This is a genomic window from Halomonas sp. Ps84H-12 (assembly GCF_024124725.1).
Lineage (GTDB): Bacteria > Pseudomonadota > Gammaproteobacteria > Pseudomonadales > Halomonadaceae > Vreelandella > Vreelandella aquamarina.
In genome coordinates this window covers 1-55,828 of sequence record NZ_JAMXSJ010000027.1, presented here as the reverse complement: position 1 = coordinate 55,828, position 55,828 = coordinate 1, and the positions used below count along the sequence as shown (strand labels likewise).

Annotated in this window: 55 protein-coding genes and 1 other RNA gene (1 of these 56 cut by a window edge); 28 read left to right on the top strand and 28 right to left on the bottom strand. The window is 56.4% G+C overall.

What is annotated here, in order from left to right; genetic code table 11:
• The 3 genes from NH344_RS13435 to NH344_RS13425 form a co-directional block, all read right to left on the bottom strand.
• A protein-coding gene (locus tag NH344_RS13435; protein ID WP_044628536.1) for a 16S rRNA (uracil(1498)-N(3))-methyltransferase crosses the window boundary here: on the bottom strand, nucleotides 1–186 show its 5' end (the start). 582 nt of this gene lie to the left of the window's left edge; the window shows 186 of its 768 coding nt (coding positions 1–186); the start codon lies at nucleotides 184–186; its stop codon lies off the left edge, out of view.
• Between the two features lie 3 nt (nucleotides 187–189).
• Complete coding sequence (gene secB / locus NH344_RS13430; protein WP_044628537.1) at nucleotides 190–699, bottom strand: protein-export chaperone SecB; 510 nt, start codon at nucleotides 697–699, stop codon at nucleotides 190–192.
• A 61-nt stretch (nucleotides 700–760) separates the two neighbouring features.
• Entirely contained in the window at nucleotides 761–1,183 is a 423-nt protein-coding gene (locus NH344_RS13425; protein ID WP_253028011.1) for a rhodanese-like domain-containing protein, read from the bottom strand.
• Between the two features lie 254 nt (nucleotides 1,184–1,437).
• Here NH344_RS13425 and gpmI point away from each other — a divergent pair, with 254 nt between their 5' ends.
• From gpmI to NH344_RS13410, 3 genes are all read left to right on the top strand, one after another.
• Nucleotides 1,438–3,000, top strand: a complete 1,563-nt coding sequence (gene gpmI, locus NH344_RS13420) for a 2,3-bisphosphoglycerate-independent phosphoglycerate mutase (RefSeq protein ID WP_253028010.1) — start codon at nucleotides 1,438–1,440, stop codon at nucleotides 2,998–3,000.
• Nucleotides 3,000–4,157 carry a peptidoglycan DD-metalloendopeptidase family protein gene (locus NH344_RS13415; protein ID WP_253028009.1) on the top strand — a complete coding sequence of 386 codons (1,158 nt, stop codon included), beginning with the start codon at nucleotides 3,000–3,002 and terminating at the stop codon, nucleotides 4,155–4,157. Before gpmI ends, NH344_RS13415 begins: the two co-directional genes overlap by 1 nt.
• 117 nt (nucleotides 4,158–4,274) lie before the next feature.
• The gene (locus tag NH344_RS13410; protein ID WP_253028008.1) at nucleotides 4,275–5,576 is read left to right on the top strand and encodes a S41 family peptidase; all 1,302 of its coding nucleotides are present in this window, start codon (nucleotides 4,275–4,277) and stop codon (nucleotides 5,574–5,576) included.
• On the opposite strand, the gene NH344_RS13405 is transcribed toward NH344_RS13410, so the two are convergent.
• The 4 genes from NH344_RS13405 to NH344_RS13390 all read right to left on the bottom strand — a co-directional run bounded on the left by NH344_RS13405 (nucleotide 5,577) and on the right by NH344_RS13390 (nucleotide 10,177).
• On the bottom strand, nucleotides 5,577–6,833 hold the full coding sequence (locus NH344_RS13405) for a UbiH/UbiF/VisC/COQ6 family ubiquinone biosynthesis hydroxylase (RefSeq protein ID WP_172515185.1): 1,257 nt from the start codon (nucleotides 6,831–6,833) through the stop codon (nucleotides 5,577–5,579).
• A 42-nt stretch (nucleotides 6,834–6,875) separates the two neighbouring features.
• Nucleotides 6,876–8,114, bottom strand: a complete 1,239-nt coding sequence (ubiH, locus tag NH344_RS13400) for a 2-octaprenyl-6-methoxyphenyl hydroxylase (protein WP_253028007.1) — start codon at nucleotides 8,112–8,114, stop codon at nucleotides 6,876–6,878.
• A gap of 117 nt (nucleotides 8,115–8,231) precedes the next feature.
• Complete coding sequence (gene pepP / locus NH344_RS13395; protein ID WP_253028006.1) at nucleotides 8,232–9,569, bottom strand: Xaa-Pro aminopeptidase; 1,338 nt, start codon at nucleotides 9,567–9,569, stop codon at nucleotides 8,232–8,234.
• Between the two features lie 29 nt (nucleotides 9,570–9,598).
• Nucleotides 9,599–10,177, bottom strand: coding sequence for a YecA family protein (locus tag NH344_RS13390; protein ID WP_044628545.1), 579 nt, complete (start codon nucleotides 10,175–10,177; stop codon nucleotides 9,599–9,601).
• A 167-nt stretch (nucleotides 10,178–10,344) separates the two neighbouring features.
• On the opposite strand from NH344_RS13390, the gene NH344_RS13385 reads away from it, so the two are divergent.
• From NH344_RS13385 to NH344_RS13375, 3 genes are all read left to right on the top strand, one after another.
• On the top strand, nucleotides 10,345–10,653 hold the full coding sequence (locus tag NH344_RS13385; protein ID WP_044628546.1) for a cell division protein ZapA: 309 nt from the start codon (nucleotides 10,345–10,347) through the stop codon (nucleotides 10,651–10,653).
• Between the two features lie 59 nt (nucleotides 10,654–10,712).
• A non-coding RNA gene (gene ssrS / locus NH344_RS13380) (6S RNA) lies at nucleotides 10,713–10,895 on the top strand.
• Between the two features lie 6 nt (nucleotides 10,896–10,901).
• On the top strand, nucleotides 10,902–11,537 hold the full coding sequence (locus NH344_RS13375) for a 5-formyltetrahydrofolate cyclo-ligase (protein WP_228168942.1): 636 nt from the start codon (nucleotides 10,902–10,904) through the stop codon (nucleotides 11,535–11,537).
• A gap of 405 nt (nucleotides 11,538–11,942) precedes the next feature.
• Here the strand turns inward: NH344_RS13375 and ilvA are convergent, their stop codons facing one another.
• On the bottom strand, nucleotides 11,943–13,457 hold the full coding sequence (gene ilvA, locus NH344_RS13370) for a threonine ammonia-lyase, biosynthetic (protein WP_253028005.1): 1,515 nt from the start codon (nucleotides 13,455–13,457) through the stop codon (nucleotides 11,943–11,945).
• A gap of 158 nt (nucleotides 13,458–13,615) precedes the next feature.
• On the opposite strand from ilvA, the gene rpiA reads away from it, so the two are divergent.
• Nucleotides 13,616–14,287 (top strand): ribose-5-phosphate isomerase RpiA, encoded by a 672-nt coding sequence (gene rpiA / locus NH344_RS13365; RefSeq protein ID WP_062375153.1) that lies wholly within the window; start codon nucleotides 13,616–13,618, stop codon nucleotides 14,285–14,287.
• Here the strand turns inward: rpiA and waaA are convergent.
• From waaA to NH344_RS13350, 3 genes are read right to left on the bottom strand one after another with little or no spacing between them, the layout of a single operon-like run.
• Entirely contained in the window at nucleotides 14,282–15,568 is a 1,287-nt protein-coding gene (gene waaA / locus NH344_RS13360; protein ID WP_253028004.1) for a lipid IV(A) 3-deoxy-D-manno-octulosonic acid transferase, read from the bottom strand. The two genes, rpiA and waaA, sit on opposite strands and share 6 nt — an antisense overlap.
• Complete coding sequence (gene hldE, locus NH344_RS13355) at nucleotides 15,568–16,998, bottom strand: bifunctional D-glycero-beta-D-manno-heptose-7-phosphate kinase/D-glycero-beta-D-manno-heptose 1-phosphate adenylyltransferase HldE (protein WP_253028003.1); 1,431 nt, start codon at nucleotides 16,996–16,998, stop codon at nucleotides 15,568–15,570. The genes waaA and hldE overlap by 1 nt, the downstream gene beginning before the upstream one ends.
• Nucleotides 16,988–18,085 carry a glycosyltransferase family 9 protein gene (locus tag NH344_RS13350; RefSeq protein ID WP_044628552.1) on the bottom strand — a complete coding sequence of 366 codons (1,098 nt, stop codon included), beginning with the start codon at nucleotides 18,083–18,085 and terminating at the stop codon, nucleotides 16,988–16,990. The genes hldE and NH344_RS13350 overlap by 11 nt, the downstream gene beginning before the upstream one ends.
• On the opposite strand from NH344_RS13350, the gene NH344_RS13345 reads away from it, so the two are divergent.
• Entirely contained in the window at nucleotides 18,084–18,827 is a 744-nt protein-coding gene (locus NH344_RS13345; protein WP_044628553.1) for a 3-deoxy-D-manno-octulosonic acid kinase, read from the top strand. The two genes, NH344_RS13350 and NH344_RS13345, sit on opposite strands and share 2 nt — an antisense overlap.
• Here NH344_RS13345 and NH344_RS13340 read toward each other — a convergent pair.
• Entirely contained in the window at nucleotides 18,809–19,927 is a 1,119-nt protein-coding gene (locus tag NH344_RS13340) for a glycosyltransferase family 4 protein (RefSeq protein WP_044628554.1), read from the bottom strand. The genes NH344_RS13345 and NH344_RS13340 overlap by 19 nt on opposite strands.
• Before the next feature lie 85 nt (nucleotides 19,928–20,012).
• Here NH344_RS13340 and NH344_RS13335 point away from each other — a divergent pair, with 85 nt between their 5' ends.
• Nucleotides 20,013–21,080, top strand: a complete 1,068-nt coding sequence (locus NH344_RS13335) for a glycosyltransferase family 9 protein (RefSeq protein WP_044628555.1) — start codon at nucleotides 20,013–20,015, stop codon at nucleotides 21,078–21,080.
• On the opposite strand, the gene NH344_RS13330 is transcribed toward NH344_RS13335, so the two are convergent.
• On the bottom strand, nucleotides 21,018–21,779 hold the full coding sequence (locus tag NH344_RS13330; protein ID WP_044628556.1) for a glycosyltransferase family 2 protein: 762 nt from the start codon (nucleotides 21,777–21,779) through the stop codon (nucleotides 21,018–21,020). The genes NH344_RS13335 and NH344_RS13330 overlap by 63 nt on opposite strands.
• Nucleotides 21,780–21,924: 145 nt before the next feature.
• On the opposite strand from NH344_RS13330, the gene NH344_RS13325 reads away from it, so the two are divergent.
• Nucleotides 21,925–23,577 carry a sulfatase-like hydrolase/transferase gene (locus NH344_RS13325; RefSeq protein ID WP_213262491.1) on the top strand — a complete coding sequence of 551 codons (1,653 nt, stop codon included), beginning with the start codon at nucleotides 21,925–21,927 and terminating at the stop codon, nucleotides 23,575–23,577.
• Here the strand turns inward: NH344_RS13325 and waaF are convergent.
• Complete coding sequence (gene waaF / locus NH344_RS13320; protein WP_062361526.1) at nucleotides 23,567–24,613, bottom strand: lipopolysaccharide heptosyltransferase II; 1,047 nt, start codon at nucleotides 24,611–24,613, stop codon at nucleotides 23,567–23,569. The two genes, NH344_RS13325 and waaF, sit on opposite strands and share 11 nt — an antisense overlap.
• Nucleotides 24,606–25,562 (bottom strand): ADP-glyceromanno-heptose 6-epimerase, encoded by a 957-nt coding sequence (rfaD, locus tag NH344_RS13315; protein ID WP_054641217.1) that lies wholly within the window; start codon nucleotides 25,560–25,562, stop codon nucleotides 24,606–24,608. The genes waaF and rfaD overlap by 8 nt, the downstream gene beginning before the upstream one ends.
• A gap of 109 nt (nucleotides 25,563–25,671) precedes the next feature.
• Between rfaD and glyQ the strand changes: the two genes are divergently transcribed.
• The 4 genes from glyQ (at nucleotide 25,672) to gmhB (ending at nucleotide 30,283) form a co-directional block, all read left to right on the top strand.
• Nucleotides 25,672–26,643: a glycine--tRNA ligase subunit alpha gene (glyQ, locus tag NH344_RS13310; RefSeq protein ID WP_054641216.1), complete on the top strand. Its 972-nt coding sequence runs from the start codon at nucleotides 25,672–25,674 to the stop codon at nucleotides 26,641–26,643.
• The gene (gene glyS / locus NH344_RS13305; RefSeq protein ID WP_137094146.1) at nucleotides 26,643–28,709 is read left to right on the top strand and encodes a glycine--tRNA ligase subunit beta; all 2,067 of its coding nucleotides are present in this window, start codon (nucleotides 26,643–26,645) and stop codon (nucleotides 28,707–28,709) included. The genes glyQ and glyS overlap by 1 nt, the downstream gene beginning before the upstream one ends.
• A 175-nt stretch (nucleotides 28,710–28,884) precedes the next feature.
• Nucleotides 28,885–29,682 carry a hypothetical protein gene (locus NH344_RS13300; protein ID WP_044628562.1) on the top strand — a complete coding sequence of 266 codons (798 nt, stop codon included), beginning with the start codon at nucleotides 28,885–28,887 and terminating at the stop codon, nucleotides 29,680–29,682.
• Nucleotides 29,683–29,689: 7 nt separating this feature from the next.
• Entirely contained in the window at nucleotides 29,690–30,283 is a 594-nt protein-coding gene (gene gmhB / locus NH344_RS13295) for a D-glycero-beta-D-manno-heptose 1,7-bisphosphate 7-phosphatase (RefSeq protein ID WP_044628563.1), read from the top strand.
• Between the two features lie 153 nt (nucleotides 30,284–30,436).
• Here gmhB and gyrB read toward each other — a convergent pair whose 3' ends face one another.
• From gyrB to dnaA, 4 genes are all read right to left on the bottom strand, one after another.
• Nucleotides 30,437–32,857: a DNA topoisomerase (ATP-hydrolyzing) subunit B gene (gene gyrB / locus NH344_RS13290; RefSeq protein ID WP_044628564.1), complete on the bottom strand. Its 2,421-nt coding sequence runs from the start codon at nucleotides 32,855–32,857 to the stop codon at nucleotides 30,437–30,439.
• 39 nt (nucleotides 32,858–32,896) lie between these two features.
• Nucleotides 32,897–34,000: a DNA replication/repair protein RecF gene (recF, locus tag NH344_RS13285; protein ID WP_044628565.1), complete on the bottom strand. Its 1,104-nt coding sequence runs from the start codon at nucleotides 33,998–34,000 to the stop codon at nucleotides 32,897–32,899.
• Between the two features lie 106 nt (nucleotides 34,001–34,106).
• The gene (dnaN, locus tag NH344_RS13280) at nucleotides 34,107–35,210 is read right to left on the bottom strand and encodes a DNA polymerase III subunit beta (RefSeq protein WP_044628566.1); all 1,104 of its coding nucleotides are present in this window, start codon (nucleotides 35,208–35,210) and stop codon (nucleotides 34,107–34,109) included.
• Nucleotides 35,211–35,268: 58 nt separating this feature from the next.
• Nucleotides 35,269–36,738, bottom strand: coding sequence for a chromosomal replication initiator protein DnaA (dnaA, locus tag NH344_RS13275; protein WP_044628567.1), 1,470 nt, complete (start codon nucleotides 36,736–36,738; stop codon nucleotides 35,269–35,271).
• A 534-nt stretch (nucleotides 36,739–37,272) separates the two neighbouring features.
• On the opposite strand from dnaA, the gene rpmH reads away from it, so the two are divergent.
• From rpmH to mnmE, 4 genes are all read left to right on the top strand, one after another.
• On the top strand, nucleotides 37,273–37,407 hold the full coding sequence (gene rpmH / locus NH344_RS13270) for a 50S ribosomal protein L34 (RefSeq protein ID WP_009723348.1): 135 nt from the start codon (nucleotides 37,273–37,275) through the stop codon (nucleotides 37,405–37,407).
• A 13-nt stretch (nucleotides 37,408–37,420) separates the two neighbouring features.
• Nucleotides 37,421–37,822: a ribonuclease P protein component gene (rnpA, locus tag NH344_RS13265; protein WP_082051404.1), complete on the top strand. Its 402-nt coding sequence runs from the start codon at nucleotides 37,421–37,423 to the stop codon at nucleotides 37,820–37,822.
• 115 nt (nucleotides 37,823–37,937) lie between these two features.
• The gene (gene yidC, locus NH344_RS13260) at nucleotides 37,938–39,620 is read left to right on the top strand and encodes a membrane protein insertase YidC (RefSeq protein WP_044628569.1); all 1,683 of its coding nucleotides are present in this window, start codon (nucleotides 37,938–37,940) and stop codon (nucleotides 39,618–39,620) included.
• 121 nt (nucleotides 39,621–39,741) lie between these two features.
• Nucleotides 39,742–41,112 carry a tRNA uridine-5-carboxymethylaminomethyl(34) synthesis GTPase MnmE gene (gene mnmE / locus NH344_RS13255; protein WP_044628570.1) on the top strand — a complete coding sequence of 457 codons (1,371 nt, stop codon included), beginning with the start codon at nucleotides 39,742–39,744 and terminating at the stop codon, nucleotides 41,110–41,112.
• 284 nt (nucleotides 41,113–41,396) lie between these two features.
• Here the strand turns inward: mnmE and NH344_RS13245 are convergent, their stop codons facing one another.
• From NH344_RS13245 to NH344_RS13235, 3 genes are all read right to left on the bottom strand, one after another.
• Nucleotides 41,397–41,954, bottom strand: a complete 558-nt coding sequence (locus NH344_RS13245; protein WP_082051405.1) for a DUF927 domain-containing protein — start codon at nucleotides 41,952–41,954, stop codon at nucleotides 41,397–41,399.
• A gap of 13 nt (nucleotides 41,955–41,967) precedes the next feature.
• The gene (locus NH344_RS13240; protein WP_082051406.1) at nucleotides 41,968–42,165 is read right to left on the bottom strand and encodes a helix-turn-helix domain-containing protein; all 198 of its coding nucleotides are present in this window, start codon (nucleotides 42,163–42,165) and stop codon (nucleotides 41,968–41,970) included.
• A gap of 254 nt (nucleotides 42,166–42,419) precedes the next feature.
• Entirely contained in the window at nucleotides 42,420–43,331 is a 912-nt protein-coding gene (locus tag NH344_RS13235) for a LysR family transcriptional regulator (RefSeq protein WP_044628572.1), read from the bottom strand.
• A 112-nt stretch (nucleotides 43,332–43,443) separates the two neighbouring features.
• Between NH344_RS13235 and NH344_RS13230 the strand changes: the two genes are divergently transcribed.
• From NH344_RS13230 to NH344_RS13205, 6 genes are all read left to right on the top strand, one after another.
• Nucleotides 43,444–44,271, top strand: coding sequence for a class III extradiol ring-cleavage dioxygenase (locus NH344_RS13230; RefSeq protein WP_332102921.1), 828 nt, complete (start codon nucleotides 43,444–43,446; stop codon nucleotides 44,269–44,271).
• A 45-nt stretch (nucleotides 44,272–44,316) separates the two neighbouring features.
• Nucleotides 44,317–45,111, top strand: coding sequence for an SDR family oxidoreductase (locus tag NH344_RS13225; RefSeq protein WP_013786623.1), 795 nt, complete (start codon nucleotides 44,317–44,319; stop codon nucleotides 45,109–45,111).
• A gap of 63 nt (nucleotides 45,112–45,174) precedes the next feature.
• Nucleotides 45,175–46,125, top strand: a complete 951-nt coding sequence (locus tag NH344_RS13220; RefSeq protein ID WP_007105033.1) for an aldo/keto reductase — start codon at nucleotides 45,175–45,177, stop codon at nucleotides 46,123–46,125.
• Between the two features lie 18 nt (nucleotides 46,126–46,143).
• Entirely contained in the window at nucleotides 46,144–46,743 is a 600-nt protein-coding gene (locus NH344_RS13215) for a cytochrome b/b6 domain-containing protein (protein ID WP_013786621.1), read from the top strand.
• 130 nt (nucleotides 46,744–46,873) lie between these two features.
• On the top strand, nucleotides 46,874–47,494 hold the full coding sequence (locus NH344_RS13210; protein ID WP_253028002.1) for a hypothetical protein: 621 nt from the start codon (nucleotides 46,874–46,876) through the stop codon (nucleotides 47,492–47,494).
• Complete coding sequence (locus NH344_RS13205) at nucleotides 47,491–47,961, top strand: FUSC family protein (protein ID WP_244154924.1); 471 nt, start codon at nucleotides 47,491–47,493, stop codon at nucleotides 47,959–47,961. The genes NH344_RS13210 and NH344_RS13205 overlap by 4 nt, the downstream gene beginning before the upstream one ends.
• Before the next feature lie 452 nt (nucleotides 47,962–48,413).
• On the opposite strand, the gene NH344_RS13200 is transcribed toward NH344_RS13205, so the two are convergent.
• The 6 genes from NH344_RS13200 to rdgB form a co-directional block, all read right to left on the bottom strand.
• Entirely contained in the window at nucleotides 48,414–48,737 is a 324-nt protein-coding gene (locus tag NH344_RS13200) for a HigA family addiction module antitoxin (protein WP_044628575.1), read from the bottom strand.
• Nucleotides 48,738–48,751: 14 nt separating this feature from the next.
• The gene (locus NH344_RS13195; protein WP_044628576.1) at nucleotides 48,752–49,045 is read right to left on the bottom strand and encodes a type II toxin-antitoxin system RelE/ParE family toxin; all 294 of its coding nucleotides are present in this window, start codon (nucleotides 49,043–49,045) and stop codon (nucleotides 48,752–48,754) included.
• Between the two features lie 377 nt (nucleotides 49,046–49,422).
• Complete coding sequence (gene rlmJ, locus NH344_RS13190; RefSeq protein ID WP_044628577.1) at nucleotides 49,423–50,268, bottom strand: 23S rRNA (adenine(2030)-N(6))-methyltransferase RlmJ; 846 nt, start codon at nucleotides 50,266–50,268, stop codon at nucleotides 49,423–49,425.
• Nucleotides 50,269–50,353: 85 nt separating this feature from the next.
• Nucleotides 50,354–51,025 carry an OmpA family protein gene (locus NH344_RS13185; RefSeq protein WP_044628578.1) on the bottom strand — a complete coding sequence of 224 codons (672 nt, stop codon included), beginning with the start codon at nucleotides 51,023–51,025 and terminating at the stop codon, nucleotides 50,354–50,356.
• A gap of 78 nt (nucleotides 51,026–51,103) precedes the next feature.
• Nucleotides 51,104–52,273, bottom strand: a complete 1,170-nt coding sequence (hemW, locus tag NH344_RS13180) for a radical SAM family heme chaperone HemW (RefSeq protein ID WP_054641670.1) — start codon at nucleotides 52,271–52,273, stop codon at nucleotides 51,104–51,106.
• Nucleotides 52,266–52,874, bottom strand: coding sequence for an RdgB/HAM1 family non-canonical purine NTP pyrophosphatase (gene rdgB, locus NH344_RS13175; RefSeq protein ID WP_054641669.1), 609 nt, complete (start codon nucleotides 52,872–52,874; stop codon nucleotides 52,266–52,268). Before rdgB ends, hemW begins: the two co-directional genes overlap by 8 nt.
• Before the next feature lie 285 nt (nucleotides 52,875–53,159).
• Here rdgB and NH344_RS13170 point away from each other — a divergent pair, with 285 nt between their 5' ends.
• From NH344_RS13170 to NH344_RS13155, 4 genes are read left to right on the top strand one after another with little or no spacing between them, the layout of a single operon-like run.
• On the top strand, nucleotides 53,160–53,855 hold the full coding sequence (locus NH344_RS13170; protein ID WP_044628581.1) for a LuxR C-terminal-related transcriptional regulator: 696 nt from the start codon (nucleotides 53,160–53,162) through the stop codon (nucleotides 53,853–53,855).
• Between the two features lie 20 nt (nucleotides 53,856–53,875).
• Nucleotides 53,876–54,388: a CsgE family curli-type amyloid fiber assembly protein gene (locus NH344_RS13165; RefSeq protein WP_062361043.1), complete on the top strand. Its 513-nt coding sequence runs from the start codon at nucleotides 53,876–53,878 to the stop codon at nucleotides 54,386–54,388.
• Complete coding sequence (locus NH344_RS13160; RefSeq protein WP_044628583.1) at nucleotides 54,388–54,798, top strand: curli assembly protein CsgF; 411 nt, start codon at nucleotides 54,388–54,390, stop codon at nucleotides 54,796–54,798. The genes NH344_RS13165 and NH344_RS13160 overlap by 1 nt, the downstream gene beginning before the upstream one ends.
• A 55-nt stretch (nucleotides 54,799–54,853) precedes the next feature.
• A complete protein-coding gene (locus NH344_RS13155; RefSeq protein ID WP_044628584.1) occupies nucleotides 54,854–55,684 on the top strand; it encodes a CsgG/HfaB family protein in 831 nt (276 codons plus the stop codon).
• The last annotated feature ends 144 nt before the right edge of the window (nucleotides 55,685–55,828 follow it).

The following is a 55,828-nucleotide window of genomic DNA, read 5'->3' as shown; positions in this document are numbered from 1 at the left end:
TTGGCCTGCGCCATCAAACAAGATCAGCGGCGCGCCTTCGCCCATGCGCAGCACGCGGGTAACGTGCTTAGCAGGGCCCTCAGGTAGCGTTAAGGTAGCGCCCGCTGACAGCTCAGCAGGCACATAGAGACGCGGCATTTTGCCGTGTAGCGCGATCCAACCAGCGGCGTTTAGCGAACCCGACATAGCTTAGTGCGTGTTCTCAGCCGCTTGGCTTGCCTGCTGCGCTTCGCGCTGCTTGCGCTGGGCGTACATGGCTTCGAAGTTGACCGGCGCCAGCATCAGCGGTGGGAAACCTCCACGGTTGACCAGGTTGTCAACACACTCACGGGCGTACGGGAACAGCAGGTTAGGGCAGAACGCACCCAGCGTTTGCTCAAGCTGTGCGCCTTCGATGCCGGAAATACGGAACAGGCCCGCCTGCTCGACTTCTGCCAAAAACGAGGTGGTGCCAGTTTCGCTGTCGTTGACCTGCGCGGTCACTTTGACGACCACTTCATACTGGTCGTCGGCCACTTTCTGGCTGGTGGTGTTGAGGTCCAGGTTCACCTTCGGCTTGAACGCCTGCTTGAACACAGAAGGAGAGTTCGGCGCTTCAAAGGAAATGTCTTTCACGTAAATACGCTGTAAAGAGAATTTCAGCTGGGGCTTTTCGCCTTCAGCGGCACCGGCCTGCGGGGTGTTGTTATCTTCCGCCATGGGAGACTCCTCGTTATTCATTCAATAAAAAAGCGTGCGGCCCAGAGGCCGCTTTCGTCGTTTACTTCTTCACTACGGGAAGACCATCGGCCTGCCACTGCAGCATGCCGCCGCGCAGCTTCATCGCCCGTTCAAAGCCCGCTTTTTCCAGCTTTGCCTGGGCAGCGCCCGAACTTTGGCCATGCTTGCAGACCACAATGATCGGCTGGGCTTTCACTTTATCCAGCTCGTTCATGCGGCTATCAAGGCTGCTTTGGGGAATGTTGCGAGCGCCAGCGATATGTCCGGCTTTGAAGTCTTTGCTCTCACGAATGTCCAGCACCACCGCGTCTTCGCGGTTGATGAGCTGAGTGGCCTGGGTAGAGGACACCGCATTCGAGGAGGCGCTACGCGTTTCATAAACAATCCACGCTATGAGCACCAGCAAAAATGCCCCCACGAGGAGGGGGTGGTTCATTACGAATTCGAACAGCTGATCGATCATCGCGAACACAATCTCTTGGTCTATGCAGAAAAAAGCGGCCTAACCGCCCTCAGAAACGCGACAAGTATACACGTCACAGGGCATACCGCGCAGGCCATGACGCCCGACGGCTGCCTGCGTTATGATGCCCCAAGCGCGCGCCTGTCGCGACCCCGATTATCAGGTGTTGTCTGAAAACTGGCTGAGCCGCCCTCACCAGCGTTTCAAACTGCACCTCACGTCGCTTGGCTGACTCAAATACGAGGGAATTTTCAATGACAACACCTGCACCGCGCCCCGTTGCGCTGATTATCCTAGACGGCTACGGCCACAACCCCGACAACGCCTACAACGCTGTCGCTGCGGCCAACACCCCAGTGATGGACGCGCTATGGGCCAACCGCCCTCACGCCTTCGTGCATACCGATGGCCGTCATGTGGGGCTACCCGACGGCCAGATGGGCAACTCCGAAGTCGGCCATATGAACCTGGGTGCCGGGCGTATCGTTTACCAGGACTTCACGCGCATCACCAAAGCCATTGAAGATGGCGACCTGGATACCAACGAGGTGCTCACCAAGCCCATCGACGCAGCAGTCGCCAATGGCCGTGCCGTGCATCTGCTGGGCCTGCTCTCTCCAGGCGGTGTCCACAGCCACGAAGATCACTTTATTGCCATGGCCGAGCTAGCAGCGCGGCGCGGTGCCCAGCGCATCTACGTGCATGCCTTTCTAGATGGGCGGGATATGCCGCCGCAAAGCGCACTGGCGTCTATCGAGCGCGCCAACGCTCGCCTTTCAGAACTGGTCGGTGCCGATAACGGTTTTGTGGCTTCCATCATTGGCCGCTTCTTCGCCATGGACCGCGACAACCGCTGGGAGCGCGTTGAACAAGCCTACCGCCTGCTCACCGACGGCCACGCCGATTACACCGCCACCAGCGCGGAAAGCGGACTACGCGACGCCTACCAGCGCGGCGAAACTGACGAATTTGTGGCGGCGACCAGCGTGCCGGTTAACGGTAACGCCATCACATTACAAGATGGCGACGCAGCGATATTCCTAAACTTCCGCTCCGACCGCGCTCGTGAGCTGACCCGCGCCTTCACCGATGCAGAGTTCACCGGCTTTGAGCGCCGTGCGCGCCCAACGCTTGCCGGTGATGGCTTGGTCATGATGACGCGTTACGCAGCGGACATCGCCGCGCCAGCCGCGTTTCCGCCCACCGACTTAACCGACACCCTAGGCGAAGTGGTCGCTAAGCGCGGCCTCACCCAACTGCGGATTGCCGAAACAGAGAAGTACCCCCACGTGACGTTCTTCTTCTCCGGCGGTAACGAAGCTGAGTACGAAGGCGAAGAGCGCATCCTGGTGCCCTCCCCCCGTGACGTTAAAACCTACGACGAAAAGCCGGAAATGAGCGCCTATGAGATTACCGATAAGCTTGTAGAAGCCATTGATAGCGGCCGTTTCGATCTCATGGTGTGCAACTACGCCAATGGCGACATGGTAGGCCACACTGGGGATTTCGACGCCGCCGTGAAAGCGATTGAGACCGTCGATATTTGCGTTGGCCGCGTGGTGGAAGCGATTGAGCGCGCGGGCGGTGCCTGCCTGATCACTGCCGACCACGGCAATGCCGAGCAGATGGTTCACCCGGAAACCGGTGCACCGCAAACTGCCCACACCACCTTTGTGGTGCCGCTAGTATACGTTGGTGAGCGCGCCGCCCAGCTCGAAGATGGCCGCCTGTGTGACCTTGCCCCCACGCTGCTGACCATGATGAATCAGCCACAGCCTGAGGCGATGACCGGAACTCCGCTGCTGCGCTTCGAGTAATGCCCATGTGGCAACGGCTAGCTCGAACGGCCTTATTAACGACGGCCTTGCTAATGCTGGGCTATTCGTCGACGGCGATGGCACAACAGGACGAGCAGGCCGCCAGAGAGCAGCTCGATGCCCTCGGTCAACAGATTGACGCCATGGCCGAGCGGCTGAGTGCCACCGGCCAAGCGCGGAACAGCGCCCAGCAAGAGCTAAGGGAAGTGGAAACAGAGCTGGCCCAGACCCACCAGCGGCTGGACCAGCTACAGGCCGAGCGACGCCAGCTCGCCGATGAAACCACCCAGCTACGCCAGCACCGCGAACGCTTAGAGGGTGAACGCGATGCCCAGTACGCCGCGCTAGGTCAGCAGCTTGCCGCGCTTTACCGGCTGGGGCCAACGCCCCAGCTGAAGTTGCTGCTCAACCAAAGCGATCCCGCTGAACTTGACCGCATGCAGGCCTACTTAAACCGGCTAACACAGGCGCGCCAGCAGCGCTTGACCGATATCGCCCGTCTGGATACCGCGCTTGTGGATACCGAGCAGGCGCTGGCCGAGCGCCAGACCCGGCTGGATGCCCTGGCGGACGAACTGGAAGCGCAAAGCGCGCTGCTGGCCCGCCGTACCGAGGAGCGGCGCAGCGTCGTGACCACGCTGGATGATCGTTACGAGAGCGAAGCCGACCGCCTGGCCGATCTCAGCCAGAGCCGCGAACAGGCCGAGCAACAGCTCCGCGCGATTCAGGCCGAACTGGCGCGCCTGGCAGAGCCCACACCTACCACGCACATTACCCGCACCCAAGGCGATTTGCCTTGGCCCGTGCAAGGCAGCATCACCGCCAGCTTTCAGCGGCGGAACGGGGTTCACTACAACGGCATCGTGATTCAGGCCAGCGAAGGCACGGCAGTCACGGCGGTTCATTCAGGCCGTGTGGTGTTTGCCGACTGGATGCGAGGGTTCGGTAACTTATTGATCATCGACCATGGCGATCAGATCATGACGCTGTATGCGCACCTGCAACAGTTCAGCGCCCGTCCCGGTCAACAGGTGAGTCGTGGTGATGCCATAGGCCGAGTGGGCAATAGTGGAGGACAATCCCGACCCGCCCTCTATTTCGAAGTGCGACGAGGCGGAGAACCTATTAATCCGCAACGTTGGATTGCGCGCCGTTGACGGGATAAGCTGGTGCTACTCTCTTTATAGTCACGTTCTTTATTGTCGCTCTCTTTACCATGAACCTCACAACCCGTGCAGTGCCACTGGCACTGCCTTTCGCCTAGCGGAGTCCGCATGACGCTATCTGTTACCGAGGTATCGGCCCCTGCCAAGCGCTTCTTGGCTACCCTGCTTCCGCTCGCGCTGCTGGCTGCTCCGCTACCCTTGGCAGCCCAACCGGCGAACAGCGTTGCCGACGACCTGCCACTAGAAGAGATACAAACCTTCGCGGAAGTATTCGAGCGCATCAAACGCGGCTATGTAGAAGAAGTGGATGACCGCACCTTACTGCGCAATGCCATGCGCGGCATGCTCAACGAGCTAGACCCTCACTCGGCCTATTTAGACGAGGAGGAGTATCAGAGCCTGCGAGAGTCTGCCCAAGGCGAGTTTGGCGGTATCGGCATTGAAGTGGGCACCCAGAATGGCCAACTGATGGTCGTCACGCCCATTGATGACACGCCCGCTTCACGGGCCGGCCTGCTGTCTCAGGATATTATCGTCGCCATCGATGGCACCCCCACCGATAGCCTATCGCTGCAGGAAGTCGTCAACTTAATGCGCGGCGAACCCGGCACGCCACTGCGTTTAACTATTTTGCGCTCAGGTGAAGAGTCGCCCCGCGAGTTCACGCTCACCCGCGAAGTGATCCGCAGTGAGAGTGTCAAACATGAAACGCTGGAGCCAGGCTACGGCTACCTGCGTATCAGCCAGTTTCAGTCACGTACTCCCGAACAGGCGCGCCAAGCCATTGAGCGCATGATGCGCGATCAGCCGCTGGAAGGTTTAATTCTGGATCTGCGTAATAACCCTGGTGGCGTTCTTCAGGCGGCGGTCGGAGTGACGGACCTCTTTCTGGATGAAGGGCTGATTGTGTATACCGAAGGGCGACTCTCGGATACCGAAATGTCGTTTTCTGCCTCTCCGGATACGCCGGCGGGCGACATACCGCTCGTGGTGCTAATCAACAGCGGCAGCGCATCAGCGGCTGAAATTGTCGCAGGCGCTCTGCAAGACCAGCGCCGGGGCGTCATCATGGGCACTGAAAGCTTTGGTAAGGGCTCGGTACAGCAGATCATGCCGTTGGGCAACGGCGAAGGTTTGAAGCTCACTACCGCCCTTTACTACACTCCGAATGGCCGCTCGATCCAGGCGCAAGGCATCGAGCCGGATGTCGAGGTGGTACGCGGCCGTCTGGAAGTCGCGGAAGGGCGTCGTGAAATTCGCGAAGCAGATCTAGACGGCCACTTAAGCAGCCAAGACGATATGCCCCCGGAGCGCGCCGCCATGTCTCAGCGGCTGCGCGACGACTACCAGCTCAGCGAAGCCCTTAACCTGCTGAAAGCGCTGAACGTGGTGGATCGCCGCCGCGGCTAGCTAGCGGCACGACGCCGGCAGGCGGCCCCGCTCTCCGGTCGCCTGCCGCATCACCACACGCTTAAGCGGCACGAGCTGGTTCATGCCACTCATCCCCAGGTTGCGCGCCAGCGTAAACACTGGCTGATGGCTGCCAAACAGCACCTTAAAGCCTTTCATTAAGCCCAGCATGGCCGTGTTATCCAAGCGCCGACGGCGCTCATAGCGACTCAGCGTGGCCAAGCTACCCCAAGGGGCACCCCGGTGCCATGCCGCCACCACCTCTTCGGCTAATACCGCCGCGTCCATTAATCCCAAATTAACGCCCTGCCCGGCCAGCGGATGAATGCTATGGGCGGCATCGCCTACTAGAGCCAAGTTGGGCTGCACATAATGCTGGGCGTGGCGTTGCACCAGCGGAAACCGATAGGCGCTATCCACGGGCATGACATCGCCCAGGCGATGGTCGAAAGCTTCGCCAAGGGCCTTCCCCAGTGCCTCAGCAGAGTAAGCGGTGAGTTCACAGGCATGCTCAGGCGTTGTGGACCATACAATGGAACAGAAGCGATCATCTCCATTGGCAGTGAGCGGTAAGAAAGCCAGCGGACGACCACCGATAAAGGCTTGGCGAGCGGTAGCGCCGTGGGACTGTGCGCAGCGCACCGTGGTGACAACCGCCTCTTGCTCCATGGACTCCTCCGCCACCGAGATGCCTGCTAGCGCTCGCAAGGCAGAGCGTGCGCCGTCGGCAGCGATCACCAGCGGCGTTTGTAGCTGGCTACCGTCCTCCAGTACCAGCCAGCGGCCGCTGGCAGTCGTCTGTAGCGCCGATACACTGACGCCATCGAAGCGTGTCAGGGTCGGCTGCTTGGCAACTTGCTGATTCAGCGCGGCCTGTGTGACATCGTTTTCTACAATATGGCCGAGCACGGCGGTGCCCGCTTCGTCCGCCGAGAAGTGAATATGGCCACTACCCTCAGCATCCCACACCTGCATATAGCGGTAAGGCGTTACCCTTGCCGCCGCCATGGCGGGCCATACGCCCAAATGCGTGAGCAGCCGTTGGGACACCGGGGTCAGCGCGCTAACGCGGGGGGCAGGAATCTCGCCAGCGACGTCATCCAGGCGCAGCGGCGATGCCTTGGCTTCCACCAGCGCCACCTGCATTCCCGCTTCTGCCAGTAGCCCGGCCAGCGCAGCGCCCACCATACCCGCGCCAACAATTACCGCATCGAAACGCGTGACGGGCGGCTTAGCTGCTTGTGATTGCGTTGTCATAACACTCCTTGGCTTGGGTCATTGAGGGCACTGATAAGAGCGTCAGCGCTCCAGGCCCATCGCGCGGCGTGCCAAGCCACGGCGCAGCGGGCCAATCAAATTAAGGCCGATCAACCCAGCGCCACGGGCGTGGGGCAGCAGCGGCAATGAGTAACCAAACAGCCGCACTAAGCCGTCACTAAAGCGGATCACATTGGCGCGGTCTTGGGCGCGGCGGCGCTCAAACGCCTGCAACGTGCTCATATCTCCCAAGGAGTGCTGCTGCTGAGCACCTTGGGAGAGCGCTTCAACCAAATCCATCACTGAACGCAGCGCTAAATTGAAGCCCTGGCCAGCTACTGGGTGCAGCGCATGGGCCGCATTGCCCAGCACGGCTAAGCCGGGGCGCACGGGCTCTTCTGCAGTCACCAGCGAAAGCGGATAGCTAAACCGCTGGCCAATGCGGGCAAAGCGCCCGACTCGGTCGCCAAACGCCTGCTGAAGCTGGCTCAAGAAGGCATGATCCGGTAGCGATAATCGTGCCTGCTCGCTACCGCTGGCATGGGTCCAGACCAGCTCCATAGCCTGCCCCGGCAGTGGCAGCAGCGCGATGGGTCCCTCGGAGGTAAAGCGTTCGTAAGCAATCCCTTGATGGGGCTGGCTAATGCCCACATGGGCAATGACCGCCGTCTGCTCATAGGAGTGGCGGCGGCTAGCAATCCCTAGCTGTTCCTTCAGCCCCGAGCGGCCGCCATCGGCCAAAATGGTCAGCGCGGCCGTTAGCTCGCTGCCATCGGAAAGCCGCAAATGGTGGCCGCTGGCCGTGGGAGTCATCTGTGCCACCGTGGCTGGGCAGTGCCACTCAATCGGTAATTGCTGCAGCTTCTGATGCAACACGCGTCCCATCCAAGCGTTGGGTATCACGTGACCCAAGGCAGCGACGCCTAGCTCTTGTGCATTAAGACGCGTCGCGCCCAAACGGCCCCGCTCGCTGATATGAATACGATTAATCGGTGTGGCCTCGACCTGCATCGCTTCCCACACGCCTAGCTGTCGAAAGCGCTGTGCCGAGCCTTCAGCAATGGCGCTGGCGCGGGCATCAAAGCTTGGCTGCCACGTCGTTTCCTCGGCGCTCTGCGGTAGCGCATTGGCCTCAATGATGGCGACGCGCCAGCCATAGCGCTCAATCAGCGGTGCCAATGCACAGCCCAAGCTGGCACCCACCAGCCCACCGCCCACAATCACGATGTCATGGGTGGGCGACTGCTGCTGTGCAGGCGTTACCTGTTCTGCCCCATGCATTGGCTTCTCCTCTTCACAATACGCGCTTATATAACGCACTTACATTATAAGCACCTTGGCTAAACGTAATTTCGTAACGTAGTTTACATAAACAAAAAAACAGACCGTTTTTGCTGGTTATTTTTTAACCATCAACTGCTCTATTTCGTCTACCTGTTTCGGCACGCCATCAGTGAGAATGTCATGCCCCTGTTCGGTAACCACAACGTTATCTTCAATACGAATGCCAATACCGCGATAGGCAGCGGGAATATCGTCTTCATCAGGGATATAGAGCCCAGGTTCCACGGTAAGCACCATGCCTGGGGCAAGCAGGCGCGGCGTCGCTTCGTCCAAGCGGTAGGTGCCCACATCGTGTACATCCAACCCTAACCAGTGAGAAGTGGAATGGAGGTAAAAGCGCCGATAGCTTTCGTCATCAATGCGCGCCTGAACGTCTCCCTCTAAAAGCCCCAGCTCAATCAGGCCAACCGTAAGGTCATGCACCACGCCCTGATGGATGTCCGCTAGCGTAGCGCCAGGCGCAATGGCATCCACCGCACGCACCTGGGCATCTAACACCACTTGGTAAAGCGCCCGTTGAGCATCATCAAAGCGCCCACTCACCGGGAAGGTGCGCGTGATGTCGCCCGCATAGAGATCAAACTCTGCACCAGCGTCAATCAGTACCAGCGTGTCCTCCTCCAGCACATCACTGTTCTCAATATAGTGCAGTACACAGGCATTGGCGCCGCCGCCCACAATCGTGCCGTAGGCAGGCCCGCTAGCGCCGTGCCACACAAAAGTGTGCTCCAGCTCGGCCTGAAGCTGGTACTCACTTAGCCCGGCTTGGCAGGTGCGCATAGCGCGTACGTGGGCCTGGGCTGAAATGGCTGCTGCGTGACGCAGCAAAGCAATTTCAGCGGGGCTTTTGATGAGGCGCATCTCGTGAATCAGTGGACGGCTATCCAGCCAGCCTTTTAGTGCGGGCTTGCCTCGGCGCATGCCCGCTTGGGCATGGGCAAGCGCCTCTTCAGCGATGCTAACCGCGTCGGGGTTATCCAGCGGCGCATAGAGCAGCTCACGGCCATCCAACAGCTCTGGCAGCAGGTCGTCGCGCTCAGCGTTCTCGAACGCTTGGTCGATACCATGCAGGCTGACAACGCCCTGCGCTCCTAGTCGTCGGCCGGTCCAGGCTTCCATAGTGGGGTCGCGGTCTTGGCAGAACACTACACTTTGCCCTTCAGCGCGGCCTGGTAGCAGTACCAGCAGCGCGTCAGGCTCTTGAATGCCCGTTAGATAGTAGAAGTCGCTCTGCTGGCGAAAAGGGTATTCGCTGTCGTGGGAGCGGGTGACGAGCGACGCCCCAGGCACCACCAGCGCGGCGCTGGTTGGCAGCTGTGCCATCAGCGCTTCTCGGCGCCGACGATACTCGTCTGGTTGAATAGCAGCAGGGCGAGGCAGTGGCGTGAGCATAACGGCTCCTATGCAAGCGTGAAGTGGGTTCAATGAACGGGGGCGTCGGTTTGCTCTACCTGTGGCTTACCCGGGTGCTGTTCGGTGTACAGCAACATGGCCGCCATTCGGGCATGCTCGGTTAAAGCAAACAGGTCGTTCTCGTTTTCCGTGCTATCGTCGATATCGGTCTCCATCTGGCCAAGGCCCTCCAGATCATCAATCGCTTCTTTCAGCGTTTGCGACCAGCGCTCCCGAAGGGTGTCATCGGCCACCTCATCCACTACTTCCATAAAGCCAAGCGTCCACTCTTTCAGCCCTTGGGCCTGCTCTGCCAAAGAGAACAGCTCATCGGGAAGTAATGGCGCGTAGTTCAGGTCGCTGGCGCTCAGCGCTTCTAGGGTTTGACGACGCCAGCCTAGCAGCCGCTCGGCGCTGGCCGGGTCACGGGGTTGCTCTACCCCCAAACTGAGACACACTTCTTCCAGCCACGCCTCGGCCGTCACGTCGCGCAGAGCCAATAAGCCGCACAGCCGTCCATCCAAAAACGCAGGAGACTGCATACTACCGTGAAGTAAAAATACATCCGCTATGTCAGAAAATTCCTGGCGCTCGTCAATCAATGACATGATTCATGCTCGCTTTATACAGTGTAAAGATAAGACCACGAGGATAGGCGGGCGAGCCTGCGCGTTGACCCCGCACAAGCGGCTCTCTTATAGTGAACCCCGTCTATCCTTCCTATGTAGTGATGTTAACGCATCGGGCCCCTTGCTGGCCCGTGCTGGAGCCATTGATGAGTAACGCAAAGCGGCCAACGAAAGAGATCACCCTACTGGGTCGCAGCTATATGATTGCCTGCGACACGGGCGAAGAAGTCCAGCTTGAACGCGCTGCTCGCTATTTGGACCGCGCCATGCACGGCATTCATGCCCAAAGCAGCGTGCTGGGCAGCGAGCGTATCGCGATTATGGCGGCGCTAAATATTACCCACGAGCTGCTGGAAGCGCTGGATGAGCACCGCGCCGGAGAAGCCAACCTCAACCGCTTAAATGATCGGCTTGAGCGAGCACTTGCGGGCACTCGGCCGCGCAAAGAGCCTTAAGCCCTCCAACATCTTCAACCGATACTTTGGCATTAGCGGCGGCTCTGTTAGGATAGCGATGTTCTCTGGGATGTACGCCAGTCGTTATAGTCCCTCGAGCCTATGTGCAGTACCCAGGGGGCCAAATGCTAGCCAGACCCGTGTGCATGTCCGTGCGTCGGAAAGCCTGACGGTTTGGCTGCGGCCACCCACCTGAACCAGTAGGTTCAGGGCCAGAACGACAGCGGCATTCTGGGGAACACTTTGTAATGACCTTCCGCGTTATGACTCACACCTTACCCAACGACAAATCTGCGCTACGTCGCGAACTCAAACGCCGACGCCGCACTCTTACCGCCCAACAGCAAAAGCAGGCTGCCTATACGCTCTGCCAACGTTTGAAAGGCATGCCAGAGCTTCAGCGCGCCAAACGCATTAGCCTCTATTTACCAGTCAACGGGGAAATCGACCCGACGCCGTTAATCCCTTGGTTGCGCCAGCGCCGTGTCACCATCTACTTGCCTGTTCTACGTCCTTTGAGCGATAACCGCCTCTGGTTTGTGGCCTACGGGGAGACAACGCCCATGGTCAAAAATCGCTTTGGCATTGCCGAGCCCTGCCCGCGCTTTGCTGCCCAGCGCCGCAACCGGCTGCCCGCGTGGGCGCTGGACACACTGATTGTACCGTTGGTGGGTTTTGATCAGCAGGCTAACCGTATGGGCATGGGGGGCGGATTTTATGACCGCAGCTTGGCGTTTATGCGTCGACCTGGGCCAGCCCCCGCACTAATTGGTGTGGCCCATGCCTGCCAGCAGGTGGATACACTGCCTGTTGAGCCTTGGGATATCCCTCTCAATGCGGTGGTGAGCGATATTGGCGTCGTTCGACCAACAAAAACGGGCTGATCAAAATGATCAGCCCGTTTTATGTGTTCACCTAGCAGGTATAGCGTTAGCACTTAGTACGCTGCTGTTAACCGTTGGTTAACTCCCCGACAGCGCCTGTGCATATCCAGTGGCTAATACACCCAGTAAAAACACCACTGTTAACGCCATCACCATATCAGGCTTTCTACGCCGCATGCCTCTTCTCCAACGTGTTTAACAGTTGCCAAATGCCCTTAGTGCGTCACCAAGTTTTTCATTTTGAGAAGATGACCCACTTCACTAATTTCGCTCACGACTATAGGGCCATAAGGGGCTCAATGACAACTGCTAATAGCACTATTTTAACCCCTTAATTAAACGTTTTAACAACACCTCTCTGCCTAGCTGCTCTGGCATGCACCGTTAGTAAGCACTTACATAGTGTTACGCCATAAAGAGCCGGTAAGCGGGGTTATCACTCTCTTGCCAATAGCGGTAGCCAATCGCGTCTAAATACTCCGCAACATGGGTACGATCTTCACTGGGCACCTGCATGCCCACCAGAACGCGGCCATAGGCAGCCCCGTGGTTACGGTAGTGAAACAGCGAAATGTTCCAGTCGTGTGGCAGCTGAGTTAAGAAGTTCATCAATGCGCCAGGACGTTCAGGAAACTCGAAGCGGTAAAGCTCCTCTTCAAAACGTTCGCTGGGGCGGCCACCGCTTAAGTGACGAATATGCAGTTTCGCCAACTCGTTATCGGTTAAGTCTTCCACCTGATAACCGCCTTCACGCAGCTTTTCAATCACCGCTTGCCGGTCTTCACCGCCTGGTTTTACCTGAACTCCCACAAAGATATGCGCTTCGCTATCGTCGGCGTAGCGGTAGCTAAACTCTGTGACCATACGCTTGCCCAGCGTGCGGCAGAATTTCTTAAAGCTGCCAGGTTTTTCTGCAATGGTGACGGCCAGAATGGCTTCGCGCTGCTCACCCAACTCGGTGCGCTCGGCAATGTGCTGCAAGCGGTCGAAGTTGGTGTTGGCGCCAGAGTTAATACACAGCAGCGTCTCGCCTTCCGCCCCGGTTTGCTGAACGTATTTTTTGAGACCCGCCAGCGACAGCGCCCCTGATGTTTCTGCCACCGCGCGGGTATCTTCAAAAATGTCTTTGACCGCCGCGCACATCTCATCGGTGTTCACGGTAATGACATCGTCGATCAGGTCACGCACCAGTGAGAACGGCACGTCGCCAATTTGCGCCACGGCCACACCCTCGGCAAACACACCCACTTGGTCTAGCACCACGCGCTCACCTGCATCTAGCGCGGCTTTCAAGCAGGCGCTATCCTCCGCTTCTACACCGATGATTTTGATATCCGGGCGAAGGTACTTCACATAGGCGGCCACTCCGGCAATCAGCCCGCCGCCACCGACGGGGATAAAAATCGCATCTAACCGGCCACTGTGCTGGCGCAGAATCTCAACGCCAATAGTGCCTTGGCCTGCCACAACGTCGATATCGTCAAACGGCGGAATATAGGTGTAGCCGTGCTCTTTGATCAGCTCCTGGGCATGCTCGGCGGCGGCGGCAAAGGCATCACCTTTTAGCACCACTTTCGCGCCACGGGCACGCACCGCCTGCACTTTGATGTCCGGCGTAATGCGCGGCATGACAATCACCGCTTTCACGCCCATCAGCTTAGCCGCCATGGCTAACCCCTGGGCGTGGTTGCCCGCCGAAGCAGCGATCACGCCTTTGGCTTTCTGCTCATCGGTCAACTGGGCCATTTTGTTGTAGGCCCCGCGGATTTTGAACGAGAACACTGGCTGCAAATCTTCGCGTTTAATCAAAATCTGGTTGTTGAAACGACGCGACAAAAAGGGAGCGGAAGAAATAGGCGTCTCGCAAGCGGCTTCATAAACGCGGGCTTGGAGGATCTTTTTGACGGTTGCTTCGAGCATGCTGACATCCCAGAAAAATGACGTGACCCTGACGGGTGCGAACAAAACCTTTATTGGTAGCAGATTACGCCTAGCAACGTCTAGCGGCGTTTCCATCGGCAGCCAGCGATTAGGTCGTTATACTAAGGGCGACTGCCTCTCCTGATACTGGAACCATCATGACACAAGATGAACTAAAAGCTGCCGTGGCGGATGCCGCCATTCGCGAAATAGAGCCTCACCTGGATAAAGACACGGTGCTGGGCATCGGTACCGGCTCGACGGCCAACCTATTTATCGACCGCTTAGGCCCTCTACGCGACCGGTTTAAAGGTGCTGTTGCCAGCTCGGAAGCCAGTGCCGAACGGCTGAAAGGCCTGGGTATCGAGGTGTTTGAACTGAACCATGTGGGCGACGTGCCTTTCTACATCGATGGTGCAGACGAAGTAAATGCTCACTTACATATGATCAAAGGCGGCGGCGCAGCGCTGACCCGTGAAAAGATTGTGGCCGCTTGCGCCAAACGCTTCATCTGTATCGCCGATGGTTCCAAATACGTGGCACAGCTAGGCCGCTTTCCGCTGCCGGTGGAGGTGATTCCCATGGCGCGCTCCTACGTGGCGCGGGAGTTGGTCAAGCTGGGAGCCGAGCCCGTGTATCGCCAAGGGGTGGTGACCGATAACGGCAACCATATCATCGACTGCTTTAATTTTATGATTGATGATCCGGTCGCCATGGAAGCGCGCATTAATGCCATTGTCGGCGTGGTTACCAACGGCCTGTTTGCCGCACGCGGCGCCGACATACTGCTGCTGGGCAAGACTGATGGCGTAGAGCGGACGGCGCTATAAGTAGCGGCCAAGCCCATCCAGGGTGCGCGACAGCGCCCCGCGATGGGCTTCGATCACCGCCTGCCCTGCCTCACCCGCCTGCCGAGCACGCTGAGGGCAAGCGATATACTCTGCTAAGGCGCTTGCAAGCGCTGCTACGGAATCAACCACGGTCAGCGCCTTGGCCGCCAACAGCGGCTCGGCAACATCGCTGAAGTTCTCCAGCGACGGACCACACAGCACGGGCTTACCCAATGCGGCAGGCTCTAACACGTTGTGCCCACCCAGCGGTACCAGGCTGCCGCCCACGTAAGCCACGCTCCCCGCACCGTACAGCACTGACAGCTCGCCTAATGTGTCGCCCAAATACACTTGAGTGGAAGGCGTGACAGGCTGTTGCTGGCTACGGCGACTGACCTCCCAGCCGTCACGCTCACAAAGTTGAGCCACGTCGTCAAAGCGCAGGGGGTGGCGTGGAACAAGCACTAAAAGCGCCTCTGGAAAGTGTTTAAGCAGTTGACGGTGTGCCGACAGCAGTAGCGCCTCTTCCCCTTCACGGGTGGACCCCGCTACCCAAACGGGCCGCCCATCCCATGCCTGTAGTAAGCACTCACTCTCTTTTAGTGCCTTGGTCGGCAAGGGTTGCTCAAACTTCAGCGAACCCACCACGCTGGTAGTGCTAGGCGCGCAGCCCAATGCCTGGAAACGCTCGGCATCCTGTGACGACTTGGCAGCCAGCCACGTCACATTGGCTAAGGCGCTGTGCATCAGCGGGCGAAGACGCTGGTAGCGGGCAAACGCGCGGGGCGATAGTCGGCCGTTGACCACTGCAACAGGCACCGCTTGCCGGTGGCAGGCGTGAAGCAGATTCGGCCACAGCTCAGTTTCAAACAGGATGGCAAGCTCAGGCTGTACGCGGGCCACAAAGCGCTTGGCCGCGCCGGGGAAATCCAGAGGAAGAAAACGGTGGGTAAGACGACGCTGATCGGTAGCGCTCTGCTCTGCGATCAGCGCCAGCGCCTGCTGGGCGCCGGTGGCGGTCATGGTGGTCAGCAACACGCTATGATGAGGAAACCGCGCCAGCAGCCCTTCGATCAGCGGGCGGGCAGCGCGTACCTCGCCTACCGAGGCGCAGTGCAGCCAAATGCGTGGCGCGGGCGGCAGTGGTTCAAGGCGCATCCCCAGCCGCTGGAGCCGCGAGTAAGTGGGTACTTGCTCACGCCAGATGCGCCAGCCAATCAGCGGCGCTAGCCCATACAGCACCGCCGAATAGGCCAATCGCGGCCAGCGGGATAGCGCCATTAACTTTCGCGATCCAGAATCGAGCTGATCATCGCCGAGGTGGACACACCGTCTTCAAAGCCCAGCACTTTCACCTCGCCACCGTTGGCAATCACGGCGCTGCCGCCAGCGATATCCTCGGGGCGGTAGTCGCCGCCTTTAACCAGGATATCCGGCAGTACTTGCTCAATCAGGGCGGCGGGCGTGTCATCACTAAACGGCACGACCCAATCCACCGCGCCGAGCCCGGCCAGTACCTGCATCCGCCGGTTCAGCGGGTTGATGGGGCGCTTTGGTCCTTTTAAGCGACCAATGGAGGCGTCGTCGTTGACCGCCACAATTAGGCGGTCGCCCAGACGCTTGGCCTGCTCTAAGTAACCCACGTGGCCCGCATGCAGAATATCGAAGCAGCCGTTGGTCATCACCACGCGCTCGCCGCGACGCTGCGCGGCGCGCACGGCCTCCACCAATGCTGCCTGCGTAATCACGCCAAATTCGGCCAGCTTGTCGCCGTGCAGCGCGGTGTAGAGTTCGGCAATGGAGAGCGTGGCGGTGCCCGGCTTGGCCACCACTAGGCCCGCGCCGAGGTTCGCCAGCATCATTGCTTCCGGCAGCGAGTGGCCAGCGGCTAGTGCTAGACCCATCAGGCCAATCACGGTATCGCCTGCCCCCGTGACATCAAACACTTCCTGGGCACGGGTGGGCAGGTGCAGTGGTGCTTGGCCTTCACGAATCAGCGTCATGCCCTTCTCACTGCGGGTAATCAGCAGCGCTTCTAACTCAAGTTCAGCACGCAGCGCTTCGCCTCGCTCGGCCAGTATGGCGTCGGTGGCGCATGGGCCCGCCACGGCTTCAAACTCGGTTAAGTTGGGGGTAATCAAGCTGGCCCCCCGGTACTTGGTGAAGTCTTGGCCCTTGGGGTCGATCAGCACTCGCTTGCCGTGGTAGCGAGCCATCTCGATCAGCCGCTCCACTTGGTTGAGCGTGCCCTTGCCGTAGTCCGATAAAATCACCACGTCGCACTCAGGCAGGGCTTGCTCAACCTGTGTCAGCAGGCCGCTAGTATCCACACTGTCGAGGCGCTGCTCAAAGTCCAAGCGCAGCAACTGCTGGTTACGGCTCATCACTCGCAGCTTGGTGATCGTGGGAATCTCGGCACTGCGCTGAAAGTAAGTGCTTACATCAGATGCAGCCAGGCGTTTGGTGAGCAGCTCGGCATTCTCATCCTCGCCCACCACACCCGCCAGTGCCGCATGGCCGCCTAATGACGCCACGTTGAGCGCTACGTTGGCTGCGCCACCGGGGCGGTCGTCGGCATCTTCCACGCGTACCACGGGCACCGGCGCTTCTGGGGAGATCCGCGAGGTGCCGCCGTGCCAGTAGCGGTCGAGCATGACGTCGCCTACCACCAGTACGCGGGCATGTTCCAGGGCGGTTAAATCAACTTTCATCCGAGGGTCCTGTTGTGGTCTGCGCTGCGGTGTGCGCCAACAGCGCGTCTAGCTTGGCAATCACATCGTCAGCCTTGATCAAGTCCATGGCATCGGCATGGCGTACTCGCTGCCCCCAGCTCACCTCGTCCACCGGTTTATGCAGGTAGGTGCGTACCGCATCGGGGTAGGCATTGACGGCAAAATCGCGCCACAAGTAGGGGGCGGCCCGCTGAGGGTTGGTGGTGGCATAGAGGCCAAGCGTCGGCGTGCCCATGGCGTTGCCCATATGCGCAGGACCCGTATCCGGGGCAATCACCGCGCGGGCGTTATCGATCAGCGCCAATACGCCTTTCAACGAGGTGCCGCCAATGGCGTTGATCACACTACCTGACTGGCAGAGCGCTTCGATATGGTCACCCATTTCCCGCTCAAGCGGGCTGCCGCCACCGGTGAGTACGCTCTTAAGACCGTGCTGCACCCACGCGTGTTCAATCACGCTGGCGTAGCCTTCCACGGACCAGTTGCGGAAGTTGCGCAACCGCGCGTTGCTACAAGGGTTGATCACCAAATAAGGCGCATCGCCGCTGATAGCGCGGGCTTCCTCATAGGCCACTGCGGGCACCGCGAGATTCCACTCTAGGCGGTCGTCTTCGACGCCCAGTAAACGGGCGAAGTCCATGAATGACTCCAGCACGTGGGCGTTGGCATGGGGCGCTAGCTGGTGTTGGGTAAACCAGTGCTGGGCGTCCTTGGCACGGGCTTTGTCATAGCCGACGCGCACATTGGCTTTAAGCCCGAGCGAGAGCACGCTGGCGCGAATGGCCTGCTGCATATGCAGCAGCACATCGAAGCGGGTATCCGCCAGTTCGCGCCAGATAGCGCGCATGCCGGAGAGCCCCGTCGATTTGTCGTACACGACGAACTCGACCCCGGAAAGCCCGGCCAGTAAACTGTGCTCCCCCTTGCCGATAATCCAGGTAATGCGCGCGTTCGGCCACTGGCGCTGCAACGCTCGCACCGTGGGCACGAGATTGCACACATCTCCCAGAGCGGAGAGGCGCAAAATAGCAATATGGTTTGGTTGAGCAGGCAGAGAGGGCTTCATGCGCTTAGCGGCACTCCAGCAGAAAAATGGGCTGATTCTACATGATGCAGACAGTTTAAGTGACGCATCCGCATCACACCAACTGTCCTCCCCGACTCACCCACTGAGCACGGCGCTGTTCGAGGCAGATTACTGGCAATCGCGAGGCCTGGTAGTCGGCGAAGCGCCTGGCCGGGGCAGCAGCCTGTTCCTGCAAGCACGCGACCACGAGCAGTGGGTGCTGCGCCCTTACCAGCGCGGTGGGCTCATCGCCAAGGTCAGCAAGCAACGCTATGTCTGGCTGGGGGCAGAGCGCACACGAGCGTTTCGTGAAGTGCGCTTGACCGCCGCGCTGTATGAGCAAGGGCTTCCCGTGCCTCGCCCAGTGGCCTGCTGCGTCACTCGGTTCGGTTTGACCTATGAGGCGGCCCTGCTGACCGTACGCATCCCGGGCGCCCGAGCGCTCGCCTCCTTACTGAGCGCCGAAGAGGCAGACGAGGCGCTGTTGATGCGCGTAGGCGCCATGATCAAGCGGTTTCACCAGGCAGGGCTCGATCATGTGGATCTCAACGCCCGCAATATTCTGGTGGATGAGGCTGGCAAGCCCTGGCTCATCGATCTCGACCGCTGCCGACTGCGCCCGCCGGGCAAATGGCAAGCGGGCAACTTGCAGCGGCTGGAACGGTCTGTGGTGAAGTTTGCCCCTAGCCAAGTGGAAAATCTGATGGCGCCGCTTTACGCAGGCTATGCCGACACTGAGTAGATCTCCATTAAGCGCTTCACGTGCTGCTTGTTACTGAAGTGCTCCTCGACTCGCCGCCGCGCGGCAAGCCCCATGGCCTTTCGTGTGGCCGCATCACGAATCAGGTTATCCATAGCCTCTCGCCAGGCGGGCACATCAAACGGCCCTACCAGCACGCCAGCATCAGCACTGAGCAGCTCCGGCAGCGACCCGGTATTCGAGCCAATAATAGGCATCCCGCAGGCCATGGATTCGATAATGGTGAGGCCAAAGGCTTCGTTCTCTGACGGAATGCACACCACGTCTAACACCGGCAAAATATCCGTGAGGTCACTGCGATGCCCTAAAAAGGTGATTTTATCTGCCAACGGGTTACCCGCGATAAGGCGCTGCAGCTCAGCATAAAACGCTTCCACACCTCCGGAGGCATAGTCTGTGCCACCAATTGAGAGCGCATAGAAGTTAAGCGATGGGTCTAATTCCAACAGCGCTTTCACCCATATGTCCTGGCCTTTACCCGGTGTGACGCGCCCTGGCAACCCAATCATCACCGCATCCGCCGGAACATCCAGCGCTTCGCGTTTGGCCGCAATGGCAGCAGAGTCACTCGTGGGCTGGTACTTCTCGATATCGACCCCGTGGGGCAAGCAAACCACACGCTCCTGGGAAAGCGGTAAATTGCGGACATTACGCTGATGCGTTGCTTGGCTGATAGAGAGCACAAGATCCACACTGCCATAGGCAACACGATGATAAGGGCTTTTTTTGGGGCGCTGCCCACCCACGTGATCAGTGTAAATTATTCTTAGTTTTGGTAGCAGTGCTTTTAACAGCGTGGTGAGGCGTAAATCACTGGATTTATGGCAGTGAATAACAGAGATATTCTGTTCGATCAGCCAGCGGCGTATGGAGAATACGTGGGAGAGCGCCTGGCTGTTGCTAGCAAAGGCCTTATAAGGAATCCCATTGCGCTGCATATAGGTGGCTACCTTGGTATCTTTCAGGCAGATGCCGAAGACTTCCCACCCTTCTGACTGCAGGTCTTCAATAATACGGTCTACGTATAACTCCATCCCGCCTTTGCCATCTGAAAGACACAGTTGCAGTACCTTATTTGCCATCGTATTCCCTACCCAGCCGCGCACCGTTAAACAATCAATACAATCTCTTGTAGTATACAGGCTGCTATTAACGGGGCCTAAAATCATGGCGCAGAAACTGCTTGTCGTGCGTAACGATAAAATCGGCGATTTTATGCTGGCGTGGCCAGCTTTGGCGTGTTTGAAACAGGCATCGCCTGCGCCCCACGTGACGGTACTGGTGCCTGCCTATACGGCCCCGTTAGCCAATGCGTGCCCATGGGTGGACGAGGTCATTATCGACCCTGGCAGCCAGGCCGATAAAGCGGCGCAGCAGGCGCTATTGTTTCACGTGAAACAATCGAAATTCGATGCACTGCTAACGCTGTTCTCGACACCGCGCATTGGTTGGCTAGGCATGAAAGCAGGCATTCCGCTGCGCGTTGCCCCGGCGACCAAGTGGGCGCAGGTGTTCTATAACGTACGGGTACGCCAGCGCCGCTCGCAATCAGCAAAGCCGGAGTACCAGTACAACGTCGATTTGGCCTGTGAACTGCTGGCTCGCCTTTCGCTAACGCTTTCCACCCTGCCCTCGCCCCCCTTCTGGCCGATGGATTTCGCGCAGCGTTATGAACAGCGACAAACGTTGGTCAACGACGCTTCAGAGCGCGTGGTGGTGGTTCATCCTGGCAGCGGCGGCTCGGCTGTGAATCTATCGGTAGCGCAGTACGCAGCGCTGATCACTCAAGTGCACCAGCAGTGCCAGCACCTACCACTACGCTGGCTGATCAGCGCTGGCCCCAGTGAGCAGCCCCAGGCACAAGAGTTGAGGGAGCAGCTTGCCACAAATGGTGTTGTAGCAGACCACTTCCCCGACACCGCAGGTGTCGACGACTTTGCCCTACAGCTTGGCGGAGCGGATATGCTGATTGCCGGCTCAACCGGGCCGCTGCATATCGCAGGCTGCCTGGACATTGCCACGGCGGGGTTTTATCCGGCCAAGCGCTCAGCCACGCCGCTGCGCTGGCAAACCTGCAACCGGGCGGAAAAGCGCCTGGCGTTTAGCCCGCCTTCAGGCGCTGACACACAGGACATGACTGCCATCGATCTCGACGCGGCAGCCCACCAGATCTCAGCGCTGCTTCTCGGAGGTCTGCGTACGAACCCAGAGATCCGCGTACTTAGCGAAGGTTGAGTGAGCGGACAGCAGGGCTAACAACAGCCCCTGCTTGCCATCTTTAAACCCCGCCTTAAGCACATACATTTTGAGAAAGCAGGCCAGCCCGTGGCTAATGCCCTGCCACAGCGTGGCCGTTTTCCCCTGTGCGGCGCGCTGCTCTGCCCAGGCCTGGGCGTAATGCGCAGATTTTTCAAGATAGTGGCGCAGGTCGCGGTAGGTGTAGTGCAGCAGGTCGCCGGATAACGGCTTTTCGGCAAGGCCTGCGTCGACGACCAGCTTCTCGTGCACCAACGCGGCGTTATACCCTGCCTGACCTTTCGGGTAAAGACGCAGCACGCGGTCTGGGTACCAGCCAGAGTGGCGAATAAAGCGGCCAAAGCACCACGACAGGCGGCTCACGCTATAGGCAGCAGGCGGCTGCTGAACAGCATCTTTAATGCTGTCGCGCAGTTCAGGCGTTACGCGCTCATCAGCATCAACCATCAAAATCCACTCACTGCTTGCCAGGGCTTCCGCCCTCTGGCGCTGAATACCAAAGCCTTGCCAATCGGCATTAACGCTCACATGGTCGGTAAATTCACGCGCAATCGCGCAGGTGTCATCCTGGCTACCCGCATCCAGCACCACGATTTCGTCGGCCCAGGTCAGCGTTTCCAGGCACTCACGTAAATGGTGCGCTTCGTTTTTGACTATTAACACAGCGGAAATAGACACGGTTCACCTTTGCCCACTTGGTTTAAGACCCATGGCCATGGTGCTCATTACCATGGCGCGTTTAGTTGCATGCTAACACGGCCACAGCGCGCGACTTTTGATAAGCTGAACCACTCATTTAGCACGTTCTGAAAAGGGATACAGAATGCCCGCCTTAAGGTCACTCAAACTTACCCCCTGGCTACCTCTGGTTGTGATTGGCCTCAGCCTCGGCTATGCCGCTACTGTGCTAACTCGCCTGCCCTGGTGGACACTCTTTTTGACCGCAGCCGTATGGATTGGGGTCGGCCTAAAACTGCGTTGGGGTGCACCGCTCAATGCTCGCTACCGGGCTATGTGGCCGTGGTCGCTTGCGCCACTTAGCCTATTTAGCATCTATGTTTATTTGGCCGACAGCTTCGGAAACGTCGACCTCGGGGCGGTGTTTTTTCATTTACAGGCGGGCATGGCGGAGCATGGCGGGGCAGGTAAAATGCTGCTGGCACTGTCCTACACGCTCACCGTACTGGCGGTGCTGGCATCCGTAACGTGGTTGTCGCGCCACGATCAGCGCTGGCGGTTAACCGAGCGCTTCTTTGCCATTGCGCTGCTGGCGGCTAACCCGCTGCTCTATGGCATTGGCCAGCGCAGTGCCGCCATTGTGACTGACGACGGCGCGTGGTTAGACCGCCGCTATGTGCCACCGCCTACCGGCGACCAGCCCGATGCCCCCAACCTACTGCTGATGTATTTAGAGAGCATAGAGCGCACCTACAGCAATGAGCTGTTTGGTGATGCGTATGCGGACTTAACCGCGCTGGGCGAACGCGGGCTGGTGTTTGAGGGCATTCACCAGATGGAGAATACCGGCTGGACAATGGCTGGGATGATCGCCAGCCAGTGCGGCGTGCCGCTTATGCCTGCGGGACTTCTACACGATAGCCAGTTTGAACCGCTTTCCAAGGTAGTACCTGGCGTTGACTGCTTGGGAGATGTGCTGGCTGAACAAGGCTATCGGCTTAGCTTTTTGGGCGGTGCCAGCACGCAGTTTGCCGGGAAGGGGCTTTTCTATCGCGGCCACCAGTTCAATACCGTGAAAGGCAAAGAGGAGCTGCTGCCTGAACTCGATGACCCAGAGTATGTGAATAGCTGGGGGCTGTATGACGATACGCTATACGACTTTACTGCTGACGAAATACGCCGCCTGAACGAAGAAGATAACGGCCCCTGGGCGGTGGTGAACTTGAGCATCGCGGGGCACGCGCCTAGTGGGTTCCCCTCACAGACCTGCCAGGACCGCCAGGGCGAATTCGATGGTCAGGATATTCTCTACTCGGTGGAGTGCTCTGCGCGCCAAGCGCGTGATTTTATCGAACAGTTAGAGCAAGAGGGGCTGCTGGAGAATACGCTGGTCGTAGTGTTAAGTGATCATCTCACCATGCGCGTATCGGTATGGGATCAACTCACCGCGCTGGATCGCGACAATACGCTCATCATGCTAGGTGATGGCATTAGGCCACAGCGGGTGCGTCGAAGCGCTACCATGCTGGATGTGTTTCCCACTATTTTGGATGCCATGGGCCTGCCGCTGAACGATAACCGTGCCGGGTTAGGTGCGTCACTGCTGAGCAGTCAGCCGACGCTGGTCGAAACCCATGGGCTTGAGACGCTGAATGAGCGGCTACGGGAGGAGACAGCCCTCCAGCATCGACTCTGGGAAGGGCTCGCCCCACAGCGGCGTGAAAGCGAAGAGAGCATCGCTGAACAGGTCACAGAGACACCCGCCGATCTCGCCGACGAAGTAGAGATTATGCACTAACGATCACCCCGTTAGCGTTCTGCCGGTCAGCACGCATGGCTTGGTAAACGCGCTCTACGTCTAGCTCATTTAAGCAGTTGGTGTGGCCCAGGGGGCAAGTTCGCTGAAAGCACGGAGAGCAGGAGAGCCCCAGGTAGTGAATTACCGCATTGTTCGTGAGCGGTGGCGTGTAGGCAGGTGAGGAGGAGCCATAAAGCGCATGGATTCTTACGCCCACGGCGGCTGCCACATGCATCAGGCCCGAATCGTTGGTCACAACCTGACGGCAGTCGGCCAGCAAATCCACCGCATCCGCTAGCTGCGTTTTTCCACATAGGTTATGCGCGTGAGGTAAGCCCTGCACAATGGCTTGCCCCGCCGCCTGATCTTTGGCCCCGCCCAGTACGCGCACCTCAAAGCCATCTTTGATCAGCCTTGCTGCCAGTTGGTGGAAGTACTCAAGCGGCCACTGTTTGGCCGGGCCATACTCTGCGCCCGGCATCATGCCTATGGCGGGGCGTGATGACAGTGCGTGGGTAAGACGCAGGTTCACCAAATTATCCCGATCAATGGTGAGCCGTGGTTTGGGGATCGCAAACTGACCGGTTTGCGCCTCCTCCAAAGGCAGCCCTAGTGACACAAAGCGTTTAACGGTTTGGTCCAGCACCTGCTTGTCTAGCTTGCGGCGCTCTTTTAACAGCCCGTAGCGGTGCTCACCTAAAAAACCCACCCGCTCGGGAATGCGCGCCATAAAGGGCACCAGCGCTGCTTTCCAGGAGCGCGGCAGCACGATGGCGCGGTCAAAGCGGCCGCGTAATCTGGCCGCCAGCTCGCGGCGGCTTGCCAGCCCAAACTCACCGTGGCCCACCGCCAATGGCAACACCTCATCTACTTCTGGCATACGCTCAAGAATCGGCTGAGACCAAGCGGGGGCGACCACCCCAAGGGTGGCACCCGGGTAGCGCGCTTTTAAGGTCATAAACAGGCTCTGTGCCATGACCATATCGCCTACCCAGGAGGGGCCTACTACCAGCAGTCGCTTGGCAGAGTTAGCCATTTAGCCACTCCAAGTACGCCTTAACGCCCTGGGCGACAGTTTTGAATTCCACGTCACAACCTGCCGCACGCAGTTGGCTAATATCGGCACGCGTGTAGCTTTGGTAGCGCCCTTTCAACTCTTGGGGGAAGGGAATGTAGTCGATTTCGCCCTGGCCATAGAAGTCGATGACCGCTTCGCCAATCGCCTTGAACGGCTCCGCACGGCCAGTGCCCAAATTGAAGATGCCCGAGGCGCTGGGGTTGTCCAGGAACCAGAGATTTACATCGACCACGTCACCCACATAGACAAAATCGCGGCTCTGCATACCGGCCTCATAGCCGCCGTAAGCACCGAACAGCTTCAGCGTTTCGCCGTTACGGATCTGCAGGTGGTTGTGGTACGCCACGCTGGCCATCTTGCCTTTATGCTGCTCTCGCGGCCCGTAAACGTTGAAGTAGCGGAAACCTACCACCTGCGTGGTCAGCTCGTTCCAGCGCGAGCGAACGTGCTGATCGAACAGCAGTTTGGAGTAGCCGTAGACGTTGAGCGGCTTTTCATACTCTGGCGCTTCCTTGAACACCTCGCTGCCGCCGTAGGTCGCCGCTGACGACGCGTACAGAAAAGGAATACCCAGTTTTTCACAGTAGTTGAGCAGCACTTTGGAGTACTCGAAGTTATTTTCCATCATGTAGTGCCCATCCCACTCGGTTGTATCCGAACAGGCCCCTTCATGGAAAATCGCATCGATGGTGGGCAAGTCCACCGTTTCACCACGTAGCGCGGCTTTCACGCGGGCGATGAAATCGTCTTTATCCAAGTAGTCAGCCAGCGTGCAGTCCGCCAAATTGACGAATTTGGTGCCATCGCGCAGGTCGTCGACCACCATCACATCGTCACGGCCGCGAGCATTTAGCGCTTTGACAATATTGGCGCCGATAAACCCGGCACCGCCTGTTACCACGATCATCTCGTTCTCCTTACCAAAAGCGGCTCTTTGGCTAACGTGCCTATAACCCATCTGCCTGTGATTGTATACTTGACGGCTTATGAATTCATGGCCAACGGTGCTTTCCGCGATGAGTGTTTCGACAAACCAATCGACACCCGATGTGTCGACCTTTCAAGGCTTGATCCTTGCTCTGCAACAGTACTGGGCAGAACAGGGCTGCGTCATCCTCCAGCCCCTCGATATGGAAGTCGGCGCGGGCACCTTCCACCCCGCCACCTTCCTGCGGGCGATTGGCCCAGAAACTTGGAACGCTGCCTACGTTCAGCCTTCCCGCCGTCCAACCGACGGCCGCTACGGCGAAAACCCCAACCGCCTGCAGCACTACTACCAGTTTCAGGTGGTGATGAAGCCCTCCCCCAGCAACCTACAGGATCTTTACCTAGGCTCGTTGAAGCGTTTGGGGCTCGACCCGCTGATCCACGACGTGCGCTTCGTGGAAGACAACTGGGAGTCCCCCACGTTAGGTGCCTGGGGCCTTGGTTGGGAAGTATGGCTCAACGGCATGGAAGTGACTCAGTTCACCTACTTCCAGCAGGCGGGCGGCATCGAGTGCTACCCCGTCACCGGCGAGCTGACCTATGGGCTTGAGCGTATCGCCATGTACCTGCAGAACGTCGATAGCGTTTACGACCTGGTATGGGCCATCGCGCCGGACGGCAGCAAAGTGAGTTATGGCGATGTCTACCTGCAAAACGAGCGCGAGCAGTCTGCGTATAACTTTGAGCACGCAGATGTGGATCAGCTCTTCGCGGCGTTTGATCACCAGGAAAAAGAGTGCAGCAAACTCTTGGCCGCAAGCCTGCCGCTGCCCGCTTACGAGCAGGTGCTGAAAGCGTCCCATACGTTTAACCTGCTGGACGCACGCCACGCGATCTCCGTCACGGAACGTCAGCGCTTCATCCTGCGCGTACGCACCATGGCGCGTGACGTCGCTACCGCCTACTTCGAGTCTCGTAAAGCAGCAGGCTTCCCCATGGCACCGGAAGCATTACGCCGTGAACTGTTACAAGAAGAGCTCGCCGAGCAGGGAGACGCATAATGGCCGTTGATACGCTTTTATTAGAACTGGGCGCAGAAGAACTTCCGCCAACCGCGCTGGACGCGCTCTCAGACGCGTTTGCTGCCGGCATTGAAAAAGGCCTACAGGAAGCCGAAATTCCCTTCCAAGCGGTGACCGCCTACGCCACGCCGCGCCGCTTAGCCGTACAAGTCACCGGGCTTGCCGACAAGCAGCCAGACCGTGAAGTAGAGCGCCGAGGCCCTGCCCTGGCCGCCGCGTTTAAAGACGGTGCCCCCACCAAAGCGGCAGAAGGTTTTGCCCGCTCCTGCGGTGTCAGCGTGGATGATCTGATCCACCTGGAAACCGATAAGGGCACCTGGCTTGGCTACCGCGAACAGCAGCAGGGCGACAGCGTTCAAGCGCTACTGCCTGAGATGGTGCGTAAAACACTACAGTCGCTGCCGGTGCCCAAGAACATGCGCTGGGGCGCATCGCGCGTTGAGTTCTCCCGCCCGGTTCACTGGCTGGTGGCGCTGTATGGCAACGAGGTGATTGCCGCCGAAGCCCTTGGCCTTCAAGCCAGCCGTACCACCTACGGCCATCGCTTCCACGCGCCGGATGCAATTCAACTTGAGCATGCCGACGACTACCTTGCGGCACTGGAAAATGCCTACGTATTGGCAGACCGCCAGCAGCGCCGCGAGCGTATTCGTGAGCAGGTGCTCGCCGAGGCCGAGGTTCAGGAAGCCAATGCGGTCATCGATGAAGACCTGCTGGTCGAGGTGAGCGGTTTGGTGGAGTGGCCCGTGGCGCTCACCGGCAGCTTCGACGAGCGCTTCCTGGAAGTACCTGCCGAGTGCCTGATTTCCTCCATGAAGGCCAACCAGAAGTACTTCCACCTGCTGGATGATCAGGGCAAGCTGAAGCCGTTGTTCATCACTATCTCGAACATCGAGAGCCAAGACCCTGATCAGGTGATCTCCGGCAATGAAAAGGTCATTCGTCCACGCTTGGCGGATGCGGCGTTCTTCTACGATACCGACCGCAAGCACACGCTGGCCTCGCGCATTCCGCAATTAGAAAGCGTGGTCTTCCAGCAGCAGCTGGGCACGCTGGCGGATAAAGCCCGCCGCAGCACGGCCATCGCCACTTTCATCGCTGAGCGCATCCAGGGTGACGTGGCTCATGCACAACGCGCCGTGGCCCTGGCCAAATGTGATCTCGTTACCGAAATGGTACTCGAATTCCCCGAGCTGCAGGGCATTATGGGCCGCTACTACGCCGAGCAGGATGGCGAACCGGCGGAAGTCGCCCAGGCGTTAGAAGAGCAATACCTGCCCCGCTTTGCCAGCGATGCGATTCCGCAAAGTTTGACCGGCCAAGCGCTGGCACTAGCTGATCGTTTAGATACCCTGGTGGGCATCTTCGGTATCGGCCAGCGCCCCACGGGCGCAAAAGACCCCTTCGCCCTGCGCCGCGCCTCCATTGGCGTGCTGAACATTCTGGTGAAAGGCGAGCTGAATCTCGACTTGCGTGAACTGCTGCAAGTGGCGGCTGATCAGCACCAGAATCTGCCAAAAGCCGACGGCCTAGTAGAAGACGTACTGACGTATATGCTCGACCGCTTCCGCGCCTGGGGGCAGGACGAAGGCATTACCGCCGAGATGTACCTGGCTGTGCGTGCTCGTCCCGTCAGCAAGCCGCTGGACTTTGCGCGTCGGTTACGTGCCGTCAAAGCCTTTGCTCAGCGTGAGGAAGCCACCGCTCTGGCGGCTGCCAACAAGCGTGTTTCCAATATCCTGAGCAAGCAGGCGCACGATGGCAGCACGCAAGTCGATACCACACTGCTTCAGGAGAGCCCCGAGCAGACACTGGCGGAGGCCGTCATCCACTGCCAGCAGCAGGTAGCGCCGTTATTTGCCGCCGGTGAGTACCAACAGGCCCTGGACACCCTGGCAACGCTGCGTGAGCCGGTCGATACATTCTTCGATCAGGTCATGGTCATGGCCGATGACGAGGCCGTGCGTCGCAACCGCCTTGCTCTGCTCGCCAGCCTGCAAGCGCTTTTCCTCGAAGTCGCGGATATTTCTCAGCTACCCCAGTAAGCCTCTCCTTGTAAACGCATGCAACCCGGCCCTGGTGGCCGGGTTTTTGCTGAATGTTTTCAATGAAGCTTTTGTTTCACGTGAAACATCAAGATAAAATTAATGAAACATTTCAATTGCCGCTGCGTCTGACATACCGGGCGGCCATGCACTTACGCTGTCAAGGGAGTTGGCCATGTACGATATGTTTCTTTTCGACACCTTGCCTCAGCAGCAGTCCAACATGGCATCCTATGAGCTGGCAGGGCGAAAGGTCTGGCTGAAAAAAGCCGCCAAACGTAACTCACGGCTGGCTTACCTGCCGCTGACCTTGATGGCGCGGTGGCTGAACATCGAAGCACTCAAGCCGGTGCCCAACCTGGGCGGCCAAGAGAGCGTGGCGCTGGAAGCCAGCCGTATTAAAGCGCTGTCTGCCGCAGGCATCGCCGTACCGACTATTCTGGCAGAAACCCCCGATGCCCTGTTGCTGGCCGATGCGGGCAGTGAGGATGAGCCCGCAGCCACGCTGCTGGAGAAATTGACCCAGGCGCAAACACCAGGCGATATCGACCAATTGTTAAACCTTGGTATTTCAGCGCTCAATGATGTGCATGAGCGCAGCTGCTATCTTAGCGAGGCCTTTGCACGCAACATACTGGTCAACAAGGATGGGGTCGTGTTCATCGATTTCGAAACGAACCCAGGCCAGGTACACGAACTCACCGACTGCATGGTGCGCGACTGGCACTGTTTCATATTTTCTCTCTATGGCAAGCTGAGCAAACGACCACTTCATCGTGAACGCCTGACCGCAGCCCTGATGGACGGCCTGCAGGCCACCCGCGACGATGTACGCGAACGCTTTCTGGCGACCTTGCCGCGCCTGCAGCGTCTCCAGAAAATTCCTTTCCAACGCTTTGGCAGCGATGGTAAGAAAATTGCCCATACCCTGCATGCCTTGGCGCTACTGAATCAGCACCTACGCAGTAAATAGGACTTTCATGCCTTCGATGACTTCTCTGATGCCAGAACGGCTCGTGATTCTTGACCGGGATGGCGTCATCAATCACGACTCGGATGACTACATCAAGTCCCTGGCGGAGTGGGTGCCCTACCCTGCTTCCATTACGGCCATCGCGCGGCTTTCACAGGCCGGCTTTACGGTAGCCGTGGCCACCAACCAATCAGGCATTGCACGGGGCTATTACGATGAAACCACCCTGGCCGCCATGCACCATCACATGAGCACCTTGGTAGAAGCCGAAGGTGGCCAGATTGCGCACATCGCATATTGCCCCCATGGCCCGCAAGATGCCTGCACCTGCCGAAAACCGTTGCCCGGCCTACTGACGCAAATACAGCAGGCACTTGACCTGGATCACCTGGGAGGTAGCTGGATGGTAGGTGACAGCCTGCGAGATCTGCAGGCCGGAGAGGCGGTAGGTTGCCAAAGTGTGCTGGTAAAGACAGGCAAAGGTGAGAGAACGCTAGCCAAAAGTGTGGGCCTGGAACACACGCTGGTCGTCAATGACCTTGCTGAATTCGTTGACCAGTTGTTAGCCGGTGCACTGGATACTCACCCACGGCGTGGCTGAAGGTGAGTTAAGCGCCAAACCTGCACACTCCAGGCTCTTACAGCAGTCTCATACAAAAAAGCCGCAGAGGGCGATGCCCACTGCGGCTTTTCTTATTCAATGTTTCACGTGAAACATCTTTCATTAACGACCGCTAGCTGATGGAGTACAGCGCTATACGTCAAGATTCGCCACCAGAGCGTTGGTTTCGATAAAGTCACGGCGTGGCTCTACTTCATCGCCCATCAAGGTGTTGAACATCATATCGGCGGCAACGGCGTCTTCAATGGTCACGCGCAGCATGCGGCGACTATCGGGGTCCATGGTGGTTTCCCAGAGCTGATCCGGGTTCATTTCCCCCAGCCCTTTATAGCGCTGCACTGACAGGCCACGCTGGCCTTCCTGCATCAACCAGGACAACACATCAGAGAAGTGGCTAACCGGCTTCTGACGCTCGCCACGGGCAATGTAGGCGCCCTCTTCCAACAGCCCGTTAAGCGTTTGCCCAAGCCCTGCAATCGCGCGATAGTCAGCACTCTCGAAGAAATCCAACCCCCACACATAATTAGTCGTCACGCCATGGGCAATCAGTGACACTGCGGGAAGGTGCAGACCACGCTCGGTGTCTTCCTGAAGATAGAACTGATAACGCGGGCCGCCCTCATAAGCCACTTTGTCATCCATGGCTTTCTGAAGCTCACCAATCCAGTTCTGCATGGTACCGCGATCTTTCAGGCTAGCTTCCCCTTGCAGTGCAGTGGCATGTACTACCTGCTTCAATACCTCTATGGGGTAAGCACGTGCCAGGCGATCAATCCGCTTCATGACATTGCGGTACTGATTCACCAGGGCCTCTAGCTGCGAGCCTGCGATACCCGGTGCATCAGCATTCACATGGAGCCCTGCGCCATCCAGTGCCGTCGTGGTCAGGTAGTCCACCATGGCCTGCTCGTCTTTCAGGTAGAGCTCCTGCTTGCCACGCTTGATCTTGTACAGCGGTGGCTGCGCAATGAAGATATGGCCCCGCTCGATCAGCTCGGGCATCTGGCGGAAGAAGAACGTCAGCAGCAGCGTACGAATATGCGAACCATCCACGTCGGCGTCCGTCATGATGATGACCGAATGGTAACGCAGCTTGTCAGGGCTGAACTCTTCGCGACCAATACCACACCCCAACGCCGTGATCAGCGTCCCTACCTCAGCGGAAGAGAGCATCTTGTCAAAACGCGCTTTTTCGACGTTAAGGATTTTACCCTTCAACGGCAGGATGGCCTGGGTACGACGGTCACGACCCTGCTTGGCACTGCCGCCGGCCGAGTCACCCTCCACCAGGTAAAGTTCTGACTGGCTGGGGTCTTTCTCCTGACAATCAGCCAGCTTGCCTGGCAAGCCAGCAATGTCCAGAGCCCCCTTACGACGCGTCATGTCACGTGCTTTACGGGCGGCTTCACGGGCGCGCGCCGCGTCGATCATCTTGTTGACGATCGACTTGGCTTCATTGGGCTTTTCGATCAGGTATTCTGCGAACAGACGCCCCATCTCCTGCTCTACCGCCGTTTTCACTTCGGAAGAAACCAGCTTGTCCTTGGTCTGCGAGGAGAATTTAGGGTCCGGTACCTTCACCGAAATGATGGCCGTCAAACCTTCACGAGCGTCATCACCGGAGGTATTGACCTTCGATTTCTTGAGCAGATTTTCGGCTTCGATGTAATGGTTCAATGTCCGCGTGAGCGCTGCCCGAAACCCTGCCAGGTGAGTACCACCATCCCGTTGGGGAATGTTGTTGGTGTAGCAGAAGATGTTTTCTGTAAACGCATCACTCCACTGCATGGCCACTTCGACTTCCACCCCATCTTCCCGCTCCGCATTGAAGTGGAAAACCGGGTTGAGAACGGTCTTGTTCTTGTTGAGGTGATCAACAAAGGCTTTCAAGCCGCCCTCGTAATGGAAAAGCTCCTCCTTGCCACTACGCTCATCCATCAGGCGAATTGCAACGCCGGAGTTGAGGAAGGAGAGCTCACGCAGGCGTTTCGCCAGAATATCGTAGTGGAATTCGATGTTGGCAAACGTCGCCGGAGACGGGCGAAAATGCACGCGGGTACCGCTTTTTTCCGTTTTTCCTACGACGCTTAGCGGCGCTTGCGGCACGCCGTGATGATAAATTTGCTCAAACACCTCCCCTTGGCGCCAAATCGTCAGGCGCAGCTCTTCTGAGAGCGCGTTCACCACCGACACACCCACGCCGTGCAAGCCGCCCGATACTTTATAAGAGTTATCGTCGAACTTACCGCCCGCGTGGAGCACCGTCATGATGACTTCCGCCGCAGAGACGCCCTCGCCCTCGTGTAGCTCGGTCGGAATACCCCGGCCATTATCGCTCACGGTTACCGATTCATCCGCGTGGATGACCACTCGAATTTCGCTACAGTGGCCTGCTAAGGCTTCATCGATGGAGTTATCCACCAACTCGAAAACCATGTGGTGCAGCCCGGTGCCGTCGTCGGTATCACCGATGTACATGCCTGGACGCTTACGTACTGCGTCTAGCCCTTTGAGCACCTTGATGCTTGATGAATCGTAAGCCTGCTCGCTCATTGACCACTCCGTCGTGAAGTCTGTCTCGTTCCGTGTCGTCTACCCATCTGGCTGGCACTGGCTAAACCCTTGCTCGGAGTGTTTCACGTGAAACATCTCAACGGCAGTAGTGGGCTGCCAGACATCGCTTAGCGCGGTGGGCTCGACGCTGGTAATAAATGCTTGGCACTGCATCTCTTCAAGCAAAGTGCAGAACTGGCGGCGGTGATGCTCGTCCAGCTCTGCCGGTAAATCATCTATCAAATAAATGCAGTGCCGCTGTGCGGTACTTTCCAGAAGCCTTCCTTGAGCGAGCTTTAATGCACTCACTACCAGCTTCTGCTGGCCTCTGGAAAGCACCTCAATTGCGGGCTGCTTGTTCAACCGAATACGCAAATCGGCGCGCTGTGGGCCCTGCTGCGTAAACCCCATCTGCTGGTCGGTTTCTCGGCTATCGTGCAGTACATCTGCCAGCGAGCGTTGTTTATCCCAGCCTCTGGCATAGCGGAGTGTTAACCCGGGCAGCGGCAGCAATTTTTTCAGTGTTTCATCAAATACGGGCAAGAACTCACTAAACCATGCTTGGCGTAGCCTATCCATCTGCTCTCCCCAATGGGCAAGCTCCTGCTCCCACACCGCTATTTCACTGGCCGCTATTCTACCACGCCTAAGGAGTGCATTCCGATGTTTCACCGCCCGGCGAGTCCGCTGCCACGCGTCTAGGAAGTGATGTTTCACGTGAAACACTCCCCAGTCTAAGAACTCACGGCGACCAGCGGGTGACCCTTCCAGCAAACGAAAAGCATCAGGATTAATAAGCTGGAGCGGCATAGCTTCTACCAGCTCAGCCAATCGGACACCCTTTTCGCCACGCAAACGCAGCTCCAGCTCACGCTGAGCCCGCATTCGCCTTACCCCCAGCGTCACCTCAGGATCTCCTGCCAAGCGGCCGTACAGCGTCATATACGGCGCCTCTGACTGAATGGCATTCTTCAGCTGACGAGTACGAAAAGAGCGTCCCATGCCCAGAATATGAATACCTTCCAGAAGACTGGTCTTACCGCTACCGTTCACGCCATAGATAACATTGATACGTGGTGACGGATGGATCGTAACCGGGGCCAAGTTACGCAGTCCGTGAAAAGTGAGTTGTGTCACGCTCATCCGCGAATGCTACCTAGTAAGACCATAAAACGCGCTATCCGTTGCCAAATGCGAAAACGGCGCTTCTGACAAGTAGAAGCGCCGTTTTCATTCAGTCCCAATGCGGTTATAAGCGCATCGGCATAACAACATACAGCGCATCACCACCGCCAGGCTCTTCCAGCAGGGCACTGCTGTTCGGGTCGGCTAGGGTAATTTGTACGCGCTCTTCATCAAGCACAGAGAGCACATCCACCAGATAGCCAACGTTAAAGCCCACTTCCATGGCGCTACCGCTGTACTCCACGGCAATGTTCTCTTCCGCTTCTTCCTGCTCAGGGTTGTTGGCCATTACTTTGAGGTTATTTTCCTCAAGATACAGCCGAACACCACGGTACTTTTCGTTGGAGAGAATGGCGGTACGTGACAGCACTTGACGAAGCTCGGCACGCTCGGCAATCAGCACCTTATCGCCATTGCGCGGCACTACGCGCTCATAATCGGGGAATTTGCCGTCAATAAGCTTAGAGGTAAACGTGAAGTCACCTGTATGCGCACGAACATGCGTTGATCCCAAGGTAAGGCTGACAGGTTCATCGCTGTCATCCAACAGGCGAGAGAGCTCTAGGATACCTTTACGGGGCACAATCAGCTTTTGAGACTGGCTTACTGCCACGTCAATGGGACGCGAGCACATCGCCAAACGGTGTCCATCGGTCGCGACCGTACGCAGCAAATTGCTCTGAATTTCCAGCAGCATACCGTTTAGGTAATAACGCACATCCTGCTGCGCCATGGCAAAGGAGGTGGACTCAATCAAATGCTTAAGCGTGCCACGCGGAACGCTGAGTTCCTGACTGCCATCGGCATCTTCAATATTAGGAAATTCTGCTACAGGAAGTGTAGAAAGTGTAAAGCGCGAACGACCACTACGTAATATCGCGCGCCCCTCTTCGACCGCTAACTGAATGTCGGACTGATCGGGCAGCGATTTACAAATATCCATCAGCTTTCTAGCCGGCACCGTAGCAGCGCCCGCTTGGTCAACTTGGCTGGCGACCGTGCGGCCTACTAGCTCAACTTCTAGATCCGTACCGGTCAGAGCGACCTGATCGCCTTCAACTTGAATCAGTACGTTAGAGAGCACAGGCAGCGTTTGGCGCCGTTCTACTACGCCCGCCACCAGAGTCAGCGGGCGAAGCAGCGCCTCTCGGGAAATGGTAAATTTCATCGAAACTCCGGTTTTCTATCCTGAAAGGCCTGCCCATGGCAGGCGTAAACAAAAAAGGTTAACTGGTTAGCAGACGAAGAAGGTTTTTGTAATCCTCACGGATATCCGCATTCTCTTCCTGCAGTGCTTTTACTTTTCGGCAGGCGTGCAGCACGGTGGTGTGGTCGCGGCCCCCAAATGCATCGCCAATCTCAGGCAGGCTATGGTTGGTTAGTTCTTTCGCCAGCGCCATAGCGACCTGTCGCGGGCGCGCTACCGAACGGGAGCGCCGCTTAGAGAGCAGATCCGCCACCTTGATTTTGTAATATTCAGCCACCGTGCGCTGAATATTATCCACTCCCACCTGCTTATCCTGCAGCGCCAGAAGGTCTTTGAGCGACTCGCGGATAAAGTCTTGAGTGATGGTTTTACCCATAAAGTGGGAGTCAGCAATCACCTTCTTCAGCGCGCCTTCAAGCTCACGCACGTTTGAGCGAATCTTTTGAGCAATAAAGAAAGCAGCATCGTGGGGTAGATCCACTTTGGCTTGATCGGCTTTCTTCATCAGAATTGCCACTCGGGTCTCAAGCTCCGGCGGCTCAATGGCGACGGTCAGCCCCCACCCAAAGCGCGACTTCAGCCGCTCTTCAACGCCACTGATCTCTTTGGGGTAGCGGTCAGAGGTCAAAATCATCTGCTGACCGCCTTCCAACAGCGCATTAAACGTATGAAAGAACTCTTCTTGAGAGCGCTCTTTACCGGCAAAAAACTGAATATCGTCAATCAGAAGCGCATCAACGCTGCGGTAGAAGCGCTTAAAGTCGTTAATCGCATTAAGCTGCAGCGCTTTTACCATGTCGGCCACAAAGCGTTCGGAATGCAGGTAGACCACGCGGGCATTTTCACGTCGGCCCGCCAGCGCATTACCCACCGCATGCATTAGGTGCGTTTTACCTAAGCCAACACCACCGTATAAAAACAGCGGGTTATAAGCGCCACCAGGATTTTCGGAGACCTGACGAGAAGCCGCACGCGCCAGCTGGTTAGACTTACCTTCCACAAAGGTGTCGAAGGTAAAATTAGGGTTTAGGCCACTGCTGTGCTTCAAGCTGCCTTCTACCTGCACCTGGCGCTCGTTACCACGACGGCTAGGGCTACTCTCTTCACGTAGCTGGTCGATTTCACGCTCATCGCCAATATCGCCCCGGGGGGGCGTATGGACAGCAGGTGAAGCCGGTTGAGCGGGAGCTGCCGAGACCGGATTGCCAAGCTCTCTAGGCTGTGGCGCAGGGGCTGCCGCTCGTCGGCTGCCCACGGTCAGGCTCACTTTGGGAGGCTTAGAAGGGGCAAGCTCGCGCATTAGCTCACTAATACGCTTGGCGTACTTATCACTCACCCAGTCGCGCACAAAACGATTCGGCGCCAACAAGCGTAGCTCATTGGACTCTCCTTCTTCTGCCTGCAGCGGACGTATCCAGGTATTGAACTGCTGTGAATTCAGTTCGTCCTGCAGGTAGTCCAGGCACTGTTGCCAAAGCGCGAGTGACACTCATCTCACCATCGGTTGAAAACGGCCGACCATTGTAGCGCCCAACGAAGTGGTTATCCACACGCACTAACGGCTCTTTTTCACCTGTGGACAACTTTAGGTAAGGGTTCAGGAAAACCCAGTGATGCCATGGGTACAACTCTATTTTGGGCTGTTTTGTCTTCGGTTGACCACATCAAACTCACAGTTTATTCGCTCGTTATTCGATGCTTATACACAGATTTTTTATTATTTTAAGCTGTTGATAAAATTGTGCTAAAACCACTTATCCACAAATAGTATCCCCACTATTAATAACAGTAGGTTTTAAATAACTTCATTAGTAATAGTAGTGTGCCCCAAGTTGAATCGACTCCACAGCGGAGACGCGCCGCCATTGCCTTTTTCGAGCTTTTTATGCAAGGAAAAATTGCACCCGGCGCGGGAAGTCTCTACAATTTCCGGTCTTGAATTGAAACTCCCCGGCTAGTTCCTCACTGGACCGGGTCTTTTGGAATTCACTTTCCGTCCTAAACCACGTGGGAATAACGAGTTATGAAACGCACTTTTCAACCTAGCGTTCTCAAGCGCAAGCGCGCGCATGGCTTCCGTGCTCGTATGGCAACCAAAAACGGCCGTGCCGTGATCGCACGCCGCCGCGCCAAAGGCCGCAAGCGTCTGAGCGCCTGATCTCGGATTGCGTGTGTCGCCTCAAGGCTTTCCCCGGTGCTTACGTTTGCTAAACGCTGGGGATTTTAGTCACGTGTTTGAACAGGCAGACCTGAAAGTTCATGGCAAAGGTATGATGGCGCTCGCGCGCATGAGTACCCGGGGACATCCCCGCATTGGACTGGTGGTCAGCAAAAAAAATGTGAAGCTCGCTGTTGATCGTAACCGCTTCAAGCGACTCGTTCGGGAATCTGTTCGTCTGCGTCAAGATCACTTACCCTCTGTGGATATTGTGATATTGGCAAAGCGCGGCGCTCAGGATATCGATAACGAAACGCTCACTCGCCAGCTACACGGCATGTGGAAACGGCTTCAGCGCGACGCACAGGCGGTGTCTGCACCTCCCCCGCCTAATGGCGTAACACGTGACGCTTGACGACGCACCTCGCCGCTCGACCTTGGCCTGCCGCTTGGCAGGCTTTCGTGTGTCATGGGTCGAGTAAATGACACTGCGCCATTAGCATGTTCACCACCCATCGGGCAGAACCCTCATGGACGTAAAACGACTTTTATTACTGATTCCACTGGCCGTACTAGCCTACCTTCTGGTTATACAGTGGAATCAGGATTACGGGCAGACTACCTACGATTCGACGCCAGAGATCACCCAAAGCAGCAATGGGGCTCCTGCGAACGAAAGCGGTAGCGACGATCTCTCCGTCCCCAGTACTTCTGCGCCTAACAACGCTATTAGCGAAGGCGTTGGCGATGAGCAAAGCGACACCGCCAGCCGTGATTTCATTGCGGTCACCACGGATGTTCTAGACGTACGCATCGACCCCTTCGGTGGCGATATCGTCTACGCAGCCTTGCCGCAGCACAAACTAACGCTGGATTCCGACCGTAATTACGTGCTGTTGTCAGATAACGCCACGCGCAGCTATGTTGCTCGCTCCGGCCTTCAACTGGATGGTCAGGCAAGCCGCATTGCTTTTACTCCCGAGCGTAACGAGTACCGCTTGGGCGATGACGAAGAGCAGATCAGCGTCGATTTGACAGCTAACGTGAATGGTGTCGACGTCATCAAACGTCTGACATTCGAGCGCGGTAGCTATGCGGTCAATGTGAGTTACTACCTGGCCAACAATACCGAAGCACCGGTTTCCGCTCGATTCATTGGCCAGCTGGCTCGCGACAATAGCCCGGACCCGTCTAGCGGTGTGGCCATGGGGATGAACTCCTACCTGGGGGCCGCCTATTCCACGCCTGAAGCGCGCTACGAGAAGATCGATTTCGATACGATCCAAAAACGTAACTTCGAGAATCGCGAGGCCCAAGGCGGATGGATAGCGATCATCCAGCACTACTTTGTGTCCGCCTGGGCACCGCCTCAAAACCAGCAGAATCTCTACTACGTAACGACCGATTCTCGAGATCGTAACGTAGTGGCCTTCGCTGGCCCCACCAGCAGCGTGGCTCCCGAGGGTGAAGCCACGCTGAGCGCAACGCTTTACATGGGCCCGAAGGTGCAAGACTACCTCGAGCAAGTCGCACCGAACCTCAAGCTCACCGTGGATTACGGTTGGTTGTGGTTCATTGCCAACCCGCTGTTCTGGCTGCTGGATAAGATCCACGACATCGTGGGCAACTGGGGCTGGTCCATCGTACTACTCACCGTATTGGTGAAGTTGGTGCTGTTCCCGCTCTCTGCGAAGGCCTACAAGTCGATGGCGCGTATGCGCAAACTGGGCCCAGAGATGCAGCGTCTTAAAGAGATGTATGGCGATGACCGCCAGAAAATGTCTCAAGAGATGATGAAGTTCTACCAGAAAGAGAAGATCAATCCGCTGGGTGGCTGTTTGCCGATTCTGGTACAGATGCCGGTATTTATCGCCCTTTACTGGATGCTGCTGGAATCCGTTGAGCTGCGCCACGCGCCGTTCATATTCTGGATCCAGGATCTCTCGGTGAAAGACCCCTACTTCATCTTGCCGATTCTGATGGGTATCTCGATGTTTGTTCAGCAGATGCTGAACCCGACACCGCCAGACCCCATGCAGGCGAAGATCATGAAGATGCTGCCGATTATCTTCACCTTCTTCTTCCTGTGGTTCCCGGCAGGCTTGGTCATCTACTGGGTGGTCAACAACATCATCTCGGTGGCGCAGCAGTACTTCATTACGCGCAGCATCGAGAAGGATCCAAGCGTCGGCAAAGGGATGCGAACCAAGTAATCGCCCCCTCTGCTACTCCCAGACCCCCGCCTTTGCGGGGGTCTGGCGTTTTAGGGCGAAGGTGCTCATCATGAGCGCCATCGCGAAACACTCTCTCCCTCTTTCGTCTTTAGGAAGCGTCATGGCCGACCGACTCTATACCCAAGACACCATTACCGCCTTGGCAACCCCCCCTGGCCGTGGCGGCGTGGGCATCATTCGCGTGTCAGGCCCCGCCTGCCGCTCGATAGCCGCTGAGATACTGGGTGACTGCCCTGCTCCTCGTCACGCCCACTATGGCCCGTTTCATGGCGCTGAGGGCACTATTGACGAGGGCATCGCGCTGCTGTTCAACGGCCCTCACTCCTTCACCGGTGAAGACGTGCTGGAGCTGCAGGGCCACGGCGGCCCCATCATTATGGATATGCTGCTTGAGCGCTGCCTGCAGCTAGGCGCTCGCCTGGCACGGCCAGGGGAGTTCTCCGAACGGGCGTTTCTAAACGACAAGCTGGATTTAGCCCAAGCGGAAGCGATTGCCGACCTGATTGATGCTACCTCCCGCTCCGCCGCTGAAAACGCCGTGCGCTCGTTACAGGGCGAATTCTCTCAGCGCGTATCGGCTCTGGTCGAACGGCTGATCGAACTGCGCGTTTACGTGGAAGCCGCCATCGATTTCCCAGAGGAGGAGATCGACTTTCTCGCCGATGGCCATGTCGCCACGCACTTAGAGAGTGTTCAGCAGGCGCTGGTTGCTGTTCGTAAGGCCGCAGGGCAAGGCGCGCTGCTACGCGAGGGCATGAGCGTGGTGATTGCAGGACGCCCCAATGCAGGTAAATCGAGCCTACTGAACGCGCTGACCGAGCAGGATACGGCTATTGTGACGGACATCGCGGGCACCACTCGTGACGTACTCCGGGAGTACATTCACCTAGACGGCATGCCGCTGCATATTATTGATACCGCCGGGCTGCGTGATACGCCCGATGCAGTAGAGAAAATCGGTGTTGCCCGGGCATGGGAAGAGATCGAAAAGGCCGACCGCGTACTGCTTATGGTGGATGCTTCCACCACAGCGGCTACCGACCCAATGAGCATCTGGCCTGAGTTCGTGGAGCGCCTCCCCGATCAAAGGAGGCTTACCCTGGTGCGTAATAAAATCGATGCCAGTGCTGAAGCGCCGGGCATTGAATTATCCACAGCCACTCCGATTATTCGGCTATCTGCGAAAACCGGAGAGGGTGTGGATAGCTTGAAAACACATCTGAAAGAGGTGATGGGCTTCTCTGCAACCACCGAGGGCCGCTTCTCCGCCCGCCGCCGCCACCTGGATGCCCTTGACCGCGCCATGGCTGCACTCGATACCGGGCGAGCACAGCTAGATGGCTACGGTGCAGGTGAGCTGCTTGCCGAAGACCTAAGGGATGCGCAGCAGGCGCTGGGGGAGATCACCGGCGAATTTAGCGCCGATGATCTGCTCGGCGAAATTTTTGGCAGCTTCTGCATCGGGAAGTGAAACGGCCAAAAAGATCGAAAAGCATCCAACAAAATAAAAACAAGTAATTGTTTTATAAAGAATTTTATTCTATTTCTTTGCAGGAAATTTGATCCGTTTTGCCCCCTCTTGCTCCGTATGTGCTCCGAGTATAAGTTTTCGGAGCACTCGGAGCACAAAAGGAGCAAAACATGAAAATCACTATCCAGAAACGCGAACCAGACAAGAACGGCCACCGTTCCTTGCGACTGGTCTACTATCATGGTTCCAAGACGGGTCAGAACGGTTCTCGGGCGCAGAAGCGCTCATATGAGCCCCTGAACCTGTTCCTCTACGACAAACCCCGCCTTACAAAAAATGGCTAAGAGATTGCCTCGGCACAACTGACCAACATACGTTTGCCAGTCACTCAGGCTGCCGGACTCCTGCAACGTCGGAGAACCAGACAGTTGGCCTACAAAATGGTGTGGTTCGTCAGCGGCTCCAATCGTCCAGTTACTCGTAGCGAACACAGAGCCGTGCCAACCCGTGCGATTCACCACTGTCGCCGGTTCGGCCAGCGCCATCTGTTCCAACAGATAGTGTTGAAGCCGGTTCCAGCTTGCTCCACCTGGTGCTAATGGGTAGCCACTATCAACCAACATATCCCTGATTTGTCGGGAGTGTTCGCTGTTGAGGTCACGGGCATAAACAACTTCACGAATAATTTCACCGTCATAGTTTTTCCACTCCAAAAGAGCCCCGTGTCCGTGCCGTTTGTCTGGTAGGCGTGTTCGCGATAGCACTCGAATCCAGTCGCCAACACGTTGCCAGCGTTCAGAATGCAGATAAAACAAACCATTTTCGTTCAATTTATATTGCATTGCCTCACCCCACTCACAAATTGTCCAACCAGGTCTTTACATCCTGATAGCGAAAGCGCACCGCTCGACCCCGGGGGTTCGGTTTTACTGGTGCGGGAAATCTGCCCTGCTTTACGTATCGCCTCAAGGTTGCCTGCGACATTTTCAGAACCGTGCAAACCTCTTCATAAGTCAGCAGACACTCTGTGGTGGTGTTTGATTGTTTAGTCATAAATACTCCTGTTTGCTTTTGAATCGTCAGAGCAATGATCAGAAATATTCGTCTTGAGGGAGAACCGTAGAATTACCCTTAAATGGCACAAAGGCGAGGATGCTTAATAAGTTATTGATATTCAAAGAGTAAAAAACCGAAAAAACAGTAAAAATAACGTTTTCCGGGCGAATTAAGGCTTTTTTGCGAACTAAGTCTGACTGTTGGAACAGTGTACAGGTGTAGAGAGGGGCCTTGATTAGAAAGGATAAGATTTACGACGGCCCACATGGCGAATTCTCAAAAACCTCAACCAAATAGTCGATCATCGCTCTTACTTTGAGGGGTAACCGACGATCCGGCGCGAACAGCACATGCAGGCCGCCGAGATCCAGTGGAGGGTGATCCAATTCGAAAGCAACCAGAGCGCCACTGGCCAATGCCTCGGACACGATAAAGTTGGGCTGATATATGATCCCTTGGCCCTTAACGGCGGCAGCAAGAAGTGCGTCGCCATTGTTGGACATGAGGTTGCCTGTTACGGGCACCTGGATCTTACCATCTTGGCCGAATGCCCAGGTGCCGCCGCGTTGCGCTGAGGAAAGGCTGTAGCTCAGGCAATTGTGGTTTGAGAGCTCGGCAACACGGTTAGGGGTTCCATGTTTTTTCAGATACTCAGGCGAGGCACAAAGTCGCATCGGGCAATTGCCGAGACGGCGGGCCCTGAGGTCGCTGTCAGCGAGGTGTCCGATGCGGACAATCAGGTCCCAGCTCTCTTTCAGCAGATCCTGTTGAGTGTCGCTCAGGCCAAGATCCACCTCCACCAGTGGGTAACGATGGGTGAATTCCGGTATTAACGGTGCAATGAAGCGTGTGCCAAAGGATAGCGGTGCATTCAGACGTAATCGACCCATGGCCTGATGCTGCTGGGAAGATACTTCGGACTCCGCTTCTTCAAGATCCTGAAGAATGCGCTGACAGGCCTGCAGGTATTCCCGTCCGGCATCTGTCAGTGATAACTGTCGAGTGGTGCGATGAAGCAGTTTCGTGCCGAGCCTGGTTTCCAGTGAATCCACATGTTTTGTGGCCATTGCCGGCGACATGTTCAGCTCCCGGCCGGCGGCAGACAGACTACCTCTGGACGCTGCCTGAACGAATACCTGCATGCTTGTGTATCGGTCCAGCATTTTATTTCCTACCTTTAGTTAAAACAGTTCCTTTTTTAAGTCCGTTCTCCTTTCCTGAGTATCAGTATAACCTGTTCATTGTGATATCTGAACTATTCAAACCTATGGAGGTATGTCGATGTCCACGCAGCCAAGAGTGCCTACCAGACAACCGGTATTTTTTATTCCCCACGGCGCTGGCCCTTGTTTCTTTATGGACTGGAGTCCCCGCAATACGTGGGACGGTATGGCCGACTTTCTTCGAAGCGTCATCGGGCGTTTGCCAGAAAAGCCGACGGCCATCCTCCTGGTATCCGCCCACTGGCGCACTCAAGAGTTTAGTGTGACCGCCGGCAGCCAGCCCGATCTCATTTATGACTATTTCGGTTTTCCGGACCACACCTATAAATTGACTTATCCGGCTCCAGGAGCGCCGGCATTGGCGCATCGCGTGAGTCGTCTACTGGTTGGGGCACAACAGAACACCCTGGAGGATTCCGGGCGTGGGTTTGATCACGGTATGTTTATTCCGCTCAAGGTGATGTTCCCCGAGGCAGACATTCCTGTGGTTCAGCTGTCGTTACGGCAGGACCTGGACCCCGAAGCACACCTGCAGGCAGGCAGAGCTCTGGCGCCACTGCGTGACGAGGGTGTGTTGATTCTCGGCAGTGGCATGAGCTTCCACAACATGCGCGGCTACGGTGACAAGCGGTTTACGCCGCTTTCCGAGGCATTCGATGACTGGCTGACGGACGCGATCGAAGGTGACTCCGGAGTTCGTTATCAGCGCCTGAGGGAATGGTTTCAGGCACCGCATGCCCTCGATTGTCATCCGCATGGAGACGAGGAACACCTGATCCCATTGATGGTGGCAGCGGGGGCGGCGGACGCGGCGCCCGGTAAGAAGGTTTACTCAGAACGGGTGATGGAAACCCAGTTATCGGCGTTTCAATTTGGTTGAGTGGGTGACGTCCCCTCAAAAATCAATGGCAAGAGGAATTAAATGATGAAAATTGAACTCACGGGCAAACAGTCGTTGGTCACCGGCTCTACCGCGGGCATCGGTTTGGCCATTGCCCAGGGGCTGGCCGAGGCCGGTGCCTCGGTAACTATAGTGGGTCGTGACCAGGCCAAAGTGGATAAGGCGCTGGCCGAGATAGCCAATGCCAGCGGTCGGGACGATGCAAAAGGCATTATCGCGGACCCGGGTACCGCGGAAGGTTGCCGGACCATCATCGAACAGCTGCCCGAGGTGGATGTTCTGGTCAACAACCTGGGTATTTATGGCGGCGTTCCATTCTTCGATATCGACGATGCTGCCTGGGAAGAGATTTTCCAGGTCAACGTGATGAGCGGTGTTCGACTTGCCCGGCATTACGCAACTGGCATGAAGGCTCGGGGCTGGGGGCGTATCCAGTTCATCTCTAGTGAATCGGCGTTGAATATTCCATCGGAGATGGTGCACTACGGGGTGAGCAAGGCGGCGCTTCAAGGTGTATCCCGGGGTCTCGCCAAGGTTCTTGCCGGAACCGGTGTGACCGTGAACAGCATCCTTCCCGGTCCGACCCGTACTGAAGGAGCCAAAGCCATGATGGCTGACCTGGCGGCTGAGCGGGGAGTCTCCCCGGAAGCAATGGAAACCCTGTTCCTGGACGAAAACCGGCCTTCCACGCTGCTCCGACGTTTTGCCGAACCGGAAGAGGTCGCCAGCCTCTGTGTCTACGCTGCGTCTCCCCAGGCCAGTGCCACCACAGGCGCCGCCCTGCGTGTTGAAGGTGGCATTGTGGAAAGCATTGCCTGAAATCGCCGGCCGGGACCACCCGGCCGACTCACCCACTGACAGTTGTTTTTTGAGGGAGGCATCATGAGTCTTCAGAAGAAACCCCTTGGGAAGTCCGGTTTGGAGATAGCCCCACTGGTATTTGGCGGAAACGTGTTTGGCTGGACAGCCGATGATAACCGCTCTTTTCAGCTACTCGATCGGTTTGTGGAGCAGGGCTTCAGCGCCATTGACACGGCCGACGTATATTCTGCGTGGGCACCGGGCCTTGAAGGTGGCGAGTCGGAGGCAGTTATCGGACGATGGCTGAAAAAGCGGGGACGTCGTGATGACGTCATTCTCATGAGCAAAGTCGGTATGCTGGAGCGTCGTAAAGGGCTATCTGCAGCCAACATCGAAGCTGCAATTGAGGATTCCCTGTCACGTCTGGGCACCGATTACCTCGATGTATACTTCGCCCACATTGATGATCAGGAAGTCCCCTTGGAGGAAACATTGGGCGCGTTTGACCGGCTGATCAAGGCCGGTAAGGTGCGGGCCATCGGCGCCTCCAATTATTCGTCCGATCGATTGGAACAGGCGCTGGCCGTGTCTCGTGATCATGGGTTCGCGCGCTATGAGCTGATCCAGCCCCTCTACAACCTGCATGACCGGGCCGATTTCGAGTCGTCGCTGGCGAAAGTCGCCAGCGAGCACAATCTTGGCGTGGTGAGCTACTTTTCTCTGGCCAGTGGATTCCTGACTGGCAAATACGCTCAGCTTTCAGACCTGGAAGGCAACCCTCGGGCTGACTTTCTCAACGGTTATTTCAGCGATCGTGGTCAGCGCATTCTGGATACCCTGATGGCCGTTTCGCAGGAGGCTTCAGCAAAACCATCCCAAGTGGCACTGGCCTGGCTGCTCCACCAGCCAGAACTGACCGCACCGATTGTCAGTGCAACATCGCTGTCTCAACTGGATGAGATATTGGCTTCGGTGAAATTGTCACTACCGGAAGAGATGCTTTCCAGGCTGGACGCCGCCAGTAGGCAGTGATATGAAGATGAGGCTGGAATGAGTGTGCATTCTGGCTTCATCCTCTTTGGTAACACCTTCAATGGTAATGAAACCCGCAATACGGAGAACCCAATCATGATCCACGATTCTCGTGAGCGGTATGGCGCTCTCACCAAACTGCTGCACTGGTCGATGGCCCTACTGGTGTTCTGGCAACTGCTCAAGTTTGGTGATCGAATCTTCGACGGAGAACACTGGGTCGGACAAACGCTGGTGCCCTGGCATGTCTCTATAGGTTCGCTGATGTTGCTGCTGATTCTGGTACGCTTGGCCTGGGCCGCTGGCCAGCGTCATCAGCGCCCGCAGCAAGATCCGGCGCAGGCTCTGCTGGTCAAGGCCGGTCATGGGGCGTTGTATCTTGGCCTGTTGCTGATGCCGATAACCGGGGTAATGGTCATGCTGGGTGGTGGCCACGGGATTACGGCTTTCGGTATCGAGCTTTTTGCTGAAGGCGAGGAAATTGCCTGGGCCCAAGCCCTGGGACAGCTCCATTCGCCAATCGCATGGATTTTGACCGTTTTGATTGTTGGTCATATTGGTATGGCACTGATTCATCACTTCGTGAAAAGAGACGATACGCTTAAACGTATGGTGTGATGAGGCAATCTCCAAAACCAAAAATTCTCGTTATTTCGCGACTTGATTGCGGAAACTCCGAATAGATCAATGAGGCAAACGGTTATTAGGCTAACTATATCTTAAGCTATCCAATTTTGTCGGAGGTCAAGTGCATCAGCGCTTATCCAGAGTAAAAAGTCGATCAGCTGCAATCCGGTTTCTGCTATCGCGGGCACAGTTCAAAGAGTGCTTTGCCGTAGTTAATCAGCCTGGCTTCAGGAACTCGGCACTGGCCGGACTACAGGTGGCTATCGCGGCGCTGGTTGTGCTTCCGCTGATCGAGCTATCCGACTTTTCGCACCTGATTGGATTTGCTTCGCTGGGTACATTGGTGGCTTTGTTTGGCCGTTTTGCGGCCCCGGAACGCCGGGGCTTTACGGTTTTCCTTTGTTTGCTCTGCCAAACCGCAACCGTTTTTGTGATGTCCCTGGTGGCCTGGCTGGAGTTGCCCATGGTTGGTCAGCTGGCCATTCTGGCGCTGTTGTGCGGTACGCTGTTTTACATCGTCAACGTTGCCAATTTCGGCCCGCCAGGTGCGTTGATCTTCATATTCGCCGCCAGCGTCTCAATGGGGCAGGTTGATGACTTTTCCTCTGTCATCGAACGCTCGGCTGCCACTGCATTGGCGGCAGGCCTTGCATGGCTGGTGGTGATGACCACCGAGGTGTTCCGCCACGATACACCGGTGGCACAGGATTGGTTCAAAGGCCGGCCCGCCAGGCCCGCATGACGTTGGGCTCCGCCGTGGCAGCTTATGTTGCTTATGGGTTTGGTGGGCAGCATGCTGGTTGGGCTGCCATGGGCGCTGTCGCCGTGTTACAGGGTAGCCATTTGCATATCAGCATGAGTCGAGCCCTACAGCGCACCGTAGGCAACGTATTTGGCGCTCTTCTTGTAGCTTTGGTGCTGCTAAGCCAGCCCTCTGTTTGGACCATTATTGTTCTGGTGGTGATACTGTCGTTCGCCACCGAGATCATCATCGGATCGAATTACGGGCTGGGCCAGATTCTGGTTACACCCATGGCGCTGCTGATGAGTTATCTGGCGGCGCCTGACCTTGCCGGCATGGCCATGGTGCAAGAGCGGGTAGTGGATACCCTCATAGGAACTACTGTCGGGATCTGTTTTGCAATCCTGTTTTCGACCCTGGACGACCGTGCTCATTTGCTCACTCATCACATAAATCGCAGAAGGTAAGTTGCAGCTATTTGGACAACTGGGTTGAAAATTACCGGAAAGCAGCGCCCGCAACCGGGAGATAATTCGGGATGTCGTACATAGTGTGAAAAATCATGCAAACTGCCTTTTGCTCACAGAGCGACGCGATCATGCTGAGACGTTGGCCAGGCTGTTGGAAGCTGAATCCATATCGTCGGTAGTATTGCGCGGAGGGATGCGCGTCAGAGAGCGTCAAACGGCGGAATCGCAGTTATATAAAGCTCAAGTTATTGTTGCAACCGGGAAGTACATAGGAGAAGGCTTTGACTTGCATCGACTGTACGTCAGTCTGCCAATGCTTGAACGCATGTTCCGAAAGCGCGAGAAAGGCTACAAGGCAATGGGGTATCAGTTTGCTCACTCCTGGCCGAAAACCCGACTGCTCTAGAGGTTGAGGGACACAGTGAACAGATGGAAACCCGATATGTTCTTCAGGCCTGCTTTAGTGGCAGTACTTGCGGCTTTACCCGTTTCACATTTTTCGCTTCCTGCTCATAGGCACGATGACGAACATCCCATAACTCAACTGCGTGCTGAACATTCAGCCAGAACTCTGGCGTATTCCCCAAAGCCGCTGCGAGTTTGATGGCCATGGGTGCTGTCAGCGTGCCTTTGTCATGCGCAATCCGGCTGAGTGTATTTCTGTGCACACCCATTGCTTCGGCAAGTTCACTGATTTCGATGTTCATCGGCTCCAGAAACTCGCTGACCAGCATTTCGCCAACTGTCACTGGACGACGTTTTGTATTCCTCATTACCATAACCTCCTCTAGCCCTTGTAAACATGCGGGTCTAGATATGTATCTTGGGCGGTGCCATCTTCCCAGCGAAAAATCAGGCGATACTGTTTGTTAACCCGAATGGAACACCATCCAGAAAGGTTTCCCTGCAAATGTTCAAAACGGTTACCCGGCGGAATCCTCAAGTCTGACTCCTGCGTCGCGGCATCCAGAATCTGAATCTTTCTGAACAGAGCGCCTTCAATAGTGCTGGGTATTTTCTTGTGGCTTTGGTCTTCGTCGTAGAAAGCCTCCAGCCATATATCCCTGAATTCAACCGCCATAGTTACCTGATCGCTTTTTAGTCATTTTATGCACAACAACGTTGTGCGTCAAGTCCGTTCAAAATGAGAACGGATCCGTTTAGAAAACGATGTTACTATAATTTTGTTTGGCAGAAGGGGCTGAAATAGCGATCTCAAGGCACTGATTTCATAGAGATAAAAGCGTATACAAGGCTCCTAGTTTCCCACTTATCCCAGTTTAAAATGGGTCGTCAGGGGCCGACGCCGAGGAAATTTGCCAATATTTACACTTTTTTTCGCAAATTTCAGCACTCCAATAGTGCTCCACGATCCTCATAAACCTATGTTTTTAAAGTGTTTTATACATTCTGCATCGGTAAATAGTCCCCACCACTCGCCGCCGCCACTCGCCGCCACTACTCACCTACAAGCCATTTAGCGCGGTAGTGGCTGTCGCTCCCCAGCAGTGGTGTCACCTGCGACATCGCTGCAGCAAGCTGCTCATCCAGCCCCCAGGGCGGATTGATGACCACCATGCCGCTACCGTACATCCCGTGCGCACTCTCCCCCGCGGCCCGTAGCAGCAGCTCGCTGTGCCAAATTTTACGAATACCGCTCGCTTCAAGCCCGCTGAGCAACGTTTCGTGATGCCCAGCAGGCAGCAGCGGGTACCAAATCATCAACACGGCGTGGCGCACTTTTTCCAGGGTATAAGCAACCGCGTCGACAACCTCTTGATACTCCGCTTTGCGCTCGTAGCTAGGGTCTACTAACACGCACATTCGTGGCGTCGCCACCGGCACCAACTGTTTCAGCCCCTGCAACCCATCGCCGTATACGCGACGTGCCTGCTTTGGCAGCGTCTGGCCACTCAAATGTTCATGCTCACCCGGGTGTAGTTCAAATAGACGCAGTTGGTCATGGTCACGTAGCGCCTTAGCAAGCCACCAGGGTGACCCCGGGTAGTGAGATAGCACATCAGCGTTGGGTTGTGCTGAATTCAAAGCGGTAAGCCAACGGCTAAGCAACGGGTCGCTCAGCTGCTGTTGGGCCTGCCAGAGCGGAGCGATGCCTTCCCGATACTCTTGAAGCCGCTGGGTCTCTTTGGTGGCTAGCGGATAGAGGCCTCTCCCCGCATGACTATCAACATATGTAATTGCTGATTTTTTACGTAATAAATAATCAGCCACCGCAAAAAGCGTTAAATGCTTCTGGACATCGGCAAAGTTTCCGGCGTGGTAGGCGTGTTGATACGACAGCATGGCAGCTCGCTAGCAATTGAACAAAAAAAAAGCCCGCTATGTGAGCATAGCGGGCGTTGGACGGCAATGCCGAGATTAACGCATATTACTGGCCGCTGCCGGTAGGCGTCAGGGTGATTTCTACACGACGGTTCTGCGCGCGGCCCTGCTCGGTAGCATTGCTAGCCACCGGCTGATTAGCACCGTAGCCCATAGTGTTTAAGCGCATAGAGGAAACACCGTTCTGGCTCAGGTAGTTACCGACCGACTGAGCACGACGCTCAGAGAGACGCTGGTTGTAGCTGGCATCCCCGGTGCTATCCGTGTGGCCTGCAATGTTCACACGAGTATCGGTGTACTGAGTGAGGACATTCGCCACTTCGTTCAGGGCGCTGCGCGCATCAGCTGTGAGTTCAGCGGAATCAAACCCGAACGTGACGCTGCTAGGCATGTTAAGCACAATATCATCGCCACGGCGGTCAATTTCAATACGCGAGCCTTGCAGATTGTCACGCAACTGCTGCTCTTGACGGTCCATATAAGCACCCATACCCGCGCCGGCAGCCGCGCCTACTGCGGCGCCAATTAGCGCACGGTCACGACGGCTCGTACTGCCATCACCGGATAAAGCGCCCGCCGCTGCACCAATCGCTGCACCAATGCCGGTGCCCATGGCGGTGCTCGAGCGCTGCGTTTGACCGCCGTAAGGATCGGACGTCGCGCAGCCAGCCAGTAATATCGCCGCTGCCAGTGGGGTCAGTAGTCGAGAAATACGCATCACTCACTCCTTGCTTATGATTGGGTTATTGCCTTATTGATCGCTGGTCACTTGTACTGATCACTTCACTTGTACTGATCACTCTTCGCTGATTAAGGCCAGCAACTCATTTAAGAATAATAGACCTTGAGGCGATGCACGCAGCTTTTCAGGCATTTCCATTAAAAGTCCTTTTTCTTGAGCACTGTGTAAACGCGCAAGTAACAGTGCCTCTGGTTGGCCAGTGTGAGCCGCCCAATCCGCCAATGGTACCCCTTCGGTTAAACGCAGCGCGTTCATGGCAAACTCCAGCGGTAACTCGTTTGGCTCAATGAGCTGCTGGCCTGCTACGAAGCCACGCGGATCATTGGCACGGCGCAAGTACGCATCGGGCTGACGCGTTTTCCAACGCCGTTCGATCTGCCATTTCCCTTGGAAGTCTATGTAGGAGAGCTTTCCATGAGCACCTGCACCGATTCCCAGGTAGTCGCCAAATCGCCAGTAGTTCAGGTTATGGTGGCTCTGTAGCCCCGGGCGGGCATAAGCGGAAATTTCGTAGCGCTTTAAGCCAGCCTGTTCAAGACGCTGGTGACCTGCTTCCTGAATGTCCCACAACGCCTCCTCCTCCGGCAAAGGAGGAGGGTGAGAAAAAAACGCCGTATTGGGCTCCAGGGTGAGTTGGTACCACGAAAGATGCTCAGGATCGAGGGCAAGCGCCTGATCAATATCTTCCATGGCTTGCTCAGGTGTTTGTTGGGGCAAGCCGTGCATGAGATCGATATTGAGGTTATCGAATCCCGCCGCTCTGGCTTCACCGATGGCAGTCACCGCTTCGTTGCCGGTATGAATTCGCCCCAACGCACTCAGTTGAGTGGGGCGGAAACTCTGCACCCCCAAAGACAATCGATTGATACCGGCTTCCCGATAACCAATGAACCGCTGCTGCTCGGTCGTGCCTGGATTGGCTTCCAGGGTGATTTCAATGCTAGGCGAAAAGGCGAGCCGCTCACGAATGCCATCGAATAACAGTCGATAAAACGTCGGCGATAGCAAGCTAGGCGTGCCGCCACCAATAAAAATGGTTTGAAGAGTACGGCCAGACGCCAGCGCCAAATCGCCGTCCAAATCACTCAGCAAGGCGGCCAAATAGGCCGCTTCGGGAAGTTCGCGGTTGTCGGGCTCATGGGAGTTGAAATCGCAGTAAGGACATTTGCGAACACACCACGGCGTATGAATATAAAGCGAGAGCGGCGGCAATCGATTAGCCATGCGCCACCTTCAGAATGTCCACCAACGTGTGTAACGCACGGCCTCGATGGCTCAAGCGGTTCTTCGTTTCACTGGGCAATTCTGCCACGCTCATCCCCTGATCGGGTAGCCAGAACAGCGGATCGTAGCCAAAACCGCCCTCGCCACGCGGATGAGCCAATACTTCTCCTTCCCAACTTCGTTGAACGATCACCGGTACTGGGTCTTCTGCATGGCGTAAATAGACCAACACACACCAGTAACGCGCCGTGCGCTGGCCTTCCGCGCACTCACTCAGCGCTGCCAGCAGTTTCTCGTTGTTACGCTCGTCACTTTTCGGCTCACCGGCATAGCGAGCAGAGTAAATGCCAGGCGCTCCATGCAACGCATCGACCTCCAGACCTGAGTCGTCGGCGAGCGCCGGTAACCCGCTTACGCGACTCGCTTCACGCGCCTTTAACAGCGCATTTTCAACGAACGTTAGTCCTGTCTCTTCGACATCGTGCACATCAAACTCCGCCTGGGGGCGAACATCCAGCCCAAGGGGTGATAGCAACTGATTGAATTCTTTTAATTTTCCAGAATTTCCACTGGCTAAAACGAGCGTATTGGCTGCATTCATAGGGGTGACTCCTTCACATGATGGGGTCAGTTTACGCCTATAGAGAACACAGCTAAAGGCGACTCAATGTTACTCAGTGTATCTTTTCGCTCAGCGCAGTCATGACCACTATCCACTGTTAAATGCATCTAAAAACAATATCTTGAACTATATATTCCAAAAAAGTAATAACAAAGCGCAAATTACTTTTATGATTATTTTGATAACAAATCTTTACGAAATGCATCTTATAGGCAACACTCATTTGGTCACCTACTCACGCTTTACGCTCATGAGGCCTCCCCAATGTCCCAAGAAAAAACGCACGGCTTGGTGTACATCGTCACCGAAAAAAGCCCCCAGTCGCAGCTTTTTGCCGACTATTTACACGAACACACGGGCTGTACGGTCAGCATTCATTCACCGCGCAGGCCGCTGCCTGCCACCCTTCCCAACAAACTGCTGATCCTTATCGATAGCGATCACATCGGCGTAGAGGAGCTACCCGAGTGGCAGGAAAACCTTCCCGATAGCCTGGCCAAAACCTCACTGGCCGCTTTCAACATCCGCGATATGGACCACGCGCTGGAGGCTTTGTCCTGTGCCCAACTCAAGGGGGTCTTTTATCGTAACGAAAGCCTGGAAGTGATTTGTAAAGGTATCCACGCGCTGTTGGAGGGGGAGCTGTGGATGTCGCGGGATTTGATGGCCCGTTTGATTCTTTTTTACCGAAAGTACCAAAGCAACGCGTTTCGCCCTGCCTGCGGCTTGACCAACCGAGAAATGGAGATCATTTCGTTACTCAGTGCAGGCTCTTCCAATCAACAAATTGCCGACAAACTCTTTGTGAGTGAGCACACGGTTAAATCACATCTTTACAACATCTTTAGAAAAATCAACGTGCACAATCGAATTCAAGCGCTCAATTGGATCCATCAAAACCTGGGACCCATTTTGCCTAATATCGAAACGGCGCGCAGCCTGCAGCGGCATCCGCAATGACTCAATGAGAGATAAGCATCATGGCTGCTAAGCATAAAATTTCTATTGCTCTCTTATGGTGTTTAACAAGCATTGCTAACGCTCAATCAAATGAGCCCGTCGATACATCGTCACTTGCTAGAAATGAGCAGGCCGAGGTAGATGCGATTAACCAATTATCGAGCCCGGACGGACCAGAGATACAAGGCCGGTCAACTGGCAGTAGTGAACTGACCGGAATCATGGTGGACCGTACCATCACTATGGCAGGAAAAACGTTCTACCGAGCATTTAGCCAGCGAGCAATGGATAACGTCATCATCGGCAATGCCACTATCACCATTCAAGAGCGCCCTGATGCTCGATGGGGCAGTCAGGTATGGGTCATGGAAGGCAACCGGATGTACTTTAGAACGCAGCTTTCTCCAAGAATCAGCGAGGCTGATCGCGTAGCGGGAGACGCTGTAAAAATCGTCGAAGACGCACTACTCCAACAACAGCTCTCAGCCGCTTTGACCTCGGACAGAGACTTGGGGAAAGAGGAGATATTTTGATGAAAACGTTAAAGAAAGTCGCCAGCATAGGGCTAATGACGATAGCGGTAACGCAAGCACAGGCAGGCAACTTGATCTATCAGCCCATCAACCCTTCGTTTGGTGGTGACCCTTTTGTGGGTAGCTACTTATTAGGTAAAGCACAGGCACAGGACACGACGACGGACCCGAACACACGCAGTGTACAGTCTCTATCATCAACGGAACGTCTACTACAAAACTTGGAGAGCCGGTTGATCTCCCAATTGATTTCTGATGTCAGTCGTGGAGAAGTCGACGAAGGTAGTTTCGATAGCGACGAGTTTGGCGTTGTCGTCAGTGATAGTAGCGGACAGTTAGTGGTTCGTGTCGTCGATAAAATAACCGGCGACGTGACTGAAATTAGCGTAGGCGGTTTATTCAACCCTTAATGATCAAAAGTACGAGTAACAAAAAAGTACGGCTTAAGTTATTCAGGGGAACAACATGAAAATAATTGCCTCGATCGTCATTGCTGGGTTACTCAGCGGATGCGCTGGGATGGTAGCCACGTCGGAAAATTTAGAGGGGGCACAAGCAACGCTGACACCAAGAGGTGCTACCTATCAAGACCTGGTGTCGTTACCACCTCCCGCCGGAAAAATCTTTGTCTCTGTGTATGATTTTCGAGACCAAACCGGACAATATCGACCCGCCCCGGCTAGCACCTTTTCAACGGCCGTCACCCAAGGGGCCGCTGCTATGCTCACCGGCGCGCTCGCTGATTCAGGCTGGTTCATACCACTGGAACGGGTAGGCTTACAGAACCTATTAACCGAGCGACGCATCATTCGCGCTGAGTTCGAGCGTTTTGGCCAGCCCGATACCTTGCCGTCACTACGCGCGGCTTCCGTCATGCTCGAAGGAGGAATCATCGCTTATGAATCCAATATTCGAACAGGAGGAGCGGGAGCGGAGTACTTCGGTATCGGTGCATCAGGTCAATATCAAGTAGACCAAGTAACCGTCAATTTGCGTGCGGTAGAAATATCCACCGGTGAAATACTTGCCAACGTCACCACCACCAAAACTATCTACTCCAAAGAACTCCGAGCCGGCGTGTACCGGTTTATCGACTTTAGGCGTTTGCTAGAGGCAGAGGCAGGTATCACCACGAACGAACCTGTACAGTTAGCGGTGATGTCCGCTATCGAGTCTGCGGTGATTCACTTGATTGCACGTGGGGTGGAAAACCGTCTTTGGAACTTATCACCAGGAACCAATCTACAGGATACGGTTCTAGGTGACTACCTCAACGAACCTATACCTATGCTTTAAGTAGCTATTCTATCTATTACCTGAATCCGTGAAGCCGGCGCCGACACTTTCCCTATCACCGCCAGCGAGCACTTTTTGATCATTCGCCCCGTGCAAGTTGGCTTTCGCAAGCCCGTTATTGCCAAAACCCACCGTGCTGATCGG

Excerpts from the sequence above, each read along its gene's own strand:
- secB (WP_044628537.1), bottom strand. The coding sequence starts at position 699 with ATGGCGGAAGATAACAACACCCCGCAGGCCGGTGCCGCTGAAGGCGAA.
- NH344_RS13425 (WP_253028011.1), bottom strand. The coding sequence starts at position 1,183 with ATGATCGATCAGCTGTTCGAATTCGTAATGAACCACCCCCTCCTCGTG.
- gpmI (WP_253028010.1), top strand. The coding sequence starts at position 1,438 with ATGACAACACCTGCACCGCGCCCCGTTGCGCTGATTATCCTAGACGGC.
- NH344_RS13415 (WP_253028009.1), top strand. The coding sequence starts at position 3,000 with ATGCCCATGTGGCAACGGCTAGCTCGAACGGCCTTATTAACGACGGCC.
- NH344_RS13410 (WP_253028008.1), top strand. The coding sequence starts at position 4,275 with ATGACGCTATCTGTTACCGAGGTATCGGCCCCTGCCAAGCGCTTCTTG.
- NH344_RS13405 (WP_172515185.1), bottom strand. The coding sequence starts at position 6,833 with ATGACAACGCAATCACAAGCAGCTAAGCCGCCCGTCACGCGTTTCGAT.
- ubiH (WP_253028007.1), bottom strand. The coding sequence starts at position 8,114 with ATGCATGGGGCAGAACAGGTAACGCCTGCACAGCAGCAGTCGCCCACC.
- pepP (WP_253028006.1), bottom strand. The coding sequence starts at position 9,569 with ATGCTCACGCCACTGCCTCGCCCTGCTGCTATTCAACCAGACGAGTAT.
- NH344_RS13390 (WP_044628545.1), bottom strand. The coding sequence starts at position 10,177 with ATGTCATTGATTGACGAGCGCCAGGAATTTTCTGACATAGCGGATGTA.
- NH344_RS13385 (WP_044628546.1), top strand. The coding sequence starts at position 10,345 with ATGAGTAACGCAAAGCGGCCAACGAAAGAGATCACCCTACTGGGTCGC.
- NH344_RS13375 (WP_228168942.1), top strand. The coding sequence starts at position 10,902 with ATGACCTTCCGCGTTATGACTCACACCTTACCCAACGACAAATCTGCG.
- ilvA (WP_253028005.1), bottom strand. The coding sequence starts at position 13,457 with ATGCTCGAAGCAACCGTCAAAAAGATCCTCCAAGCCCGCGTTTATGAA.
- rpiA (WP_062375153.1), top strand. The coding sequence starts at position 13,616 with ATGACACAAGATGAACTAAAAGCTGCCGTGGCGGATGCCGCCATTCGC.
- waaA (WP_253028004.1), bottom strand. The coding sequence starts at position 15,568 with ATGGCGCTATCCCGCTGGCCGCGATTGGCCTATTCGGCGGTGCTGTAT.
- hldE (WP_253028003.1), bottom strand. The coding sequence starts at position 16,998 with ATGAAAGTTGATTTAACCGCCCTGGAACATGCCCGCGTACTGGTGGTA.
- NH344_RS13345 (WP_044628553.1), top strand. The coding sequence starts at position 18,084 with ATGCGCTTAGCGGCACTCCAGCAGAAAAATGGGCTGATTCTACATGAT.
- NH344_RS13350 (WP_044628552.1), bottom strand. The coding sequence starts at position 18,085 with ATGAAGCCCTCTCTGCCTGCTCAACCAAACCATATTGCTATTTTGCGC.
- NH344_RS13340 (WP_044628554.1), bottom strand. The coding sequence starts at position 19,927 with ATGGCAAATAAGGTACTGCAACTGTGTCTTTCAGATGGCAAAGGCGGG.
- NH344_RS13335 (WP_044628555.1), top strand. The coding sequence starts at position 20,013 with ATGGCGCAGAAACTGCTTGTCGTGCGTAACGATAAAATCGGCGATTTT.
- NH344_RS13325 (WP_213262491.1), top strand. The coding sequence starts at position 21,925 with ATGCCCGCCTTAAGGTCACTCAAACTTACCCCCTGGCTACCTCTGGTT.
- waaF (WP_062361526.1), bottom strand. The coding sequence starts at position 24,613 with ATGGCTAACTCTGCCAAGCGACTGCTGGTAGTAGGCCCCTCCTGGGTA.
- rfaD (WP_054641217.1), bottom strand. The coding sequence starts at position 25,562 with ATGATCGTGGTAACAGGCGGTGCCGGGTTTATCGGCGCCAATATTGTC.
- glyQ (WP_054641216.1), top strand. The coding sequence starts at position 25,672 with ATGAGTGTTTCGACAAACCAATCGACACCCGATGTGTCGACCTTTCAA.
- glyS (WP_137094146.1), top strand. The coding sequence starts at position 26,643 with ATGGCCGTTGATACGCTTTTATTAGAACTGGGCGCAGAAGAACTTCCG.
- NH344_RS13300 (WP_044628562.1), top strand. The coding sequence starts at position 28,885 with ATGTACGATATGTTTCTTTTCGACACCTTGCCTCAGCAGCAGTCCAAC.
- gmhB (WP_044628563.1), top strand. The coding sequence starts at position 29,690 with ATGCCTTCGATGACTTCTCTGATGCCAGAACGGCTCGTGATTCTTGAC.
- gyrB (WP_044628564.1), bottom strand. The coding sequence starts at position 32,857 with ATGAGCGAGCAGGCTTACGATTCATCAAGCATCAAGGTGCTCAAAGGG.
- recF (WP_044628565.1), bottom strand. The coding sequence starts at position 34,000 with ATGAGCGTGACACAACTCACTTTTCACGGACTGCGTAACTTGGCCCCG.
- dnaN (WP_044628566.1), bottom strand. The coding sequence starts at position 35,210 with ATGAAATTTACCATTTCCCGAGAGGCGCTGCTTCGCCCGCTGACTCTG.
- rpmH (WP_009723348.1), top strand. The coding sequence starts at position 37,273 with ATGAAACGCACTTTTCAACCTAGCGTTCTCAAGCGCAAGCGCGCGCAT.
- yidC (WP_044628569.1), top strand. The coding sequence starts at position 37,938 with ATGGACGTAAAACGACTTTTATTACTGATTCCACTGGCCGTACTAGCC.
- mnmE (WP_044628570.1), top strand. The coding sequence starts at position 39,742 with ATGGCCGACCGACTCTATACCCAAGACACCATTACCGCCTTGGCAACC.
- NH344_RS13245 (WP_082051405.1), bottom strand. The coding sequence starts at position 41,954 with ATGCAATATAAATTGAACGAAAATGGTTTGTTTTATCTGCATTCTGAA.
- NH344_RS13240 (WP_082051406.1), bottom strand. The coding sequence starts at position 42,165 with ATGACTAAACAATCAAACACCACCACAGAGTGTCTGCTGACTTATGAA.
- NH344_RS13235 (WP_044628572.1), bottom strand. The coding sequence starts at position 43,331 with ATGCTGGACCGATACACAAGCATGCAGGTATTCGTTCAGGCAGCGTCC.
- NH344_RS13230 (WP_332102921.1), top strand. The coding sequence starts at position 43,444 with ATGTCGATGTCCACGCAGCCAAGAGTGCCTACCAGACAACCGGTATTT.
- NH344_RS13225 (WP_013786623.1), top strand. The coding sequence starts at position 44,317 with ATGAAAATTGAACTCACGGGCAAACAGTCGTTGGTCACCGGCTCTACC.
- NH344_RS13220 (WP_007105033.1), top strand. The coding sequence starts at position 45,175 with ATGAGTCTTCAGAAGAAACCCCTTGGGAAGTCCGGTTTGGAGATAGCC.
- NH344_RS13215 (WP_013786621.1), top strand. The coding sequence starts at position 46,144 with ATGAGTGTGCATTCTGGCTTCATCCTCTTTGGTAACACCTTCAATGGT.
- NH344_RS13205 (WP_244154924.1), top strand. The coding sequence starts at position 47,491 with ATGACGTTGGGCTCCGCCGTGGCAGCTTATGTTGCTTATGGGTTTGGT.
- NH344_RS13200 (WP_044628575.1), bottom strand. The coding sequence starts at position 48,737 with ATGAGGAATACAAAACGTCGTCCAGTGACAGTTGGCGAAATGCTGGTC.
- NH344_RS13195 (WP_044628576.1), bottom strand. The coding sequence starts at position 49,045 with ATGGCGGTTGAATTCAGGGATATATGGCTGGAGGCTTTCTACGACGAA.
- rlmJ (WP_044628577.1), bottom strand. The coding sequence starts at position 50,268 with ATGCTGTCGTATCAACACGCCTACCACGCCGGAAACTTTGCCGATGTC.
- NH344_RS13185 (WP_044628578.1), bottom strand. The coding sequence starts at position 51,025 with ATGCGTATTTCTCGACTACTGACCCCACTGGCAGCGGCGATATTACTG.
- hemW (WP_054641670.1), bottom strand. The coding sequence starts at position 52,273 with ATGGCTAATCGATTGCCGCCGCTCTCGCTTTATATTCATACGCCGTGG.
- rdgB (WP_054641669.1), bottom strand. The coding sequence starts at position 52,874 with ATGAATGCAGCCAATACGCTCGTTTTAGCCAGTGGAAATTCTGGAAAA.
- NH344_RS13170 (WP_044628581.1), top strand. The coding sequence starts at position 53,160 with ATGTCCCAAGAAAAAACGCACGGCTTGGTGTACATCGTCACCGAAAAA.
- NH344_RS13165 (WP_062361043.1), top strand. The coding sequence starts at position 53,876 with ATGGCTGCTAAGCATAAAATTTCTATTGCTCTCTTATGGTGTTTAACA.
- NH344_RS13160 (WP_044628583.1), top strand. The coding sequence starts at position 54,388 with ATGAAAACGTTAAAGAAAGTCGCCAGCATAGGGCTAATGACGATAGCG.
- NH344_RS13155 (WP_044628584.1), top strand. The coding sequence starts at position 54,854 with ATGAAAATAATTGCCTCGATCGTCATTGCTGGGTTACTCAGCGGATGC.